Below are 46,270 nucleotides of genomic sequence, written 5' to 3' on the forward strand. Positions count from 1 at the left end.
GGGTGAATTCCACCGGGGCGCCGCAGGTCGGGCATTCAACGGTCGGGATCGGGCTCATGACTGGCCTCCAGATAAAGTCAGGTAAAAGTGATGCAGGCGCTCGACCTCGCCGTGCAGCCAGGCGAGGTCGCGGTCGTTGACCACCACATCGTCGGCGCGGCTGACGCGGTCTTCGCGGCTGGATTGAGCCTTGAGGATGGCCTGGACCTGCTGTTCGCTGGTCTGGTCACGCTGCAAGGTGCGTTCGATCTGCAGTTGCTGCGGAGCATCGATCACCAGGATCCGCTGGGTCATCGCGTACTGTCCGGACTCGATCAACAGCGGCGAAACCAGAATCGCGTAAGGCGATTTTGCCAGCGCCAGGTGATGGGCGATTTCCTCGGCGATCAGCGGATGCAACAGCGCTTCGAGCCAGCGGCGTTGCTCCGGTACTTCGAAGATCAGCTTGCGCAACGCCGCGCGATCCAGCGTGCCATCGGCCTGCAGGACATCGGGGCCGAAGTGCTCGGCAATTTTCGCCAGCGCCGGGCGCCCCGGCTCAACCACCCAGCGCGCCGCATGATCGGCGTCCACCACATGGATGCCGAGGTCGATGAAGTGCTGGGCGGCTGCGCTTTTGCCGCTGCCGATGCCGCCGGTCAGGCCGAGAATCCAGGGTTTTTCCACAGGGGTATTCATTTCAAACCGACAAACTGCCAATAGAAGTCGGTTATTTGACCACCCCAGAGCAAGGCAATCCAGCCGGCAATTGCCAGATACGGCCCGAAGGGGATTGGCGTCGAGGTTTTCTGGTCGCGCAGCTTGAGCATAATCACCCCGAGCACGGCGCCCACCAGCGAGGACAGCAGGATGGTCAGCGGCAGAATCTGCCAGCCACCCCAGGCCCCGAGCAGCGCCAGCAACTTGAAATCACCGTGACCGATGCCGTCCTTGCCGGTGAGCAGCTTGAACAGCCAGAACACCGACCACAGCGCCATATAACCGGCCACTGCCCCCCACAACGCGTCGTGCAGCGAGACGAACAGGCCGAAGCTGTTGACGATCAATCCCAGCCACAGCAGCGGCAGCACCAGCACGTCGGGCAACAGCTGATGCTCGGTGTCGATCAGACTCATCGCCAGCAAGCCCCAGGTCAGGACGATCATCAGACAGGCCGGCCAGCCAAAACCCAAATGCCAGGCGATGAACGCCGACAGCACGCCGCAGGCCAGTTCGGTCAACGGATAACGCTTGCTGATCGGCGCCGCGCATGACGAGCAGCGGCCGCGCAAAAACAGGTAGCTGAGCAGCGGAATGTTTTCCCACGCACGAATGCGGTGGGCGCAATGCGGGCACTGCGAGTGCGGCAGCATCAGATTGTAGACCGGCAGCGGCGTTTCGACGGGCAGCCCGAGCACGTCGTGGGCCTGCTGGCGCCATTCGCGTTCGAGCATTTTCGGCAGGCGCCAGATCACCACATTGAGGAAGCTTCCGACCACCAGCCCGAGCACCAGAGCGGTGAAGACAAAGGCCAGCGGATAGAGGGCGAAGAGTTCGTCGATGGGCATGTCAGATCGCTGAGCCGAGTTGGAAGATCGGCAGGTACATGGCCACGACCAGTCCGCCGACGATCACCCCGAGTACCACCATGACGAAAGGCTCCATCAGGCTGGTGAGGTTGTCGACCATGTTATCCACTTCTTCCTCGTAGAACCCGGCAACCTTGTCGAGCATATCGTCCAGGGCGCCGGACTCTTCGCCGATGGCGGTCATCTGCACGGCCATGTTCGGAAAGATTCCGGTGGTGCGCATCGAAAAGTTCAGTTGCATGCCGGTGGCCACGTCCTGGCGAATGCGCAGCACCGCACGTTTGAACACCACATTGCCGGTGGCCCCGGCAACCGAGTCCAGCGCTTCGACCAGCGGCACGCCGGCGGCAAATGTGGTCGACAGGGTTCGGGCGAAACGGGCCACAGCGGACTTGTACATCATGGTGCCCACCAGCGGCAGTTTCAGCAGCCAGGCATCACGCCGGTCACGCAGGGCCTGGGATTTCTTCAGAGCATGACGGGTGCCGAAAAACGCCGCGACCAGCACGCCGAGAATCGCCCACCACCACTGCTGCATGAACTCCGAGAGGCCGATCACCATCAGGGTGAACGCCGGCAGTTCGGCGCCGAATCCGGAAAACACCGACTGGAACTGCGGCACCACTTTCACCAGCAGAATCCCGGTGACGACCGCCGCCACCAGGATCACGGCGGTGGGGTAGGTCATGGCTTTCTTGATCTTGGCCTTGAGGCTTTCGCTCTTTTCCTTGTAGGTCGCTACGCGTTCCAAAAGGGTATCGAGGGCGCCGGATTGCTCGCCGGCATCGACCAGGTTGCAGTACAACTCGTCGAAGTATTGCGGCTTCTTTCGCAGGGCCGCGGCGAAGCTGTTGCCGGCGGCGACTTCCTGTTTCACCTCGTCCACCAGTTTGCGCATCGCCGGGTTTTCAAAGCCTTCGCCGATGATGTCGAACGACTGCAGCAACGGCACGCCGGCTTTCATCATGGTTGCCATCTGCCGGGTAAAGAGGGCGATGTCCAGCGGCTTGATGCGTTTGCCGAAATTCAGCAACGACGCGGATTTCTTGCGCACCTTGCCGGGGTTGATGCCCTGCTTGCGCAACTGGGCCTTGATCAGTGCGGGGTTTTGTCCGCTCAACTCGCCGGTGATCCTGCTGCCTTTCTTGTCCGTGCCTTCCCAGGCATAGACGCTGATTTTCGCTGCCTTGACGGCCATGTTCAGTCCTTGGTGACCCGGTTGATTTCTTCAAGGCTGGTGATGCCTTGCATCGCCTTGATCAGTCCCGAGGTGCGCAGGTCGTTGAAGCCGTCCAGGCGCATCTGGCTGTCGATTTCCAATGAGTTGCCCTCGGCCATGATCAGCCGTTGCAGCTCGGGGGTGTTTTTCACCACTTCATAAATCCCGGTGCGTCCCTTGTAGCCGCCGTTGCATTGATCGCAACCGGCGGGCTCATAGATCGTGAAACTGCCGATGCGTTCCTCGGGAAAACCTTCCTTGAGCAAGGTTTCGCGGGGAATCTCGATGGGCTTTTTGCAGTGGCTGCAGAGTTTTCGCGCCAGACGCTGGGCGATGATCAGGCTGACCGACGTGGCGATGTTGAAGCCGGGAATGCCCATGTTGTGCAAGCGGGTGAGTGTCTCGGCGGCGCTGTTGGTGTGCAGCGTGGAGAGCACAAGGTGACCTGTCTGCGCCGCCTTGATGGCGATTTCCGCGGTCTCGAGATCGCGGATCTCGCCGACCATGATCACGTCCGGGTCCTGCCGCAGGAACGAGCGCAGGGCCTGGGCGAAGTCCAGCCCCTGCTTCGGATTGACGTTGACCTGGTTGATGCCTTCCATGTTGATCTCCACCGGGTCTTCGGCAGTGGAGATGTTGATGTCGACGGTATTGAGAATGTTGAGCCCGGTGTACAGCGAAACGGTCTTGCCGGAACCGGTGGGACCGGTGACCAGGATCATGCCTTGTGGTTGCTTCAGGGCAGCGAGGTACAGGTCTTTCTGCTCCGGCTCGTAGCCGAGGGCGTCGATGCCTATCTGCGCGCTGGACGGGTCGAGGATCCGGATCACCACTTTCTCGCCCCACAGGGTTGGCAAGGTGTTGACCCGGAAATCGATCGACTTGCTCTTCGACAGGCGCATCTTCAGTCGCCCGTCCTGAGGTTTGCGGCGTTCCGAAATGTCGAGGCTGGCCATGACCTTCAGGCGTGCGGCGATGCGCCCGGCCAGTTGAATCGGCGGCTTGGCCACTTCGCGCAGGATGCCGTCGGTACGTACGCGCACCCGGTAGTTTTTTTCGTAGGGTTCAAAGTGCAGGTCGGAAGAACCGCTCTTGATCGCGTCCAGCAGCATCTTGTGGACGAAGCGCACCACCGGCGCGTCGTCGGCATCGAGCCCACCGATGGCGTCCTGCTTGCTGTCATCGATGGACTCGACGTCCAGCCCGTCGAGGTCGACATCGGCCATGTCTTCCAGGCCGGAGGCGTGGGTGTCGAAGAACTTCTCGATGGCGTCGGTGAGCTTGTCGTCCTCCACCAGAATCGCTTCGGTGGTCAGCCCGGTGCTGAACTGAATATCGTTGATTGCCTGATGATTGCTCGGGTCGGAGATCCCCACGAACAGCTTGTTGCCGCGCCGCCACAGGGGCAGCGCGTGGTGCTGGCGCACCAGTTTTTCGCTGACCAGGCCCTTGGGCTGGGTTTCCTTGTCCAGGCAGTTGAGGTCGAGGAACGCCATGCCGAAATGCTCCGAGGCGATCTCGGCAACCTGCGAACTCTTCACCAGTTTGTTCTGTACCAGATAGCTGACCAGCGACAGGCGATTGCGCTGGGCCTGCTGCCAGGCTTGCTGGGCGCTTTTTTCCGTGAGCAGTTCGGCCTGTACCAATTGCTTGGCCAGACCGCTCAGAGCGATGTCATTCATGGGAATCCCGGATGCAGACAGTTCATGACTTATAGCCTAGTCAAGTGACAGCGCCAAACCGCCTCGGTGCAGGTGACAAAAAGTGTCAGATAGTGCGGTTACAGGTTGTAGGAAACGCCGCGATAGCGTGATCGCGCCCAGCCTGCGCGGGTGCGGGCGCCTTGGCACGGGCTGTGCTGAGTCCTGTTCAGATCATGAGATTCCGACTCATGCATGGAGCGTGTCTATGAAGAAACAACAAGGTTTCACTCTGATCGAGCTGCTGATCGTCGTGGCGATCATCGGCATTCTGGCCACCATCGCGTTGCCGCAATACACCAAGTACCAGGCACGGTCGAAGGTGACGGCAGGGCTGGCGGAAATCAGCGCACTCAAAGTGCCGTTCGAGGACACCATTAATCAAGGTACCGACCCGACCCTGTTGCTGGTGGCCGGTAACGCGGCAGCCACCACCTCCAACTGCACGTTGGCGGCGTCGGGCACGGCTTCGACAGGGGCCGGCACGATTACCTGCACGCTGGTGAACGCACCAGGCCCGGTGCTGGGCAAGACCATCACGCTCTCCCGCACGGGTGCTGCTACCGGCAACACCGCCGGTGTCTGGAGTTGCGCCTCCACGGTCAACCCGGACTACGCGCCTAAAGGTTGCCCGGGCAGCGGTGCCTGACCGGCTAGCCACGCATCATGAAATGCCCCGCTTTGCGGGGCATTTTCTTTTGCCCGGCACTTCACAAAAGCTTCAATCATTTCAGCGTGTTAGGAACTTTTCCAAAAGCCGCAACTTGCATGCAGATAATTCGAACGTCATGCAATTTGCATGATTCCGAAAATGCTCATGATTTATAACTTATTGATTTATAAAGAATTATTGTCTTTTGAAAACTTGGCACAGCGTTCGCAATATCTCCAGTAACCCTGCTGACAAGACACGCAGCAGACTTTCCAGAAAAACAGGAGTTACTCGTATGAAGAAGTTCGCTATCACTGCCGCTGCTGCTACCGCGCTGACCCTGACCATGGCCACCGGCGCATTCGCACAATCCACTCAGGCAACCCAGGCGCCAATGACCCTGGCCGCCGGTGAAATGACCAAGGCGAAAGAGGCCACTTCCGACACCTGGATCACCACTAAAGTCAAAAGCGACCTGGTCACCGAAAAAGGCATTCCAGGCACTGATATCAAAGTAGAAACCAACAAAGGGGTCGTTTCCCTGTCTTCGACCGTTGCCATCACCGAAGCTCAGAAAACCACCGCCGTGGCCATCGCCAAGAAAATCAAAGGCGTGAAAGCGGTCTCCGCTGACGGCCTGAAGGCCGAGTAAGGCAAGACTTCTCGCCTGGACCGGGAGAAGACGCGACAGGCGGGCCGAGTCATACGTCTGCCGCACTTTAGAGTTCATGCGAACGGCCACAGGGAGTGGCCATTACAGGCCCCGGCATTCGTGTCGGGGCCTGTTCTATTTCAGGGACGGGAAAACCAATGGGGGAGGTCAGTTGCCACGTTTGCTGTTGATCTGCCGCAGGCGATTACCTTCGAACCGCAGGTATTGGTACATGCCGTTGCTCGGGCCGTAGGTCCATTCCTCGACCTGAAACTCTTCCCGGCGATTGGCGCTGCGCTTGTAGCCCAGCACGTCACGGCTGACCGGTTCACCGCACTTTTGCAGCACCTCGCTGGAACGGTCGCCAAGGCTGACCAACTGGCTGCCGCAGCGCAGCGTATCGGATGCTGACGCCTGGCTGGCGACGAGCGCCAGCACTATTGCCGCCAGCCATTGGCTGTTCATCACTCGGCGTCCAGATGCATTTGCGTCACCACGCGGCCGTCGCTCTCCGCTTCGCCGAGATTGGCGTCGATGAAGTACACGCGGTCGTCGGCCAGTTGGCCTTTGTCCACCAGGTAATCCTTGATGCTGCTGGCACGGTCCTGACCCAGTTGGCGCAGCAGCACATCGCTGGAGCTCCAGAACTTGATCACGTCCGCACGCATTTTCGCGGTGCGCTCTTCCTTGCCCAGATCTTTCCATTCAGCCGGCGGCTGGGTTTTCAGACGAGTGCGGTAGATGCCTTCGAGCAGCGGGCCTTTTTCGTTATCCGGGACCTGGATCAGTGATGCCTGGGCCGGCACCTTGTCGCCACGGCGCTGGAGCATCTTGTAGTAGTTGTACTGGTATTCACGTTCCAGACGCTGTTCGGCAATCAGCGGGCCGTCGCTGCTTTGGGCGGCGGTGCCTTCGATTTCCAGGCGCAGGGCCGGACGTTCCTTCAAGGCCTGGGACAGTTTGACCAGCGCAGCTTCGGCGTCCTTGTTCAGTTCGCTGGAACCCGGTGCGAATGACACGGTGCCGAGGTCTTCGGAACCGCCCCCGTTGATCAGCCCGCCAATCATCTTGAACGGTGCGGCGGCGGCTTTGACGACCAGATTGCGCAGGGTCTGCCAGATAATCGGCATCACGCTGAATTGCGGGTTATTGAGGTCGCCGGTGACCGGCAGCTCGATGGAAATCTTCCCGTCCACGTCCTTGAGCAACGCAATCGCCAGTTTCAGCGGCAGGCTCACGGCATCCGGGCTGTCGACTTTCTCACCCAGTTGCAGCTGCTCGACCACCACTTTGTTCTCGGCCTTGAGCTGGCCCTTGGTGATCAGGTAGTGCAGGTCGAGATTGAGCCGGCCCTTGCGGATCCGGTAACCGGCGAACTTGCCGGAGTAGGGCGTCAGGGTGGTCAATTCGACCCGTTTGAAACTGGTGGCGATGTCGAGGCTGGCCATCGGGTCGAACGGGTTGACCGCACCCTTGATGGTCACCGGCGCATAGCGGTCGACCTTGCCTTTGACGTCGACGCTGGCCGGTTTCGCCTGACGGCTGTCGATGGTGCCGATCTGGCCGTTGAGCTGCTGGACCGCGGTGGCGAAGTTCGGGGTCAGGCTGAAGTCGGCGAAGTTGGCCGAGCCGTCATTGATCGCGATACCGCCGATATGAATGCCCAGCGGTTTCGAGTTGCCGGCTGGTTTGGCCGCTGCGGTTTTCGCCCCGGAATCGGCAGGTTGCGGAATCAGCAAGTCGTCGATGTTGGTGGTGCGGTCATCGTTGATCATGAATCGCACATAGGGCTGGAACAGGTTGATTCTGTCGATCGACAGGTTGTCGCCGTGCTGATAGTTCAGGCCTTCGACCACCACTTGCTGCCACTTGAGGAAGTCGCGGGTCTTCAGGGTGTCGAGGGTGTGCAACTGATCGACCTGGGCGCGACCGGTGACACTGAGTGCCAGAGGTGTGACGCTTTTCAGATTCACTTTCAGATCGCTGCCGAGCATGCCGCTGCGCAGTTCCAGGCGAATGAACGGGTTGATGTAGGACTGGGCGACGCGAAGGTCGATGTCCTGCGTCTTCACGTTGAGTTGGGCCGTGACCGGTGCCAGATTGACCACGCCGTCGGCGCTGATCTTGCCTTGCTTGCCCAGGCCGGTGTCCAGTTTGACGTTGAAGGGCGAGCCGTTGAGGCTGTCGAAATTCTGCAGGTCGAGGTTCAGCGGCGTGACATCCAGCGTGACTTCCGGCTTCGCCGAGCGGTCGGCCAGATGCACTTTGTAGTCACGCAGTTGCACGTCCTTGAGCAGCACCTGCCACGGTTTGCCCGGTGCGGCCGGTTCCGGTTTCGGTGAGTCGGCAGCCGCCGGCGTGCTTTTCGGTTCCGCCGCCGCTTTGGCGGCAGGTTTCGACGGCTGGCTGGCGAACAGTTTCTGCCAGTCCAGTTGCCCGTCCGCCTCAAGGGCGGCCCAGGTTTCGAGTTTCTGGCTGCGGATCTTGCCGACCACCACTTGCTGTTTGGCCAGGTCCACGGTGGTTTCGCTGACGTCGAGGCGGTCGAGTTTCGCCAGCGGGCGCCCGTCCGGGGCCTTGATCGCAAACGGCGCGACACTGACCGAGACGTTGCTCAACAGCAGTTCGGTTTCCTTGGACAGGTTGAGCTTGTAGTCGGTGCTCAGGCTGACCACGCCGTTTTCCAGTACCAATGGCACCGCGTCGCGCACGTAGGGCCAGAAGGCTTTCATCTGGCCATCGGTGACTTTGAGCGTGCCTTCGGAGGCGATCGGGATCAGGCTGAAGTTGCCTTTCCAGTCGATCTGTCCACCGGCCGGGCCGATGGCGACCAGGGTCATGTCGGCGTTGTCGTCGGGCAGGGTGCTGAGGTTGTTCAGTTCGAAATCGAGCTTGTCGTAGAGGAACTCGATCGGTTCGCTCGGGCGTGAGTCCTGGAAGTGCACGTTGCCGCCGGCCAGTTTGATCCGGTCGATGCGCAGCGGAAACGGTTTGGCATTCGGATCGGCCGGCGTCGGTTCACTGGCCGGCAACTTGAACAGACCCAGCAGATTGAGTTTGCCGTCCTGGGCGAACAGGACTTCGGTCTTGGGTTTATCCAGTTCGATGTCGGACAGGTGCAGCGCTTTTGTCCACAGGCTGTCGAGTTGCAGGTTGGCGTACAGGCGTTCGAAACCGACCTGTTCCTTGCCCGGCTCGCCGATGACCAGGCCCCAAAGCGTGACTTCGAGGCTGAACGGATTGAGTTCGATACGCTGAATGTGCGCAGGCACCGTCGCGTAGTTGGCCAATTGCTGGTTGGCGACCCGGAGCGCAATGCCCGGCAAAATCAGAAACCCCAGCAGGCTGTAGAGGGCCAGAGCGGTCAACAAGGCGCCAATCGCGCGAATCAATCCTTTGGGCATGTGCGGCTTCATCTGTCTGAATCGGAGTGCCTTGGAGTATGGCACGCGATTCCGGTTCCGAAGTAATAGCCTGTGATCAGGATTGTTCAGATTTTTCTGTGGGAAATTTCCTGCGCGACTTTAGAACCAGAAAATCAGAGCTGAAGAATCAGGGTCTTCAGCGGCGGTTGTTGATCCCGCGAAGGGAAGTCGGCACCCGGCGTCATCACACTCCATTCGCGTACCGGGCGCCCGGCTTTCTCGGCGCAGCGCAGCACCTGTTCGCGCCAGTCGTCCATGCTGACCTTCGCCAGGTTGTTGCAGCAGATCAGCACGCCATTGTCGGCAGTGGTCAGCAAGGCTGGCTTGAGCAGGCTTTGATAATCACGCAGCAGATCGACCGTGCCGAACGCACTTTTGGCCCACGCGGGAGGGTCGAGCAGCACCAGATCGTACTGGCGCTGTTCGAGGCGCTGATAGCTCGGCAGTTTCTGCCCGCGACGCTGACTGATCGGCAGACCGGCCAACTGGCGGATCGCCGGGAAGTAGTCGGACTGGATGAACTCCATGGTCGGCAGTTGCGGATTGAGCAAACCATTCTCGCGCCCGACCGCCAGATTGCCCTCGGCGAAGTCCAGGTTGCATACCTCGCGGGCACCGCCGGCGGCCGCACTGAGACCGACGCCGCAGGTGTAGGCGAACAGGTTGAGCACGCTTTTGCCCTTGGCGTGATCCTTGACCCAGCCGCGGGTGTTGCGCAGGTCGAGGAACAGCAGCGGATCCTGTCCGGCGTGGCGCCCGCGCACACGGTAGTTCAGGCCCCATTCGTGGCCGACCAGATCAACCAGCGCAGCATCGTCGGCGCGGTACACGCTGTCTTCACGATCGATGCGCGAGTTGCCACGGGAGCGGTCGTTGTAAACCAGCAAGGTTTGCAATCCCAACGTTTCATTCACCGTGGCGTGCAGTTGCAGCAGGTCGGCGAGTTCCAGCGTCTGGTGGAAGCTCTGCACCATCAGTTGCGGGCCGTAGCGGTCGATAGTCAGGCCGCCGGCGCCTTCCTGGCTGCCGTGGAACAGGCGATAGCAGTCGGTGCCCTGGCGGTGCAGCTCGGCGAGCAGATCCTGGCGTTGATCGAGGGCGGCGCGCAGCGCCTGATTCAGGGAAGACATGCTTGCGCCTTGCTGGAGGGAATCGGGGCGCGGGAGTTTAGCAGTTACTGAGCTTCAGCTCAGCCCCATCCGCCGCTGGGCCCGCTGAACCGATCCATTGCGCATCGCCCAGCGCAGCATTGGCGCGCTGCGTTTGACACTGGCGCGGATCAACTGGCGTTGCAGCGGGTTCTGGCGGGCATCCAGCATGTCGCTGGCCCAGTCCGGCAGCAGGTCGATGCCGGCCTTCATCATCAGGTCGCCAAACGGCCGCGCCAGAACGCTGGGCGCCGGGGCATCGAGCAACAGGCGCAGGACTTCGCGGCTGCGCTCGTCACACAGCAACTGCGGGCGCATCCGTTGCAGGTAATCGGCCACGGCCTGGCGTGATTTCGGTACATCCCGGGCACCCAGTCGTTCAGCGACCACGGCGATTTCCGCGTAGTAACGATCCTGGTCCACCGGCGACAACTGCGGGTTGCGGTAACGCAAATGAGCGGCGAGAAAGTTGCTGACTTCGGCCACGTGCACCCAGGTCAGCAGATCCGGATCGCTGGCCGCATAGGGCCGGCCATCCGGCGCGGTGCCGACGACTTGCAGGTGAATGGTGCGGACTTTTTCGATCAGCCATTCGGCGTCCCGTTTCGAGCCGAACGTAGTGCCGGAGACAAACTGGCTGGTACGGCGCAAGCGGCCGAGCATGTCCTGGCGAAAGTTCGAGTGGTCCCAGACGCCGGCCAGTGCCAGTGGGTGCAGGGCTTGCAGCAACAAGGCACTGATGCCGCCGATCAGCATGCTGCTGAAGTCGCCGTGCACTTGCCAACTGATCGAGTCCGGGCCGAACAGGCCGGGATCGCCCTTGGGGTTTTCCAGATCGAGCTGGCCGAGGGACAGACCGGTCAGGCTCATGAGTTGGTTTTCGATACGGCTGCGGATGAATTCCATGGCAACTCAGTGATGAAGGGCGGCGCGGCCGGTTGACCGCGCCCGTGATTCTACTGGTTAAGGCGCTTGTCGATCAGCCCCTGCACCACGCTCGGGTCAGCCAGGGTCGAGGTGTCGCCGAGGCTGTCGAGTTCGTTGCAGGCAATCTTGCGCAGGATCCGCCGCATGATCTTGCCCGAACGGGTTTTCGGCAGGGCCGGGGCCCACTGGATCAGGTCCGGTTTGGCGAAACTGCCGATCTCCTTGCTGACGTGGGCCAGCAGTTCCTTTTTCAGTTCGTCGTTGGGTTCGGCACCGTTCATGGGCGTGACGAAGGCATAGATGCCCTGGCCTTTGACGTCATGGGGATAACCGACCACGGCGGCCTCGGCGATGCTGTCGTGCAGCACCAGGGCGCTCTCGACCTCGGCGGTGCCGATGCGGTGGCCGGAGACATTGATCACGTCGTCGATGCGCCCGGTGATCCAGTAGTCGCCGTCCTCGTCGCGGCGGGCGCCGTCGCCGGTGAAGTAGTAGCCGGGGTAGGGCTTGAAGTAGGTGTCGACCATGCGCTGCGGATCACCGTAGACGCTGCGGATCTGCGCCGGCCAGCTCGACTTGATCGCTAGCACGCCGCTGCCGGCGCCTTTGATTTCCTTGCCATGCTCATCGAGCAGCACCGGTTGCACGCCGAACATCGGTTGGGTGGCGCAGCCCGGTTTGATCCGTTGGGCGCTGACCAGCGGGCTGAGCATGATGCCGCCGGTTTCGGTCTGCCACCAGGTATCGACTATCGGGCAGCGCTGTTCGCCTACGACGTTGAAATACCATTCCCACGCTTCCGGGTTGATCGGCTCACCGACGCTGCCGAGCAATCTGAGGCTCTGTCGCGACGTTTCCTGCAAGGGACCTGCTCCTTCGCGCATCAGTGCGCGCAGGGCAGTGGGGGCGGTGTAGAAGATGTTGACCTTGTGTTTGTCGATCACCTGCCAGAACCGCGACGTGCTTGGGTAGCTTGGTACGCCTTCGAAGATCAGCGTCGTCGCGCCGTTGGCCAGCGGGCCATAGACGATGTAACTGTGGCCGGTGACCCAGCCGACGTCGGCGGTGCACCAGAACACTTCGTCTTCGCGGTAGTCGAGGACGTACTTGAAGGTCATCGCCGCTTGCAGCAGGTAACCGCCGGTGGTGTGCAGCACGCCCTTGGGTTTGCCGGTGCTGCCGGAGGTGTAGAGGATGAACAGCGGATCTTCGGCGTCCATCGGTTCCGGAGGGCAATCGTCGCTGACGTCGCGCACCGCCTGGTGATACCAGAGGTCGCGGCCTTCGACCCAGTCGATCTTGTTCTGGGTGCGCTCGACTACCACGACGGTGCTGACGTCCGGGCAACTCTGCAGGGCCTTGTCGACATTCTGTTTCAGCGGCACGAACTTGCCACCGCGCACGCCTTCATCGGCGGTGATCACGGTGCGGCAGTCGGCGTCGAGAATGCGGTCGCGCAACGAGTCCGGGGAGAAACCGCCAAACACCACCGAGTGAATCGCGCCGATCCGCGTGCAGGCGAGCATGGCGTAGGCCGCTTCGGGGATCATCGGCATGTAGATGCACACCCGGTCGCCTTTCTTCACGCCACGGCTTTTCAGCACGTTGGCCAGGCGGCAGACGTGGTGATGGAGTTTGTTGTAGGTGATTTGCGTCGATTCGGCAGGGTCGTCACCTTCCCAGAGGATGGCGATCTGATCGCCGCGCTTTTCCAGGTGACGGTCGATGCAGTTGTAGCTGACGTTCAGTTTCGCCCCGGCAAACCAGGAAGCCTCGCCGGTTTTCAGGTCATAGCGCTGGACGGTCTGCCACGGTGTGCTCCAGTCGAGGAAGCGCGTGGCCTGTTCGGCCCAGAAGGTGCTGGGGTGTTCAATGGATTCGCGGTACAGGCGATGGTAGTCGTCCTGACTCAACTGGGCAGCCCGGCGGACGGCATCGGCTTTGGGGAACGTGCTGATATCGAACATGACGGTTCCTTATTCTTGTTATGCGACAAGGATAAAGATGCGCCGAGAGCGGGGAGGGTTCAAGACCCGTAAACAAACACCCCCTCATGGCGAGGGGGTGTGTTCAGTGCAGGATCAGCCGCGGTGACGGCCGCGGAAGTAGTTGATCAGGCCCTGGGTGGAAGCATCTTCGGCGGCGGTTTCTTCGCTGCCGACCAGGCGGTTGTAGACGCCCTTGCCCAGTTCCTTGCCCAGTTCCACGCCCCACTGGTCGAAGGCGTTGATGCCCCAGACCACGCTTTGCACGAAGACTTTGTGTTCGTACATCGCCACCAGTGCGCCGAGACGACGCGGGCTGATGCGCTCGACCACGATGGTGTTGCTCGGACGGTTGCCCGGGATCACCTTGTGCGGTGCCAGTTTCTGTACTTCGGCTTCGCTCATGCCCTTGTCGCGTAGTTCGGCTTCGGCTTCCGGCAGGGTCTTGCCGAGCATCAGCGCCTGGCTCTGGGACAGGCAGTTGGCGTACAGCCACTGATGGTGGTCGGACACCGGGTTGAAGCTGACGATCGGCACGATGAAGTCGGCCGGGATCAGTTGGGTGCCTTGGTGCAGCAACTGGTGGTAAGCATGCTGACCGTTGCAACCTACGCCACCCCAGATCACCGGACCGGTATCGGTCGATACCGGGGTGCCGTCCTGACGCACGCTCTTGCCGTTGGATTCCATGTCCAGCTGTTGCAAGTGCTTGGTGATGTTACGCAGGTAGTGGTCGTACGGCAGGATCGCGTGACTCTGCGCGCCCCAGAAGTTGCCGTACCACACACCGAGCAGGGCCAGCAGCACCGGCATGTTCTGTTCGAACGGCGCGCTCTGGAAATGCTGGTCCATGGTGTAGGCACCGGACAGCAGTTCCTTGAAGTTGGACATGCCGATGGCCAGGGCAATCGGCAGACCGATGGCCGACCACAGCGAGTAACGACCGCCGACCCAGTCCCACATCGGGAAGATGTTTTCTTCGCGGATACCGAAGGCCACGGCTGCCGCGTTGTTGCTCGATACGGCGATGAAGTGACGATACAGCTCGGCTTCCGAACCGCCCTGAGCCAGGTACCAGGCACGCGCGGCCTGGGCGTTTTTCAGGGTTTCGAGGGTGTTGAACGACTTCGACGAAACGATGAACAGCGTGGTCTCGGCGCGCAGTTTTTGCGTCAGTTCGTGGAATTCGCTGCCGTCGATGTTTGCCAGGTAATGGCAACGCACGCCTTTCTGGGCGTAGGACAGCAGGGCTTCGGAGACCAGCTCAGGGCCGAGGAACGAACCACCGATGCCGATGTTCACCACGTCAGTGATCGGCTTCTCGGTGTAACCGCGCCACAGACCGTCATGGATACGGCCCACGAGATCGGTGATCTGGTTCAGCACTTTGTGTACTTCAGGCATCACGTTGACGCCGTTGACCGACAGTTTGTCGCCGACCGGGCGACGCAGGGCGGTGTGCAGCGCCGGGCGGCCTTCGGAGGAGTTGACGATTTCGCCGTCGAACAGCGCCTTGATCGCGCCCTTGAGATCGACTTCATTGGCCAGGCCCACCAGCAGGTTGCGGGTCTCGGCGTTGATCAGATTCTTCGAATAGTCGAGAAACAGTCCGCAGCTGCTGAGGGTGAACTGATTGAAGCGCTGCGGATCGGCGTTGAAGGCTTCGCGCATGCTGAAATCCTGCATGGCTTGGCGGTGGTCTTTCAACGCTTGCCAGGCAGGCAGAGCGGTAACGTCATGAGGAGTGCGGTAGTACGCCATCGCTGCGGTTTTCCTTTTTACTTGAACGGCCTTTTGAACACTGAAAAGACCTCCCCGCCATGTTTGGGCGAGGGGGCAACTGCGTCGACACGATTACACGGGCGCAGGGCGAATACAGTAAACCTAGCGCTGCGATCTGTCTTGGCTTCTTCTGACCTGTTACCTGTACTTTTTTAACATCGATAACAGCAGACGCCGACAGACGGCGGGTAATACGAGCAAGTCCCTGCTTTTCGCGCGCAGTGGATCGGCGGGCAGTTTGCCCGATGGTCTGGTGGTCAGCAATACGGTTTGGAAGAGGAGGTGACACGAATGTGAGAGCGAGCAGGCTCACTCTCACATTCTGATATTGCGGTGCTCAGGCGGGGGTATCGAGATTCAGGTGCAGGTTGTCGATCAACCGGGTAGTGCCGAGGAACGCAGCCACCAGAATCACCAGGTCACGATCTTCCGCCGTCGCCGGACGCAGGGTCAGGGCGTGGCGGATTTCCAGGTAGTCCGGACGCAGGCCGGCGGCTTCCAGCTGTTGCCGCTGTGCCTGGATCAGGGCCGGGAAGTCGCGCTCGCCCTGCTTGATCGACTCGGCGATGCTGCTCAGGGCGCGATAGACCACGGGCGCCACGGCACGTTGTTCCTCGCTGAGGAAACCGTTGCGCGACGACAGCGCCAAGCCGTCGGCGGCACGCACGGTCGGCTCGCCAATGATCTGGATCGGCATGTTCAGGTCATGCACCATCGCACGGATCACCGCCAGTTGCTGGTAGTCCTTCTGACCGAAGATCGCCAGATCCGGCTGAACCATGTTGAACAGTTTGCTGACCACGGTCGCCACGCCTTCGAAGTGCCCCGGACGGCTGGCGCCGCACAGGCCTTCGGACAAGTGCGGCACGCTGACCCGGGTCTGGCCGGCCATGCCGTCGGGGTACATCTCTTCGACGGTCGGGGCGAACAGCAGGGAGCAGCCGGCGTCCAGCAGTTTTTCCTGATCCGCCGCCAGGGTGCGCGGGTATTTGTCGAGGTCTTCGCCGGCGCCGAATTGCAGCGGGTTGACGAAAATGCTCGCGACCACGAAGTCCACTCGCTGCCTGGCCTTGGTGATCAGTGCGATGTGGCCGCTGTGCAGGTTGCCCATGGTCGGCACGAAGCCGATGCGCTTGCCTTCGCTGCGGGCGCGCGCCACGGCAGCGCGCAGTTCACGTACGGTTTTAACGGTGTTCATGCAGAGAATCCGTGTTCGATCCCAGGGAAAGTGGCGGCTTTGACTTCGCTGACGTACGCCTTCAATGCGGACTGGATGCTGTCCTGACCCTGCATGAAGTTCTTCACGAATTTCGGTACGCGGCCGCTGATCGACAGGCCGAGCATGTCGTGCAGCACCAGGACCTGACCGTCGGTGTCGGCGCCGGCGCCGATGCCGATCACCGGGATTTTTACTGCGCTGGTGATTTCGGCAGCCAGTTCGCTCGGCACGCATTCCAGCAGCAGCATGGCCGCGCCGGCCTGCTCCAGGGAAATCGCGTCGGCGCGCATCTGGCGTGCCTGGTTTTCGTTGCGACCCTGCACTTTATAGCCGCCGAGAATGTTCACGGCTTGCGGGGTCAGGCCCATGTGGGCGCAGACCGGAACGCCGCGTTCGGCCAGCAGGCGGATCGACTCCGCCAACCACAGCGCGCCTTCGACCTTGACCATGTGTGCGCCGGCCTGCATCAGCATGGCGCTGTTGGTCATGGTTTGTTCAAGGGTGGCGTTGGCCATGAAAGGCAGGTCGGCCAGGATCAGGGCGTCGGTGTTGCCGCGCTTGACGCTGGCGGTGTGGTAGGCCATTTCCGCAATGGTCACCGGCAGGGTGCTGTCGTGACCTTGCAGGACCATGCCGAGGGAGTCGCCCACCAGCAGCACTTCGACACCGGCCTCGTTGCAGGCGTGGGCGAAGGTCGCGTCATAGCAGGTCAGCATGGTGATCTTTTCACCTTTCTGCTTGAGGCTCTGGAGCGTGGTCAGGGTGATGGCTGGCATGTAAGAAATCCTCGTTCAGGCGCTTTGGAAACTACTGCGAGTAACGCGCGTGATTCGTCATCTACTCAGGCGCACGCTCTTTTGTCGTGCTTATAAGGCCTGGATTGCGCCCTTGTATGCCGGGTTGGCGGCAGCGGGACGCCTATAGTCGTGATGAGGCCTCAGGAAGTCAATTGCATGTGTTACCGCATTGTTACGACGGGAGTGTTACCGGCGTTACTGATGCGATTCAGCGGGCCGGCGGGCCTGATCTGCGGAGTTTTTGTCCTACAAGAACGCAAAATGCGGGAGTCAGTTTGCTCCCGCATCAGCGGTTTGTGTCAGGCGTGGGCGAGGCGTTCGAGGCCGACGAACGGGCAGGCTTTCAGAAGATCGGCAAGGGTGCGGCCATCAGCCAGGTGCAGATCTTCGGGGGCCAGTTCGGCCAGGGGATACAGAACGAAGGCGCGTTCCTGCATGTGGTAATGCGGGACTTTGAGGCGCGGCTCGTCGATCAGTCGGTCACCGAACAACAGGATGTCCAGGTCCAGCGTGCGCGGGCCCCAGCGCTCCAGGCGTTCGCGGCCCTGACCGTTTTCGATGGCTTGTAGGGCATCGAGCAGTTCCAGCGGGGCGAGTGTGCTGTCGAGCGCCGCGACCGCGTTGGTGTAACGCGGTTGGCCCGGCAGCAACGAATCGCTCTGGTAAAAGGCCGAGACGCCGACCAGCGCGCTGTCTGGCAATTGCCCCAGCGCGTCGACCGCGCTGCGCAGTTGTTCGGCGGGGTCAGCCAGATTGCTGCCCATGCCGATGTAGATGCGTTCCATGCCTTATTCGCCCGTGGCGCTCGGTGCGCCTGCGCGCTTGCGCTTGGAACCGCTGCTGCGGCGACGCTTGCGCGGAGCACCGCTGGCGCCGTCATCCTTGCCGCTGAGGTCGCGGATCATGTCGCGGCGCTCGCTGTCATTGGCGTCTTGATAATCGGTCCACCATTCGCCCAGGCCATCGGTCTGCTCGCCGGCGCTTTCACGCAGCAGCAGGAAGTCGTAGCCGGCGCGGAAGCGCGGATTGTCCAGCAACAGGTCGGCGCGTTTGCCGCTGCGGCGCGGCAGGCGTTCCTGCATGTCCCAGATCTCGCGGATCGGCATGGTGAAGCGTTTTGGAATCGCAATGCGCTGGCACTGTTCGGCGATCAGCTCGTGGGCGGCTTCCTGCATCGCCGGAATCGGCGGCATGCCACGCTCTTGCAGACGCAACACGCGGGCCGGCAGGGCAGGCCACAGCAATGCGGCAAACAGGAACGCCGGGGTCACCGGTTTGTTCTGCTTGATCCGCAGATCGGTGTTGGTCAGCGCTTCGCTGATCAGCGTGTGGGTGTATTCCGGGTTGTATTCCAGCGCATCGGCACTGGCCGGGAACAACGGCGCGAACAGTTGCAGGTCGACCAGCATTTCGAAGGTGATGGCGCCATGTCCGGAGAGGAACAGCTTGAGCACTTCCTCGAACAGCCGGGCCGACGGAATCTCGCGCAGCATCGGTGCCAGCTCGCGGATCGGCTGGACGGTGTGCTTTTCGATGCCGAAGTTGAGCTTGGCGGCGAAACGCACGGCTCGCAGCATCCGCACCGGGTCTTCCTGGTAACGCTGCTTCGGGTCGCCGATCAGGCGGATCAGATGATTGCGGATGTCGTGCACGCCGTTGGCGTAATCGAGAATGCGCTCGCTGACCGGATCGTAATACAGGGCGTTGATGGTGAAGTCGCGGCGTTGCGCGTCTTCTTCCAGCGTGCCGTAGACGTTGTCGCGCAGAATGCGCCCGCTCTCGTTGCGCGAAGACTGGTTGCTGTCTTCGTCATCTTCGTTTTGCGGGTGATTGGCGCGGAAGGTCGCGACCTCGATGATTTCGCGACCGAAATGGATGTGCACCAGCTTGAAGCGGCGGCCGATGATCCGCGCATTGCGGAATTCGGCGCGGACCTGCTCGGGAGTGGCGCTGGTGGCGACGTCAAAGTCTTTGGGCGTGATGCCCAGCAGCATGTCGCGCACGCAACCGCCGACCAGATAAGCCTGGTAACCGGCGCCTTGCAGACGTTCGACGATATTGACCGCGTAACGGCTGAATTGGCCTTTTTGCAGCGAATGTTGGCCGCTGTTGAGGACTTCAGGCGTGCTACGGATGTGTTGAGTACGACGAACGGGAGTTCGGAATGACTGGAACAACTTCTTCAGCATGGGATGCACTGTTTGAAGGAATGTTCGGCCAGACCAAAGAATGACCGCATGATGGGCCGGGATTCTAGCATTTAGTCGAGTGATGGTGTAGGACGCAGGCATTTTGCGCTGCAAGCCGCAGGCTAAAGGCGTCGAAAAGGATGAGTGAGGGGGATTTTGCTGCGGGGGAGAAACTACAAGGGGAGCCGAAGCTCCCCAAGAAGTAGTTGCGTGCTCTTTTTATTATTGATTCGGGCTTCTTGTTTTTGTTGAGTGCCCTCGCCATGAAGCTTTTCCTTCATGACCCTCCCAATCGGGAGCCAAGAGCAAACGGATTGCTTTGGTCGCTGAATTGCAGTGATCTCTCGATCCAACCAGTACAGGCTCTGTCTTAAGACAGTTTTTGTTGTTCTCGGCCTGGTCGTGGGGCAAGCCCCAAATACAACGCCTCTCCAAAAGAATCAGTTAGCTGCGCCTCTCGCCGTCTTGTTTTTATTGTGCGTGAGTCGATTCGTCTTATTTTTATTGTCTTGTGCATTGCTTGTTATTGTTCTTGTACCAAACATATAGCAGGTGCCGTGCCAACTTTTGCGAACCCCAATAAAACAAGGGGTTAGGTCGATATAACCGTTTTCGCAGGGCGAAAAAAAGCCGGGGTTTCGTTACCGATAACCCCGGCTTCTGTTACGTGAAAAGACTGAGGTAACAGTTTTTTCACATCCTCAACCGTTACCCGCACACTCGACAGGTAACGTTCAGCTCTCGCTGGCGACCCCGGTCTTGCGCCGTGGAATGCCCAGACGCTGACGGCGCTCCCACAGGCATTTGCGGCTGACGCCCAGTTTGCGCGCCAGTTCGGTCTCGGTCATGTGGTCCTGATGCTCGAGCACGAAATGCTGGAAATAGTCTTCCAGCGACAGATCTTCGGTCGGCTCGTGGCTGCTGTTGCTGGCGTTACCGGCCGGTTGCGCCGGCAGACCGATGAACTCATCGTCCTCCAGGTCACCCAGCTCGATGTCGATGCCCAGCAGGTCGGCAGAGATTTCCGGGCTTTCGCTCAGAATCACGGCGCGCTCGACGGCGTTTTCCAGCTCCCGCACGTTGCCCGGCCAGGAATAGTGCCGGATGGCCTGTTCGGCATCGGCGGCAAATTTCAGGTCGGTGCGGTTGATGCGTGCGCTCTGGCGAGCGAGGAACGCATTGGCGATTTCGTTGACGTCGGCGCCACGCTCGCGCAGGGCCGGCAGTTTCAACGCGATCACGTGGAGGCGGTAGTACAAGTCCTCACGGAACTGGCCGATTTTCGCCAGGCTCTTGAGGTCGCGGTGGGTTGCGGCGATCAGTCGGACATCGACCTTCTGCGATTGGACCGAGCCAACCCGGCGAATTTCGCCTTCCTGCAATACGCGCAGCAGGCGGGCCTGTGCTTCCAGTGGCAATTCGCCGATCTCGTCGAGGAACAGCGTGCCGCCGTCCGCCGCTTCCACCAGGCCGGCGCGACCGGCGCTGGCACCGGTGAACGCGCCTTTCTCGTGACCGAACAGTTCCGACTCGATCAGGCTTTCCGGAATGGCGGCGCAGTTCACCGAGATCATCGGTGCCTTGGCGCGTTTCGACAGGTTGTGCAGGGCGCGGGCCACCAGTTCTTTACCGGTGCCGGACTCACCCTGGATCAATACATTGGAATCCGTCGGGGCGACTTTACGGATCTTGCCGTAAAGGTCCTGCATGGGTGGGCAGGAGCCGATGATGCCGATCTCGCCATTGCTGTTGTCGACGGCGGATTTGCCGTTACCGTTGGCAGTTTTGCCGGTAACAACTTCGCCGGCAGCCGGCGCCGACTGGCGATCACGCAGGATCCGCGCGACAGCTTGAAGCATCTCGTCGTGGTCGAAAGGCTTGGCGATGTAGTCCACCGCGCCCATCTTCATCGAGTCGACCGCCGAGCGCAGGCTGGCGTAGCTGGTCATGATCAGCACCGGCGTGCCCTGGCCGAGCTTGATCAGCTCGGTGCCCGGAGCACCCGGCAGGCGCAGGTCGCTGACGATCAGATCGAAAGTGGGAATACTGAAGCGTTCTTGTGCTTCCTGCACTGAACCGGCTTCGCTGACCTGGTACTGGTTGCGTTCCAGCAGGCGGCGCAAGGCGGAGCGGATAATGGTTTCGTCTTCGACGATCAAAATGTGCGGCATTGATTCGATACTCTCGACGGTCTCAGTTCACAGCGGACGTCGCTTCGACATGACGCGGCAATGTCACCCGGATACGGGTGCCGCGCTGGCTCTGAACATCAGCCGGGCTGTCGATGGTGATTTGTCCATAATGCTCTTCAACGATGGAATAGACCAGTGCAAGGCCCAGACCGGTGCCTTCGCCAGGATCCTTGGTGGTGAAGAAGGGTTCGAACAATCGATCCATGATGCTCGATGGAATACCGCTGCCTTCGTCCTCGACGATCAGATCGACCGTGTGTTCGCCGGCTTCGCTCTTGACCCGCACCGCACTGCCGGCAGGCGAGGCGTCACGGGCGTTGGAGAGCAGATTGATCAGAACCTGGGCGAGCCGCTGCGGGTCGCCTTCGACCCAGTGATCAGGGTCGCACAGGTTGTAGAACTGGACTTCGAAGTTGCGTCGGTTCAGGGCCAGCAGACCGATGGCGTCCTGAGCCACTTCCGCCAGACAGACGGGCTCGTCGCTGTGCTGATGGCTGCCGGCGTGGGCGAAGCTCATCAGCGACTGCACGATGCGCGACACGCGTTTGGTCTGCTCGAGGATCTGGCCGCTGATTTCCGTCAGTTCGCCGTCGTCCTCGCGCTCCTCGCGCAGGTTTTGCGCAAGACAGGCGATACCGGTGATCGGGTTGCCGATTTCATGGGCCACGCCGGCCGCGAGTCGGCCAATGCTGGCCAGGCGCTCGGAGTGCACCAGTTTGTCTTCGAGCATCTGGGTTTCGGTCAGGTCTTCCACCAGCAGCACGAGGCCGCTGTTACCCGGCGCGAGAGGCTCGTCGATGGCCGCTTTGTGCAGGTTCAGCCAGCGGGTCTGGCCGTCGAGAGCCAGGTGTTGCTTGTGCAAGTGCTCGTCGGGCAGGTTGATGAAGCCTTGCAGCAATTCTTTCCACGGATTGGCGATGGTGCTCAAGCGCGAGCCGACAACCCGTTGCGCGGCAATCCCGGTCAGCTCTTCCATGGCCTTGTTCCACATCAGGATCTCCTGATCCTTGGCCAGCGAGCAGACGCCCATCGGCAGTTCCTGCAAGGTCTGGCGGTGGTAGCGGCGCAGGGCATCGAGTTCGGCGGCGAGGCCGGTGAGGCGCGAGTGGTAGTCCTCAAGGCGACTTTCAATGAAGTGAATGTCTTCGGTGACGTAGTTTTCACCGCCCGCCTTGTACGGCAGGAAGGTTTCCACCATGTCCTGGGCGACGCTCGGGCCCATCAGGCCGGAGAGGTTGGCTTCGATCCGGTCACGCAAACGGCGCAAGGCATAAGGGCGGCGCTCGTCGAAAGGCAGATAAAGGTCGCGCAGGGCCTGTTCGACTTCCTTTTGCGCAGCCTTGGCGCCCAATGGTTTGGCCAGTTGCGTGGCGAATTCCTGCGGCGAGGCGGCGTGCAGCTCCCGGCGTTGCGGGCGACGCACGTTGTCCACCGCGCAGGCTTCGGCGGCGCTGGCCTCTTCCGGGCTGGCATTGGTGAACAGCGAAATCAAAGTGAACATCAAGACGTTGGCCGCCAGCGAGGCGATGGCCGCCATGTGCCAGCTGGTGTCGTCCAGCACGTAGATCATGTTCAGCAGCGGGATATAGAAACCCTGCAGATTGCCGACCAGCGGCAGCAGCATGGTCACCACCCACACCAGAATCCCCGCCAGCAGACCGGCGATGAAACCGCGGCGGTTAGCGGTCGGCCAGTACAGCACCGACAATACGCCCGGCAGGAATTGCAGGGTGGCCACGAACGCGACGATGCCGAGGTTGGCCAGATCCTGTTCGGCACCGAGCATCAGGTAGAAGCAGAAGCCGGCCATGATGATCGCGACGATCAGTGCCCGGCGGGTCCATTTCAACCAGCGGTAGATGTTGCCTTCGGCCGGTGGCTGATAAAGCGGCAGCACCAGATGGTTCAGGGCCATGCCCGACAGCGCCAGCGTGGTGACGATGATCAGGCCGCTGGCCGCCGACAGACCGCCGACGTACGCCAGCAGCGCCAGCGCCTTGCTGTTGGCAGCAATGCCGATGCCGAGGGTGAAGTATTCCGGATTGGTGGTGGCGCCGAGTTTCAGGCCGGCCCAGAGAATCAGCGGCACGGCCAGACTCATCAGCAACAGGAACAGCGGCAGGCCCCAGCTCGCACTCACCAGCGAACGCGGGTTGAGGTTCTCGGTGAAGGTCATGTGATACATGTGCGGCATCACGATCGCCGAGGCGAAAAACACCAGCAGCAACGTGCGCCACGGGCCTTCCTGCAAAGGGGTGTGCAGGGCGGCGAGGGCGGTCTGGTTCTGCAGCAGCCACAGTTCGAGCTGTTGCGGGCCGTCGAACACACCATACAAGGCGTAGAGGCCGACGCCGCCGAGAGCGGCCAGTTTGATCACCGATTCGAAGGCGATCGCAAACACCAGCCCTTCGTGCTTTTCACGGGTGGCAATATGGCGGGAGCCGAAGAAGATCGTGAACAGAATGATCAGCGCACAAAACGCCAGGGCTACGCGATTCTGCACCGGTTCGCCGGTAAGAATGCCGATGGAATCGGCCACGGCCTGGATCTGCAACGCCAGCAACGGCAATACACCGATCAGCATGAAAATCGTGGTCAGCGCGCCGGCCCAGGTGCTGCGGAAGCGGAACGCGAACAAGTCCGCCAGCGACGACAGTTGATAAGTGCGAGTGATCTTCAGGATCGGATACAGCAGCACCGGCGCCAGCAGGAACGCACCGGACACCCCGAGATAACTCGACAGAAAGCCGTAGCCGTACTGATAAGCCAGACCGACCGTACCGTAGAACGCCCACGCACTGGCGTAGACCCCCAGCGACAGGGTGTAGGTCAGCGGATGGCGAATGATCGCCCGCGGGATCATGCCCCGTTCACTGATCCACGCCACCCCGAACAGCGCAGCCAGGTAGGCGGCGCTGATCAGCAGCATCTGGGTCAGGCTAAAGCTCATCGGCATCTTTTTGGCTCTGAAGGATGAAGGTCACGACGATCAGGATCAGCCAGAGCAGATAAGGGCGATACCAGGCGCCCGTGGCGTCGATCCACCAATCCATGATGGCGGGAGAAAACAGGTAGATCCCCACGACCAGAAGCAGGACCAAGCGATAGATGTACATCCCGGCCTCTCTTTTTTATGCGCGTGCCCGAAAACGTGCGGCGATGGTAACGGATGGGCGCGCCACTGCAAGTGTCGTCACAGCAGTTGCGCTTCAGGCAGGGTCAGTGTGCGCGGGATTTTCGAGGCATCCCAGTGGGCGCTGCCCCAGTTCAACAATTCTTGCGGCGAGGCGTGGGCCAGTTCGGCGCCGGGATTTTGCCCCAGCGCGCGCAAGGCGCGCAGCAGCAGTGGCGTGGCCTGATCGGCTTCCAGCGGTGGCGAGCGGTAGGACTTGCCGAGTTTGTTGCCGTCGGGCTGGGTAATCAGCGGCAGATGCAGATAACGCGGCTGGCGCAGGCCCAGCAGTTCTTGCAGGTAGAGTTGGCGCGGCGTCGAGTCGAGCAGATCGGCGCCGCGCACGATGTCGGTGATGCCCTGCCAGGCGTCGTCCAGCACCACCGCCAGTTGATAGGCGTACAGGCCGTCGCGGCGGCGGATCACGAAATCACCCACGTCACGGCCCAGGTGCTGACGGTATTCGCCCTGCACCCGGTCGATGAAGTGATATTCCAGCTCGGGCACGCGCAGGCGGATCGCGGCGTCTTCCTGACCATGGCCGGCATTGCGGCACAGTCCCGGATAAATGCCGTGATAGGGCTCCAGTTGTTTGCGCGAGCAGGTGCAGGCGTACGCCAGACCGTGATTGAACAGACTGTCGAGCACTTGCGCGTAGGCGTCATGCCGGTCGCTCTGGCGGACCATTTCGCCGTCCCATTCGAAGCCGTAGCTTTCCAGCGCCTTGAGAATCGCGGCTTGCGCCCCCGGCTCTTCCCGGGGCGGATCGAGATCTTCCATGCGCACCAGCCAGCGGCCGTTCACCGAGCGGGCGTCCAGATAAGAAGCCAGTGCAGCCACCAGCGAACCGAAGTGCAGGTGTCCACTGGGTGTAGGCGCAAAGCGGCCGATGTAGGCGGGGGAGGTGTTGGCAGTCATGAGAGCGATGCTACTAGAGAGTCAAAAAACAGCAGAAACAAAAACGGAGCGTTCGCACGCTCCGTTTCTCGTTCAGGTCGGGATTACTTGCCGACCTGCTTTTCCTTGATTTCCGCAAGGTTCTTGCAGTCGACGCACATGTCGGCAGTTGGGCGGGCTTCGAGGCGCTTGACGCCGATCTCGATGCCGCAGGAATCACACCAGCCGTACTCTTCGTCTTCGATCAGTTGCAGCGTCTTGTCGATCTTCTTGATCAATTTGCGCTCGCGGTCGCGGGCACGCAGCTCAAGGGCGAATTCTTCTTCCTGGCTGGCACGGTCGGCCGGATCAGGGAAGTTGGCTGCTTCGTCTTTCATGTGATCAACAGTGCGGTCGACTTCCTGCATCAAGTCCAGTTTCCACTTGGTCAGGATCTTGGTGAAGTGCGCGCGCATGGGCTTGCCCATGTACTCTTCGCCTTCGGCCGGAACGTAAGGTTCGAAACCGCTGATCGCCTGTTGCTGCTGTTGCTTTGCTTGGGTGGGCATGAAATGGACCGCCTCTACTCTTGTAATCCATTGCGCAGGATTGCTCCATCACCGACACCTGCCGGCCCTGCGGCTGCAAGCGGGCGAACTTACCAGATCAATTCGGCCCGCGCTACTCCCGGATGTCGAGCCCGCGGCCGGTGGTGCTTGCAAATGTTTGCCAAGCCATGTCTGGTGGTGCTGGAGACCTGACAATCAATCATTTTAGTCAATCCTGGAGCGTACGCTCGGGTCGTTACAGTCCAGTGTTCTTGAGGCTGTGACCGCTACGGGTTCTCGCTCGTTCCGGCAGATGGGTAGAATCGTTTCTTTTCCCTCGTTGAAGGAAGGCCAATGGCTCAGCCCTACAGTGCGCGCAGTCGTGCGATCGAACCGTTCCATGTGATGGCGTTGCTGGCGCGGGCCAATGAATTGCAGGCTGACGGCCACGACGTGATCCACCTGGAAATCGGCGAACCGGACTTCACGACCGCCGAACCGATCATCCGCGCCGGCCAGGCCGCGCTGACGGCGGGGAAAACCCGTTACACCGCCGCCCGCGGCATTCCTGAGCTGCGCGAGGCGATTTCCGGTTTCTACCAGACCCGCTATGGCCTGAATATTGATCCGCGACGGATTCTGATCACGCCGGGCGGCTCCGGGGCGCTGCTGCTGGCCAGCGCGTTGCTGGTGGATCCGGGCAAGCACTGGTTGCTGGCCGATCCCGGTTATCCGTGCAACCGGCACTTTCTGCGCCTGGTTGAAGGCGCGGCGCAACTGGTTCCTGTCGGCCCGGATGTACGCTATCAACTGACGCCTGATCTGGTGGAGCGCCACTGGGATCACGACAGTGTCGGCGCACTGGTCGCCTCGCCGGCCAACCCGACCGGCACGATTTTGACCCGCGATGAGCTTTCGGGGTTATCCACAGCTATCAAGGCGCGGCACGGGCATCTGGTGGTGGACGAGATCTACCACGGCCTGACTTATGGCACCGATGCTGCCAGCGTGCTGGAAGTCGATGACAGTGCGTTTGTCCTCAACAGTTTCTCCAAATATTTCGGCATGACCGGTTGGCGTCTCGGCTGGCTGGTGGCGCCGGATGCGGCGGTCAGCGAACTGGAAAAGCTCGCGCAGAATCTCTACATCAGTGCGCCGAGCATGGCCCAATATGCGGCGCTGGCCTGTTTCGAGCCGGAGACCATTGCGATCCTCGAGGAGCGCCGCGCCGAATTCGGCCGTCGTCGCGATTTCCTGCTGCCCGCACTGCGGGAGCTGGGCTTCAATATCGCCGTGGAGCCGGAAGGCGCGTTCTACTTGTATGCCGATATCAGCCAGTTCGGCGGTGATGCCTTCGCGTTCTGCCGTCACTTCCTTGAAACCGAACATGTGGCGTTCACCCCGGGCCTGGATTTCGGTCGCTATCAGGCCAGTCATCACGTGCGCTTTGCCTACACGCAAAACCTTCCTCGCCTACAGGAGGCGGTGGAGCGCATCGCCCGTGGCTTGAAGAGCTGGCAAGGCTGATGCGCTTTCATCCTCCTCTTGAAGAAGGCCGGTTGATCCGCCGTTACAAGCGCTTTCTCGCCGACATCGAAACCGTTGGCGGCGAATTGCTGACGATTCATTGCCCGAACACCGGTTCGATGCTCAATTGTCAGGTCGAGGGAGGTCAGGTCTGGTTCAGCCGCTCCAATGACCCCAAGCGCAAGCTGCCCGGCACCTGGGAAATTGGCGAAACCCCGCAGGGCCGGTTGTTCTGTGTGAACACCGGGCGCGCCAACACGCTGGTCGAAGAAGCGTTGCAGGCCGGTGTCATCAGCGAGTTGAACGGTTTTACCGCGCTGAAACGCGAAGTGGCCTACGGACAGGAAAAAAGCCGTATCGACTTTCGCCTCGAATACCCGACAGGGCCGGCGTACGTGGAAGTGAAAAGTGTCACGCTGGGTTTTGACGGTACGGCGGTGGCGGCCTTTCCCGATGCGGTGACAGAGCGCGGCGCCAAACACTTGCGTGAACTTGCGCATCTGGCCCGCGACGGGATTCGGGCGGTGCAGTTGTACTGCGTGAACCTGACCGGCATCGAGGCGGTGCGCCCAGCCGTGGAAATCGATTCGGCCTACGCCGATGCCTTGCGTGAGGCGGTGGCGTCCGGGGTCGAGGTGCTGGCTTATGGTGTGCGGTTAAATCATGAGGAAATGTTGATCGATCGTCGGCTGGACGTATTGCTCGACGGTTAAACGTCGACCCACAGCCCTTGTGCGTCCTCACGGCAATCGATGACCGTCAGCGATTGCCCGGCGCAGGGGCCCGCCACGCATTCACCGTCCTCGATCAGAAACAGTGCGCCATGAGTGGCGCACTGGATCAGGCTGTTGCTCGGGTCGAGAAACTGGTCGGGTTGCCATTCGAGCCCGACGCCCCGGTGCGGGCAACGGTTGAGGTAGACGTACGCCTGGCCGGCCCGGCGTACGGCGAACAGTTTTTTACCATCGATCTCGAAACCGCGGCTGGCGGCCTCGGCCAGATCGGCGCCCGTGCACAGAAACTTCATGGCTATCCTCAAGTGTCAGCTCATGTCCGGATATGTCCGAGCTTGACGTTTAAATGCAAACAATTATCAAATGGCCGCCTTCGCCCGCTGCGCGGTGACCGCTGCCGAGGATACTTGGCCTGCCGTCCCGATGCCCGGGAAAATCCTTCAAGGAAGCTGTCTATGCGCCTGAGTACCCGCGTTGCCGTGCTGTGTGTCGGACTTTTTGTCAGCCACCAGGCTGCAGCGGCCCAATTGCCGCAACGTTGGGTCAGTGCCGGCGGTGCCTTGTCGGAGTGGGTGAGTGCGTTGGGCGGCGAGGCGAAACTGGTGGGCGTCGACACCACCAGCCAGCATCCCGAATCCCTCAAGTCGCTGCCGAGCATTGGTTACCAGCGCAGTCTGTCGGCGGAAGGCATCCTCAGCCTGCGTCCGGACATCCTGATCGGCACTGAGGAAATGGGCCCGCCTCCGGTGATCACGCAGGTTCGCGGTGCCAAGGTGCAGGTGGAATTGTTCTCCGCTCAGCCGGACCTGCCGACGCTGGAGAAAAACGTCACCCATCTGGGTCAGTTGCTGGGCGCCGAGACTCAGGCGACGCAACTGCTGCAAAGTTATCAACAGCAACTTGATGCACAGAAGGCGCGGGTGGTTGCGGTGCAGTCAAAACACAAGGCTCCCGGTGTGTTGTTGCTGCTCGGGCATGCCGGCGGCAAACCATTGATTGCCGGCAAGGACACCGCCGCCGATTGGCTGCTGCAACAGGCGGGCGGGCACAACCTGGCCACTCACACCGGTTACAAACCGTTTTCCGTGGAGTCCCTGGCCGGGCTCGACCCCGAAGTGTTGGTGTTTGCTGACCGCGCACTGACCGGCGAAGCGGCGAAAGCGGCGCTGTTCAAGGAGAACCCGATCCTCAATTCCAGCCGTGCGGCCAAGTCCGGACGCGTGCTGGAGCTGGACCCGACGCTGCTGGTCGGCGGGCTCGGGCCGCGTTTGCCGGGAGCGCTGAAAACCCTGTCTGACGGTTTCTACCCGACCCAGAGCGGCCAATGACCACGCTGGTCAAACCCCGTGGCTTGTTCATCGGCCTGATCCTGCTGTGTCTGTTGGCGATCTGGCTGTCGCTGGCCTTGGGGCCGGTCAGCCTGCCGCTGTTCGATACCTTGCGGGCTGCCTTGCGCATGATCGGCGTGCCGCTGGCGCCGGACGGGCTGGAGCAGGCTGAACTGATTCTCGGGCAGATTCGCCTGCCGAGGACTTTGCTCGGACTGGCCGTCGGCGGCGTACTGGCGTTGTCCGGCGTGGCGATGCAGGGGTTGTTTCGTAATCCGTTGGCCGATCCTGGGTTGGTCGGTGTGTCCAGCGGTGCTGCGCTGGGCGCGGCAGTGGCGATTGTCGGCGGTTCGCTTTTCGGCGGTTTGCCGGAGTGGTTCGGGCCGTATCTGCTGTCTGTGTGTGCATTTCTCGGTGGTCTTGGTGTGACGGCGCTGGTCTACCGGCTCGGCCGTCGCAACGGGCAGACCAATGTCGCGACCATGTTGCTGGCAGGCATCGCCCTGACTGCGCTCGCCAGTTCTGCTGTGGGGCTTTTTACCTATCTGGCGGACGACGCGACCCTGCGAACCCTGACTTTCTGGAACCTTGGCAGCCTCAACGGCGCGAGTTATGCGCGGTTGTGGCCGTTGCTGATCATCAGCGCCGGTGTCGCACTTTGGCTTCCTCGCCGGGCGAAGGCACTCAATGCGTTGTTGCTCGGGGAGTCGGAAGCCGGACATCTGGGGATCGATGTCGAGCGACTCAAGCGTGAGCTGGTGTTCTGCACCGCGCTGGGTGTCGGGGCTGCAGTGGCGGCGGCCGGGATGATCGGATTTGTCGGGCTGGTGGTGCCGCATCTGGTGCGTTTGCTCGCCGGGCCAGATCATCGCGTGCTGTTGCCGGCTTCGGTGCTGGCCGGTGCCAGTCTGTTGTTGCTGGCGGATCTGGTGGCGCGGCTGGCGCTGGCGCCGGCAGAGTTGCCGATTGGCATTGTCACTGCATTTATCGGCGCGCCGTTCTTCCTTTATCTGCTGCTGCGAGGACGTGCCTGATGTTGCGTGCGCACAATCTGCACATCCGTCGTGGCCGCAAGACGGTATTGGCTGACGTCAATCTGCAACTGGAGTCGGGTGAAGTGCTCGGTGTACTCGGCCCCAATGGCGCCGGCAAAAGCACTTTGCTCGGGGCATTGTGCGGGGAACTGACGGCCAGTGAAGGCAGCGTTTCTCTCGACGGCGAAGCCTTGAGCCATTGGAGTGGCAGTCAGCGCGCTCAGCGGCTGGCGGTATTGCCCCAGGTGTCGACGCTGGATTTTGCCTTTCGCGTCGAAGAAGTGGTCGGGATGGGGCGTTTGCCGTATCAGACCGGCAGAGTGCGCGACGACGAGATTGTTACCGCCGCGTTGCTGGCAGCGGATGCCGGTCATCTGAGCGGACGCAGTTATCTGGCGTTGTCCGGTGGCGAGCGCCAGCGGGTGCATCTGGCCCGCGTGCTGGCGCAGTTGTGGCCGGGGCAGGCCGGGCAGACCTTGTTGCTGGATGAGCCGACTTCGATGCTCGATCCACTGCATCAACACACCACCCTTCAAGCCGTGCGTGAGTTTGCCGATCGTGGCGCTGCAGTGATGGTGATCCTGCATGATCTGAACCTGGCGGCGCGCTATTGTGATCGCATTCTGCTGCTTGAAGGCGGGCGCCCGGTGGCGCTGGACACGCCGCAGCAAGTGTTGCGTCCGGAGTCGCTCAAGGCCGTGTTCGGTCTGGAGGTTTTGGTGCAGTCACACCCGGAGCGCGGGCATCCGCTGATCATCGCCCGCTGATTTCGTCATCGAGGTGAAAGCATGCGTGGGATTTTGCTGTTTGCGGTGTTGTTGCTTGGCGGTTGCCAACATGTCGCTCCGCCACCGGTCACTGGCGAGATTCGCGACCTGCGCAGCGGAACACTGATTACCCCGCACGAGTTGCTGACGCGTCTGGGCAAGCCGGCACGGGTGATCGTCGGTGAGCAACATGACAACGCCGATCATCATGCTGTGCAATTGTGGCTGTTGCAGACGCTGGGCGAAGCGCGTCCCCAGGGCAGTCTCCTGCTTGAAATGCTGACACCCGATCAACAATCGCGGGTTGATGACGTACACCATTCCGCAAAGCCTCCTATTGATCTCCCGGTCGAGCTGGCGTGGCAGGACGGTTGGGACTGGAAACTCTACGGACCGATTGTGCGGTTTGCTTTCACGCAACCGTATCCACTGTTGGCGGCCAATCTCGATAACATTGAAATTCGTGCGTTCTATCGCGACCCTCCGGTATTGAAGGGGGATCGCAGCAACGCCGAGTCGGTGAAAAACGAGCTGGCCGGGCAGATCAACGATTCTCACTGCGGCTTGCTGCCCCAATCGCAAATGCCGGCGATGCTGGCGGTGCAGCAGCAACGGGATCGGCGGATGGCTTCACGATTGATGGCGGCGCCTGCGCCGGCGTTGTTGTTCGCTGGTGCGTTCCATGCGCGCAAGGATGTTGGTGTGCCGCTGCATGTGCTGGATCTGGGCGCGCCCGAAGCGCCGACGGTGCTGATGCTGGCGGAGCAGGGCAGCGAGGTCACGGCGGCCATGGCCGATTATGTCTGGTTCACGCCGGCCACACCGAAACCGGATTACTGCGCCGAGATGCGTAAACAGTTCGGCCAATGACTTTCTTGCAGGCAAAAAAAGACCCGGTAAAAAACCGGGTCAAATAACCGTGATTAGCCTGATGAGGAGATAATCTGAGAGTCCGAACCAAGGGCTTTTCAGAATATCGACTGATCTCGCGACCAGTTGTGATAATCATAGCGATTCTCATTAACAAGTCAACGTGTGTTTTTCCATTTCTTCGATTTTGTTTGGGGAATGGCTGAAAAGCCCTGCAAACACTGGGCTTCAGACTGGACGGTCAAGTGCCGTGAGCTGCCTGTTGAGCTGGTCGATGCGTCGCGCCATGCTTTCGATCAGGCTGTGGGCGATTTTCGGATTGCTGCGGGTCATGCTCAAAAACTGATCGCCTGGAATCAGCATCACCGTGCTCGGCTCGCAGGTAACGACGGTAGCGTTGCGCGGTTCGCCGGTGAATATCGCCATGGCGCCGAAAATCTCGTCCTTTGGCACTTCCCCAACCTTGTGCCCGTCGACGAATGCCTGCGCGTGTCCCTCGATGATCACGAACACGTGATCGGCGGGGTCGCCCTCGCGGATCAACACTTCTCCGGCCTCGACCCGTTTGAAGCCATTGGTGCTGCGAAACTCCCGTGGCTTCAGCTCAGCAACCGCATGGGCCAGGAGCGCCATTTGCCCGAGCAGATAGTGCAGAAATTGCTCCGAACGGGCCGGTTCTGAATACACATGCTGAAATAAATCGCGTCGACGGTAGGGCAGCAGGCTCAACGGTCCTTCCGAACGCAGGATGCAATCCGTCCAGTCCGGGCTTTGCTGCAGACCGATCAGATCACCTTCCTGCCAGTAGAAAAGCGCCCGGCCACCGAACTGGCCGTTGATGATGCCCTCTGTCAGTAAAAACAGCTGATCACCCGGCAACTGCGCCATCAGATCATCCGTGGCCTCCAGTTCCAGCACGGGCCCGCACGGTTCAAGGTCCCGCAGAAATTGACCGGGCAGGTTCTGCAAGCGGTTAATCATCACTTCGGCCGGCGCCGATTGTTCCCCGAGCAGATACATGAAGGTGGGTGCCCGTCAGTTCTTGTGGCGAGAGGAAATGGCTTCGAGCTGTTTGTTCAGAGCGTCCTTGCGTTCGGCGGGGATGTCGTTCCAGTGCACATCCATCAGCGCCCCTTCGATCGCATACAACAACACCTTCGACGCCCGGAACCCGCGCGTGCGCACGGCCCGATAGGCATCCACGGCGCCCAGGCGACGCAGATCCGAGGCGCTGTGGATGCCCACGGCATGCAGCCATTGCGCCGACGTCTTGCCAAGATTCTTCAGGTGTTGCAGTTCATCATTCATCAAGCCTCCTTGCGACGGCCGAATGGTGCGTGGGCGAGCTTCTCAGGAGTGTAGCCATCAGTAGGAAAAGCGTGGTTGTTTGGTCGGATTCGACGCAAACGCTTCTAAGAAAGGTCAGGTTTTCGCTGATGAATCAGGATGGGGAGGGCGTGGGAAAAGCACGAATAGCACGCAGTCCAGCGCAAAGCGGGGGCGCTGGACGGGTCAGCCTCTCGGTGGCTTAGCGAGTGCGATAGCGCAGGCGTGTACCGAAGTTCATCGACATCAGGATTTCGTCTGCACTCAGTTCCGGCGGGAAGTAAGCGCCGGAAATCTGCGCGTGGGCCAGGCTCGCACCTTCCAGCGCCGCATTGCGAAAGTCGATGCCGCGCAGATCAGCGGAACGGAAGTAGGCGTCCCGGAAATCCACGCCATCGGCGTTCAGTTCACGCAGGTCGAGGCCGCGAAAATCACCGCCGACCATATCGATCGGACCGTCTTTCGGACGTTCTTTGTTGAAACCGGTTATGTCGTCTTTGTGCAGCAAGGCATAAAGCGGGGTGTCGAGAAGTTTCGGCTGGCTCATGTCAGATCACCTGTTGGTTTTATGACGCCAGTATAGTGCCACTATTTGACGGCCGTGAAGCGAGCGAGGGCTTCACGGCCGAAATAGTTTCTTACAGACCTGGCAGGCGCTGGCGGATTTGCGCCACGACAGTATCCAGGGTTCCGGACTCATTGGTCTGCACGCGCTTGCTGCGCAGAATTTCGTCCGGGGTCAGCGCTTCACGATTGGCTTGTTGCGCTTCGATCACAGCCAGCGTGGCGTCGGACGGATCCTTTTTGTCTGCCTGACGCAGGGCCAGCCAGCTCTCGATCACCGCTTGTGGCGCGTTGCAGTCGAGGATCAGGAACGGCGCGCCAGTGGCCTCGGCGACCTTGGCTGCGCTGTCACGTTGTTCGCGCTTGAGGTAAGTGGCATCGATCACTACCGGGAAACCGGCGTGCAGGATCACTTCGGCGATTTCATGCAGGCGAGCATAAGTCGCTGTGCTGGCGTCGGCGCTGTAAATCCCGGCCTGAACATCATTGGCAACGGTTTGCTCGCCGAACAGACGCTTGCGTTCAACATCGGAACGCAGGCGAATTGCGCCCAGCGCCTCGACCAGACGCATGGCTACGTGGCTTTTGCCTACAGCGGATACGCCGTGGGTGATCGCCATGAAGCGCGAAGGAATGGTGCTGTAGCTTTCCGCCAGGTTGGCGTAGTTGCGGTACTGGCGCAGGGTGGTGGCGCGCTGCACCGGGGTTGCGTCGGCCGGCATGCTGAACAGCGCAACTTTCGCGCGAACCAATGCGCGGTAAGCCTTGTAGAAGTTCAGTACTTCCAGGCCCTGATAGTCGCCGGTCAGCTCCAGGTATTGGCTGATGAAACGACGGGCCAGGGATTTCAGGCCGCGGTCTTCCAGGTCCATCGCCAGGAAACCGGTGTCGGCCCAAACGTCGGTGAAACGGAACGGTTCGTTGAATTCGATGCAGTCGAAGATCACCACTTTGCCGTCGATCAGCGTGGCGTTGCCCAGGTGAATGTCACCGTGGCATTCGCGGGTGAAACCTTGTGCCTTGCGCTGGGCGAACAGTGGCTTCAAGCGTTCGAAGCTGCTTTCGGCCCAGGCTTGCAGGGCATCCAGTTGCAGCAGATCGGCCTTGTCACTGAGGAACGGCAGGATTTGTTCGAAGTTCTGGCGAACCGGCGCCATCACGCTTTCAGGCGTGCCGGCATCGTGCTCGGCCGGGACTATCGGCGCGCTGAGGTGGAAGCGAGCAATCTGCTCGGCCATTTCGTCGATGTGTGTGGTGGTCAGCTCGCCATTGGCTTGCAGGGTGCTCAACAGGCCGGTCTGCGGGAACTGGCGCATTTTCAGCACGTATTCGATGGCCGGGCCTTCGCCACCCAGTTGCGGGGCTTCGACAGTGCCGGTGACTGGAATCACTTCCAGATACAAATCGTCGGTCAGGCGCTGGTTGAGGCGCAGCTCTTCGCCGCAGAAATGCTCGCGGGATTCGAGGCTGGTGAAGTCGAGAAAGCCGAAGTTCACCGGCTTCTTCACTTTATAAGCGTAAGGACCAGTGAGCAGGACCCACGAGATATGGGTTTCGATGACCTGAAACCCTTCGACAGGGTGCGCAAACAGGGCCGGGTTTTGCAGGGCGGCGATCAGGGACTGGCTCACAGGCGATCCTTCAGAGACTGGGGAAATTCGAGGTCGCCATTATGGCCGCTCGCCAGCCCGACGCAAACCTCGGAGCGCTCCTGTTGAGTATGAATAAAGTGCGTATAATCCGCCGCCATGACTCGTACTCGATCCCCCCGCACCCCTAAAAAACCACCTTCCCGGGGCCTGCGCCCATGGTTGGGCTGGGCCCTTAAACTCAGTCTGGTCGGCCTTGTGGTGCTGGCTGGCTTCGCCGTTTACCTCGATGCCGTGGTGCAGGAGAAATTCTCCGGCAAGCGCTGGACCATCCCGGCCAAGGTATACGCGCGTCCGCTCGAGCTGTTCGTCGGACAGAAACTGAGCAAGGACGATTTCCTCACCGAACTCGACGCCCTGGGCTATCGCCGCGAAGCCGTGAGCAATGGCCCCGGCGCTGCAGCCGTCAACGGCAATACCGTCGATCTGAACACCCGTGGCTTCCAGTTCTATGAAGGCCTCGAGAAACCGCAGCCGGTGCGCGTGCGTTTCTCCGGTGATTACGTGGCCGAGCTTTCGGCGACCAACGGTTCGAAGTTGTCGGTGGTGCGCCTGGAGCCGCTGATGATCGGCGGGATTTACCCGAAAAACCTTGAAGACCGGATTCTGATCAAGCTCGATCAGGTGCCGCCGTACCTGCTGGAAACCCTGGTCGCGGTGGAAGACCGCGATTACTACAGTCACTGGGGTGTGTCGCCGAAGTCGATTGCCCGGGCGATCTGGGTCAACACCTCTGGCGGCAAGATGACTCAGGGCGGCAGTACGCTGACCCAGCAACTGGTCAAGAACTTCTACCTCACCAACGAACGCAGCCTGACCCGCAAGCTCACCGAAGCGATGATGGCGCTGTTGCTCGAGGTGCATTACGACAAGAAGGAAATTCTTGAGGCCTACCTCAATGAAGTCTTCGTCGGTCAGGACGGTCAGCGTGCGGTACACGGTTTCGGCCTGGCCAGCCAGTTCTTCTTCGGTCAGCCATTGTCCGAGCTGAAACTGCATCAGGTCGCGCTGTTGGTCGGCATGGTCAAGGGCCCTTCCTATTACAACCCGCGTCGCAACCCGGAGCGGGCGCTGGAGCGACGCAACCTGGTGCTCGACGTGCTTGAGCAACAGGGCGTCGCCACTGCCGAGCAGGTCGAAGCCGCGAAGAAAATGCCGCTGGGCGTGACCTCGCGCGGCAAGCTGGCCGACAGCTCGTTCCCGGGCTTCATCGATCTGGTCAAACGCCAGTTGCGTGAAGACTACCGCGACGAAGACTTGACCGAGGAAGGTCTGCGGATCTTCACCAGTTTCGACCCGATCCTGCAGATGAAAGCCGAAGCTTCGGTCAACGACACCTTCAAGCGTCTTTCCGGCCGCAAGGGTTCCGATGACGTGGAAGCGGCGATGGTCGTGACCAATCCGGAAACCGGCGAAGTCCAGGCGATGATCGGCAGCCGTCAGGCCAGTTACGCCGGGTTCAACCGGGCACTGGATGCTGTGCGGCCGATTGGCTCGCTGGTCAAGCCAGCGGTTTATCTGACGGCACTGGAGAAACCGAGCCAGTACACGCTGACCAGTTGGCTGTCGGACGATCCGCTTTCCATCAAGGGCGCGGATGGCCAGGTCTGGAAACCGCAGAACTATGATCGCCGCTCCCACGGTACGGTGTTCCTCTATCAAGGGCTGGCGCACTCCTACAACCTGTCGACCTCGCGTCTCGGGCTGGCGGTGGGTGTTCCGAACGTCCTCAAGACCATCGGGCGCCTGGGCGTAACCCGTGAGTTCCCGGCGTTCCCGTCGATGCTGCTGGGTGCCGGTGGCATGACGCCGATCGAAGTGGCGACCATGTACCAGACCCTCGCCAACGGTGGTTTCAACACGCCGATGCGCGGGATTCGCAGCGTGCTGACCGCCGAGGGCGAGCCGCTCAAGCGTTATCCGTTCCAGATCGAGCAGCGTTTCGATCCGGCCTCGATCTACCTGATCCAGAACGCCATGCAGCGCGTCATGCGTGAAGGTACCGGCAGCTCGGTCTACAACGTGCTGCCCAAGACCCTGACACTGGCCGGCAAGACCGGTACCAGTAACGATTCGCGCGACAGCTGGTTCGCCGGTTTTAGTCAGGATCTGCTGGCAGTGGTCTGGCTCGGTCGCGACGATAACGGCAAGACGCCGTTCACCGGTGCTACCGGTGCGTTGCAGGTCTGGACCAGTTTCATGCGCAAGGCCGATCCGCTGCCGCTGGACATGCCGCAGCCGGACAACGTGGTTCAGGCGTGGGTCGATTCGCGTACCGGCCAGGGCTCTGATGCCAACTGTCCGGGCGCCGTGCAGATGCCGTATATTCGCGGCAGCGAACCGCCACCCGGTGCCTCCTGCGCAGGCGAAAGCCCGGCCTCGAGCGAGTCGGTGATGGATTGGGTCAAGGGCTGGATGAATTAAGCGAAGAGGGTTTCAAGTGAACAAGTGGTTGATTCCAGCGGTGACCGCCGTGGCTTTGCTCAGCGGCTGCTCCACCGTACAGCGTGGTTCGATCCCGGTTGTCGATTCGGGCACGGCTGTGTCCAACAGTGAACGCATTTCGGCCAATGGTGGCTTCCGGCAGACGACGGTGAAACGTCCTGTGCAGGGCCAGACTCAGGCTATCCCGCAGGGCGATACCGGTGTGGTGGTGATGGTGCCGGGTGGCGCTGCGACGTCGACGCCGATCAGCAGCTCGCCGATCGTTCCGGGTCCGGCGTCCGGTGGTATCACCGCGGGGCCATACAACCCTTCGCCGGTCGAATCGGCACCGATCAGCTCCGGCAGCTACAGCATGCCTTCGACGCCTAGCGGCATTCCATCGGCCAGCAGCAGCGGCGGCGGTCTGTCTGCCGACGAGCAACTGGACGGTCCGGTGCTCGCCTTGTTGACTACCGCGCAGCAACAGCAGGCCGGTGGCGATCTGAACGGTGCGTCCTCCAGCCTTGAGCGCGCTCAGCGTGTTGCCCCGCGTGAGCCACAAGTGCTTTACCGTCTGGCGCAGGTGCGCATGGCTCAGGGCGATGCCCCGCAAGCCGAGCAAACTGCCCGCCGCGCGCTGACCATGGCCAACGGTCGTCCGGACTTGCAGGCCAGCCTGTGGGAACTGATTGCCCAGGCTCGCGAAAAACAGGGTGATTCCGCCGGCGCCGCACTGGCCCGTCAGAAGGCCAAGGTTTCGCTGTGATGGACGCGCGTTTCTCGAAAGTTGCCGATCAACTGCTGTTGATCGAGCGCGAACTGCGCGCCCAGGGCTGGTGGGATGACGTCCAGCCTTCGGCTGAAGCCTTGAGCAGTGTCGAGCCGTTCTCGGTCGACACGCTCGATTTCGAGCAGTGGCTGCAATGGATCTTCCTGCCGCGGATGAAGATGATCCTCGAACAGGACCTGCCATTGCCCAACGCCTCGGGCATTCAGGAAATGGCCGAAATGGTCTTCGCCCAACGCAATCTGCAGGGCAAGGATCGGCAGTTGCAGGTATTGCTCAAAGAGTTCGACCTGCTGATCACTGCTTCGCGCTGAACGGCCGACTGCCAGTGATCACTGGCAGTTCTCGGCAATCTGCTTCTGCGTCTCTGCGATACGCTCCTGACGTTGCGTATCGCTCAGCCGCCGCAATTCCCCCTCGGTCTCTTCCCTCAAGCGCGGATTGTTCTGTAACTGCGCCAGGTTCGTGCGAGCCTGTTCGCAGAAGGTCTTGAGCTGAGCCTGTTGCTCGGCGACCTGGTTCCTGACCTTGTCGTCGATGGCTTTCTGATCGCCCAACGCGCCGCTGCCGGACATCGCGGTGGGGCGCGGAGCAGGCGAGGGCGGCGTTTGCACTGTGGTCGCCGTTTGACCTTGTGGCGGCTGCGCATCGAAATGCGTGACACCTTGAGCATCGACCCATTTGTAGATCTGACCGGCCATGCACCAGGTGCTGAGGCCGATCAGCAGGATGACGAGGAGCGTTCGCATGCTGATTCCTTGGCAAAATTGCGCAATTGACGCTAACAGAGTAGCGCTTTTCAGGTTTTTTCTTGCGTTCTCATGTGCTTACCCACAATTAAGCACATTGACGGCTTGACTTGGAGAGGGCGAAACAGAAGAATCCAAAGTCCGCTGTACAGGGACTGCCAGAAGCAGACCCTCTCGGCAGATCATGAGGCGCATATCCGCGTCGACCTGTTACACCCGCAACGCGTTACCTCGCGCTGGGTGGGAAAGGCCCGCAACACTTGGGACGATCCCAATACTTGCTCAGTCAGTGCTGACGTAGTCGGCGACCACCGTCGCTCATGCTCTGCCGAGAAGTAAACCTATTAAGACCCGTTCGCTTTTTTGTGGACGGTATTCTGGCGTTTTAGAGGTGAACAACGTGGAGCTTTTATCTGGCGGTGAGATGCTCGTCCGCTTCTTGCGTGACGAAGGCGTCAAATATATCTACGGGTACCCGGGTGGTGCTCTTCTTCATGTTTACGATGCCCTGTTCAAAGAACCGGAAGTGACCCACATCCTGGTTCGTCACGAACAAGCGGCTACCCATATGGCTGACGGCTACGCCCGTGCCACCGGTAAAGCCGGTGTGGTACTGGTGACTTCCGGTCCAGGCGCCACAAACGCCATCACCGGTATTGCCACGGCCTACATGGACTCGATTCCGATGGTGATCATTTCCGGTCAGGTGCCAAGCACCATGGTCGGCACCGACGCGTTCCAGGAAACCGACATGATCGGTATCTCCCGGCCGATCGTGAAGCACAGCTTCATGATCAAGCACGCGTCCGAAATCCCGGAAGTCATGAAGAAAGCCTTCTACCTGGCGCAATCCGGTCGTCCGGGCCCGGTCGTGGTCGATATCCCGAAAGACATGACCAATCCGGCCGAGAAGTTCGAATACATCTTCCCGAAGAAAGCCAAACTGCGTTCCTACAGCCCGGCCGTTCGCGGTCACTCCGGGCAAATCCGCAAGGCAGCAGAAATGCTCCTGGCGGCCAAGCGTCCCGTGCTGTACTCCGGCGGTGGCGTGATTCTCGGCAACGGCTCCGCGCCGCTGACCGAACTGGCGCAAATGCTCAACCTGCCGGTCACCAATACCTTGATGGGCCTGGGTGGCTACCCTGGCACTGACCGTCAGTTCATCGGCATGCTCGGCATGCACGGCAGCTACACCGCGAACCTGGCGATGCACCATGCTGATGTGATCCTGGCGGTCGGTGCGCGTTTCGACGATCGCGTGATCAACGGCGCGCCGAAGTTCTGCCCGAACGCCAAGATCATCCACATCGACATCGACCCGGCTTCGATTTCCAAGACCATCAAGGCTGACGTGCCAATCGTTGGCCCGGTGGAGAGCGTCCTGACCGAAATGGTCGCGATCCTCAAGGAAATCGGCGAAACCCCGAACAAGGAAGCGGTCGCCAGCTGGTGGAAGCAAGTTGACGAGTGGCGCGGTGATCGCGGCCTGTTCCCTTACGACAAGGGCGACGGCAGCAAGATCAAGCCGCAGACCGTGATCGAAACCCTGTGCGAAGTGACCAAGGGCGATGCCTTTGTGACCTCCGACGTGGGCCAGCACCAGATGTTTGCTGCGCAGTACTACAAGTTCAACAAGCCGAACCGCTGGATCAACTCTGGTGGTCTGGGCACGATGGGCTTCGGTCTGCCGGCCGCGATGGGTATCGCCTTGAGCTTCCCTGAGTCTGACGTTGCGTGCGTCACCGGTGAAGGCAGCATCCAGATGAACATCCAGGAGCTGTCGACCTGCCTGCAATACGGTTTGCCGGTCAAGATCGTGATCTTGAACAACGGTGTACTGGGCATGGTTCGTCAGTGGCAAGACATGAGTTACGGCAGCCGTCACTCGCACTCCTACATGGAATCGCTGCCTGATTTCGTCAAGCTGGCCGAGGCCTATGGTCACGTCGGCGTGCGCATCACCGAATCGAAAGATTTGAAGTCGAAGATGGAAGAAGCGTTCGCCCTGAAGGATCGCCTGGTGGTGCTCGACATTTCGGTCGACACCAGCGAGCACGTCTACCCGATGCAGATCAAAGACGGCTCCATGCGCGATATGTGGCTGAGCAAGACGGAGCGTACCTAATCATGCGGCACATTATTTCCTTGCTTCTGGAAAACGAACCCGGTGCTTTGTCTCGCGTAGTCGGCCTGTTCTCGCAGCGCAACTACAACATTGAAAGCCTGACCGTGGCGCCGACCGAAGACCCGACTCTGTCGCGTCTGACGCTGACCACTGTCGGCCACGATGAAATCATCGAGCAGATCACCAAAAACCTGAACAAGCTGATCGAAGTGGTCAAGCTGGTGGACCTGTCGGAAAGTGCTCACATCGAGCGCGAACTGATGCTGGTCAAGGTCAAGGCCACTGGCGCCCAGCGCGCCGAGATCAAACGCACCACCGATATTTACCGTGGACAGATCGTCGACGTCAGCGCCAGCGTGTATACCGTTCAACTGACCGGTACCAGCGACAAGCTCGACAGCTTCATTCAGTCCATCGGCACCGCATCGATTCTGGAAACCGTCCGTAGTGGCGTCACCGGTATTGCCCGCGGCGACAAAGTACTCAGCATCTAAACCAAATTAGCGAATGGCCTGAACGGCCTGGATATAAAGGGGAAATTCATGAAAGTTTTCTACGATAAAGACTGCGACCTGTCGATCATCCAGGGCAAGAAAGTTGCCATCATCGGTTACGGCTCTCAGGGCCACGCTCAAGCGTGCAACCTGAAAGACTCCGGTGTCGACGTTACCGTCGGTCTGCGTAAAGGTTCGGCTACCGTTGCCAAGGCTGAAGCCCACGGCCTGAAAGTGACTGATGTTGCTTCCGCCGTTGCTGCTGCCGACCTGGTCATGATCCTGACCCCGGACGAGTTCCAGTCTTCCCTGTACAAGAACGAAATCGAGCCGAACATCAAGAAAGGCGCCACCCTGGCCTTCTCCCACGGCTTCGCGATCCACTACAACCAGGTTGTTCCGCGTGCCGACCTCGACGTGATCATGATCGCGCCGAAAGCCCCGGGCCACACCGTACGTTCCGAGTTCGTGAAAGGCGGCGGTATCCCTGACCTGATCGCGATCTACCAGGACGCCTCGGGCAACGCCAAGAACGTTGCTCTGTCCTACGCCGCCGGTGTTGGTGGCGGTCGTACCGGCATCATCGAAACCACCTTCAAGGACGAGACCGAAACCGACCTGTTCGGCGAACAAGCCGTTCTGTGCGGCGGTACCGTTGAACTGGTAAAAGCCGGTTTCGAAACCCTGGTTGAAGCTGGCTACGCGCCGGAAATGGCCTACTTCGAGTGCCTGCACGAGCTGAAACTGATCGTTGACCTCATGTACGAAGGCGGTATCGCCAACATGAACTACTCGATCTCCAACAACGCTGAGTACGGCGAGTACGTGACTGGCCCGGAAGTGATCAACGCCGAGTCACGTCAGGCCATGCGCAACGCCCTGAAACGTATTCAGGACGGCGAATACGCCAAAATGTTCATCAGCGAAGGCGCAACCGGCTACCCTTCGATGACCGCCAAGCGTCGTAACAACGCCGCTCACGGTATCGAAATCATCGGCGAGCAACTGCGCTCCATGATGCCGTGGATCGGTGCCAACAAGATCGTCGACAAAGCCAAAAACTAAGTCGTCGACCCTTGTATGAAAAAACGCGGCCTCGGCCGCGTTTTTTCGTATGGGCGGGCGGTTCTGGTATAAAGCTGCATCGTTTGTGGCCGAACCGTCGTCCCAGACACCTGTCGAAAATGTCCAATCCGTTGCAAGGTAATGTCCATGAGCGAACGTCCCGAAGAGCCGAACCAGGCTTCAGACGCCGAAAGCCTGCTGCCCATCGATGAGCATGTCGAAGAAGGGCATGACGCAGAAGGTCGTAAAGTCCGGCATCGTGGTATCTATCTTTTGCCGAATCTGTTCACCACTGCGAACCTGTTTGCAGGGTTCTATTCCATCATCAATTCGATGAGCGCCCAGGCTGCGTTGAGCGCCGGGGACTCGGCGAATGCGAGCAAGTACTTCGCCTTCGCGGCTATCGCGATTTTTGTCGCCATGGTGCTCGATGGTCTCGACGGCCGTGTGGCACGCATGACCAATACCCAAAGTGCATTCGGTGCCGAGTACGACTCGCTGTCGGACATGGTTGCGTTTGGCGTCGCGCCGGCATTGCTGGCATTCGGTTGGGCCTTGGGTGACATGGGCAAGGTCGGCTGGATGGTCGCCTTCATCTATGTGGCCGGCGCAGCGTTGCGTCTGGCGCGCTTCAATACTCAGGTGGGCACCGCAGACAAGCGCTACTTCATCGGTCTGGCCAGTCCGGCAGCTGCCGGTGTGGTCGCGGGGATTGTCTGGGCGTTCAGCGATTACGGGATCCAGGGTTCGAAGATGTCGTTCCTGGTTGCACTGATGGTCGCGGCCGCCGGTATGCTGATGGTCAGCAACATCAAGTACAACAGCTTCAAGGAGCTGGACCTGAAAGGGCGCGTACCATTCGTGGCGATCCTGGCGGTGGTGCTGGTGTTCGCCGTGGTGTTCAGTGATCCTCCGCGTATTCTGCTGTTGGTGTTCCTTGCCTATGCGGCCTCGGGCCCTGTGCAGTACCTGTTGCATCTTCGTCGCCACAAAAACGTCGAGTGATGTAATTTCCCTCATACTCCGCAGTCTATGGGTGCATCTGTCCTCCAAAACTGCGGAGTTGTCATGCTGATCAAAATCCCCAAAGCGTCCGACTGCCACGAGTCGGACGTCACGCCTGAATCCATTTATCTCTCTCGCCGGCAATTGCTCGGAGCGACTGCGGCCGGTCTGGCCATGAGCAGTCTGCCGCGCTGGGCCAGTGCTGAAGAGGCCGCCCGTTATGCCGATGTCGAGTCTGGCAATGCGCCCGCCTGGTTTACCGAGAAGCAGCCTTCTATTAAATGGGGCGCCGTGAACGTCAAGGATGAGGCGATCACGCCCTATAAGGACGCGACCCACTACAACAACTTCTATGAGTTCGGTACCGACAAGGGGGATCCGGCGGCGAATGCCGGATCGCTGAAGACCGAACCCTGGAGTGTGGTGGTGGACGGGGAGGTGGGGAAACCGGGGCGCTATGCACTGGAAGACTTCATGAAGCCTTATCAGTTGGAGGAGCGCATCTATCGCCTGCGTTGTGTCGAGGCGTGGTCGATGGTCATCCCCTGGATCGGTTTCCCTGTTTCGGCGCTGCTCAAGCAGGTGGAGCCGACGTCCAACGCCAAATACATTCGTTTTGAAACCTTGCAGGATCCGAAGAGTATGCCCGGACAGCGGTCGGGATTTGCCCTGATCGACTGGCCTTATATAGAAGGCTTGCGTCTGGATGAGGCGATGAATCCATTGGCGATCCTGGCAGTGGGCATGTACGGCCGTGAATTGCCGAATCAGAACGGCGCGCCGTTGCGTTTGGTGGTGCCATGGAAGTATGGCTTCAAGAGTGTCAAATCCATCGTGCGGATCAGTCTGGTTAGTGAGCAGCCAAAGACGACCTGGCAAAGCATTGCAGCGGACGAGTATGGGTTTTATGCCAATGTGAACCCGACGGTTGATCACCCTCGCTGGACTCAGGCCCGGGAACGGCGCCTTCCTAATAGTCTGTTCAAGCCGAATGTACGTGATACGCAGATGTTCAACGGCTACTCGGACGAAGTCGCTTCTTTATATACAGGGCTCGATCTGCGGAAGAATTACTGATGCGATATCCGTTCTGGCGTGTGGGCGTTTTTATTGCGGCGGCTATCTGGCCGTTGTGGTGGTTCTATCAGGCCTTTGAGGATCTGCTCGGGCCAGACCCCGGAAAAGTCCTGGTTGATCGACTTGGGCTCGGGACATTGGTATTGCTGTTGATCACTTTGAGCATGACGCCGCTGCAGAAGCTTACGGGGTGGGCAGGGTGGATCGCTGTGCGCCGGCAGTTGGGGCTCTGGTGTTTTGCGTATGTGGTTTTGCATTTATGCAGCTATATGGCGTTCATCCTGGGTTTCGACTGGTCGCAGCTGGGCGTCGAGTTGCGCAAGCGTCCGTACATTATTGTCGGCACGCTTGGGTTTCTGGGGTTGCTGGCGTTGGCGGTGACGTCCAATCGTTATAGCCAGCGTCGTCTGGGCGCGCGCTGGAAGAAGTTGCACCGGCTGGCGTATGTGATTCTCGGGTTGGGATTGCTGCATATGCTGTGGATTGTGCGCGCCGATCTTAAAGAGTGGGCGGTCTATGCCTCTATAGGTGGGCTGCTTCTTGTGCTGCGACTGCCGCCGGTAGCCCGCCGAATCCCGCGTTTGCCGGGTAAAAGGCAGGTTTTGCAAGAAAAGCGTAATTAAGGGTTGACGGCAGATTCTGGAGGCCTATAATTCGCCCCACTTCCGGCGCAGTCGAAACGGAAAACTCCTTG

Annotated in this window: 43 protein-coding genes (1 of these 43 only partly in view); 17 read left to right on the forward strand and 26 right to left on the reverse strand. The window is 60.5% G+C overall.

Annotated features, from left to right (window positions below; all coding sequences use genetic code 11):
• The 5 genes in view from yacG to pilB are tightly spaced (at most 2 nt apart) and all read right to left on the reverse strand, a layout consistent with a single transcriptional unit that may run on beyond the window.
• On the reverse strand, positions 1–58 hold the 5' end (the start) of the coding sequence (gene yacG / locus AC1RR7_RS22880; RefSeq protein WP_096820889.1) for a DNA gyrase inhibitor YacG. 143 nt of this gene lie to the left of the window's left edge; only the first 58 of its 201 coding nucleotides appear in the window; its start codon is at positions 56–58; the stop codon falls past the left edge of the window.
• The gene (gene coaE / locus AC1RR7_RS22885) at positions 55–678 is read right to left on the reverse strand and encodes a dephospho-CoA kinase (protein ID WP_096820890.1); all 624 of its coding nucleotides are present in this window, start codon (positions 676–678) and stop codon (positions 55–57) included. Before coaE ends, yacG begins: the two co-directional genes overlap by 4 nt.
• A complete protein-coding gene (locus AC1RR7_RS22890) occupies positions 675–1,547 on the reverse strand; it encodes a prepilin peptidase (RefSeq protein WP_273539013.1) in 873 nt (290 codons plus the stop codon). Before AC1RR7_RS22890 ends, coaE begins: the two co-directional genes overlap by 4 nt.
• A 1-nt stretch (position 1,548) precedes the next feature.
• Entirely contained in the window at positions 1,549–2,766 is a 1,218-nt protein-coding gene (locus AC1RR7_RS22895; RefSeq protein ID WP_102621088.1) for a type II secretion system F family protein, read from the reverse strand.
• Positions 2,767–2,768: 2 nt separating this feature from the next.
• Positions 2,769–4,469: a type IV-A pilus assembly ATPase PilB gene (gene pilB / locus AC1RR7_RS22900; RefSeq protein WP_096820893.1), complete on the reverse strand. Its 1,701-nt coding sequence runs from the start codon at positions 4,467–4,469 to the stop codon at positions 2,769–2,771.
• A 226-nt stretch (positions 4,470–4,695) separates the two neighbouring features.
• Between pilB and AC1RR7_RS22905 the strand changes: the two genes are divergently transcribed.
• Positions 4,696–5,136 carry a pilin gene (locus AC1RR7_RS22905; RefSeq protein WP_096820894.1) on the forward strand — a complete coding sequence of 147 codons (441 nt, stop codon included), beginning with the start codon at positions 4,696–4,698 and terminating at the stop codon, positions 5,134–5,136.
• A gap of 298 nt (positions 5,137–5,434) precedes the next feature.
• On the forward strand, positions 5,435–5,791 hold the full coding sequence (locus tag AC1RR7_RS22910) for a BON domain-containing protein (protein WP_096820895.1): 357 nt from the start codon (positions 5,435–5,437) through the stop codon (positions 5,789–5,791).
• Between the two features lie 168 nt (positions 5,792–5,959).
• Here AC1RR7_RS22910 and AC1RR7_RS22915 read toward each other — a convergent pair whose 3' ends face one another.
• From AC1RR7_RS22915 to dksA, 15 genes are all read right to left on the reverse strand, one after another.
• Positions 5,960–6,256, reverse strand: a complete 297-nt coding sequence (locus AC1RR7_RS22915) for a DUF2845 domain-containing protein (RefSeq protein WP_102621087.1) — start codon at positions 6,254–6,256, stop codon at positions 5,960–5,962.
• Entirely contained in the window at positions 6,256–9,207 is a 2,952-nt protein-coding gene (locus AC1RR7_RS22920; RefSeq protein ID WP_192559018.1) for a DUF748 domain-containing protein, read from the reverse strand. The genes AC1RR7_RS22915 and AC1RR7_RS22920 overlap by 1 nt, the downstream gene beginning before the upstream one ends.
• Positions 9,208–9,329: 122 nt before the next feature.
• Positions 9,330–10,346 (reverse strand): class I SAM-dependent rRNA methyltransferase, encoded by a 1,017-nt coding sequence (locus tag AC1RR7_RS22925; protein WP_493158483.1) that lies wholly within the window; start codon positions 10,344–10,346, stop codon positions 9,330–9,332.
• A 54-nt stretch (positions 10,347–10,400) separates the two neighbouring features.
• A complete protein-coding gene (locus AC1RR7_RS22930) occupies positions 10,401–11,270 on the reverse strand; it encodes an oxygenase MpaB family protein (RefSeq protein WP_102621084.1) in 870 nt (289 codons plus the stop codon).
• Between the two features lie 50 nt (positions 11,271–11,320).
• Positions 11,321–13,258, reverse strand: a complete 1,938-nt coding sequence (gene acs, locus AC1RR7_RS22935; protein ID WP_493158484.1) for an acetate--CoA ligase — start codon at positions 13,256–13,258, stop codon at positions 11,321–11,323.
• Between the two features lie 114 nt (positions 13,259–13,372).
• Positions 13,373–15,037 carry a glucose-6-phosphate isomerase gene (gene pgi / locus AC1RR7_RS22940; protein ID WP_096820901.1) on the reverse strand — a complete coding sequence of 555 codons (1,665 nt, stop codon included), beginning with the start codon at positions 15,035–15,037 and terminating at the stop codon, positions 13,373–13,375.
• 358 nt (positions 15,038–15,395) lie between these two features.
• Positions 15,396–16,256, reverse strand: a complete 861-nt coding sequence (panC, locus tag AC1RR7_RS22945; protein ID WP_493158485.1) for a pantoate--beta-alanine ligase — start codon at positions 16,254–16,256, stop codon at positions 15,396–15,398.
• Complete coding sequence (panB, locus tag AC1RR7_RS22950; RefSeq protein WP_096820903.1) at positions 16,253–17,053, reverse strand: 3-methyl-2-oxobutanoate hydroxymethyltransferase; 801 nt, start codon at positions 17,051–17,053, stop codon at positions 16,253–16,255. The genes panC and panB overlap by 4 nt, the downstream gene beginning before the upstream one ends.
• Positions 17,054–17,373: 320 nt before the next feature.
• The gene (gene folK, locus AC1RR7_RS22955; RefSeq protein ID WP_102621081.1) at positions 17,374–17,859 is read right to left on the reverse strand and encodes a 2-amino-4-hydroxy-6-hydroxymethyldihydropteridine diphosphokinase; all 486 of its coding nucleotides are present in this window, start codon (positions 17,857–17,859) and stop codon (positions 17,374–17,376) included.
• Positions 17,860–17,862: 3 nt separating this feature from the next.
• A complete protein-coding gene (locus AC1RR7_RS22960) occupies positions 17,863–19,263 on the reverse strand; it encodes a polynucleotide adenylyltransferase PcnB (protein ID WP_096820905.1) in 1,401 nt (466 codons plus the stop codon).
• A gap of 734 nt (positions 19,264–19,997) precedes the next feature.
• Positions 19,998–21,434 carry a sigma-54-dependent transcriptional regulator gene (locus AC1RR7_RS22965; protein ID WP_096820907.1) on the reverse strand — a complete coding sequence of 479 codons (1,437 nt, stop codon included), beginning with the start codon at positions 21,432–21,434 and terminating at the stop codon, positions 19,998–20,000.
• Positions 21,435–21,456: 22 nt separating this feature from the next.
• Complete coding sequence (locus tag AC1RR7_RS22970; protein ID WP_173861356.1) at positions 21,457–24,411, reverse strand: sensor histidine kinase; 2,955 nt, start codon at positions 24,409–24,411, stop codon at positions 21,457–21,459.
• The gene (locus AC1RR7_RS22975) at positions 24,395–24,571 is read right to left on the reverse strand and encodes a hypothetical protein (protein ID WP_003176118.1); all 177 of its coding nucleotides are present in this window, start codon (positions 24,569–24,571) and stop codon (positions 24,395–24,397) included. Before AC1RR7_RS22975 ends, AC1RR7_RS22970 begins: the two co-directional genes overlap by 17 nt.
• A gap of 77 nt (positions 24,572–24,648) precedes the next feature.
• Positions 24,649–25,545 (reverse strand): tRNA glutamyl-Q(34) synthetase GluQRS, encoded by an 897-nt coding sequence (gluQRS, locus tag AC1RR7_RS22980; RefSeq protein WP_096820909.1) that lies wholly within the window; start codon positions 25,543–25,545, stop codon positions 24,649–24,651.
• An 83-nt stretch (positions 25,546–25,628) separates the two neighbouring features.
• Positions 25,629–26,072: an RNA polymerase-binding protein DksA gene (gene dksA / locus AC1RR7_RS22985; RefSeq protein WP_085712147.1), complete on the reverse strand. Its 444-nt coding sequence runs from the start codon at positions 26,070–26,072 to the stop codon at positions 25,629–25,631.
• Positions 26,073–26,405: 333 nt separating this feature from the next.
• Between dksA and AC1RR7_RS22990 the strand changes: the two genes are divergently transcribed.
• Together AC1RR7_RS22990 and sfsA are read left to right on the forward strand one after the other, a co-directional pair.
• The gene (locus AC1RR7_RS22990) at positions 26,406–27,578 is read left to right on the forward strand and encodes a pyridoxal phosphate-dependent aminotransferase (protein ID WP_102621080.1); all 1,173 of its coding nucleotides are present in this window, start codon (positions 26,406–26,408) and stop codon (positions 27,576–27,578) included.
• Entirely contained in the window at positions 27,578–28,291 is a 714-nt protein-coding gene (sfsA, locus tag AC1RR7_RS22995) for a DNA/RNA nuclease SfsA (protein ID WP_096820911.1), read from the forward strand. The genes AC1RR7_RS22990 and sfsA overlap by 1 nt, the downstream gene beginning before the upstream one ends.
• On the opposite strand, the gene AC1RR7_RS23000 is transcribed toward sfsA, so the two are convergent.
• On the reverse strand, positions 28,288–28,605 hold the full coding sequence (locus AC1RR7_RS23000) for a Rieske (2Fe-2S) protein (RefSeq protein ID WP_102621079.1): 318 nt from the start codon (positions 28,603–28,605) through the stop codon (positions 28,288–28,290). The genes sfsA and AC1RR7_RS23000 overlap by 4 nt on opposite strands.
• 162 nt (positions 28,606–28,767) lie before the next feature.
• Here AC1RR7_RS23000 and AC1RR7_RS23005 point away from each other — a divergent pair, with 162 nt between their 5' ends.
• The 4 genes from AC1RR7_RS23005 to AC1RR7_RS23020 are packed head-to-tail and all read left to right on the forward strand — an operon-like array spanning position 28,768 to position 32,311.
• Positions 28,768–29,640 (forward strand): heme/hemin ABC transporter substrate-binding protein, encoded by an 873-nt coding sequence (locus AC1RR7_RS23005; protein WP_102621078.1) that lies wholly within the window; start codon positions 28,768–28,770, stop codon positions 29,638–29,640.
• A gap of 50 nt (positions 29,641–29,690) precedes the next feature.
• Complete coding sequence (locus AC1RR7_RS23010; protein ID WP_173861358.1) at positions 29,691–30,674, forward strand: FecCD family ABC transporter permease; 984 nt, start codon at positions 29,691–29,693, stop codon at positions 30,672–30,674.
• Positions 30,674–31,441, forward strand: a complete 768-nt coding sequence (locus AC1RR7_RS23015) for a heme ABC transporter ATP-binding protein (protein ID WP_102621076.1) — start codon at positions 30,674–30,676, stop codon at positions 31,439–31,441. Before AC1RR7_RS23010 ends, AC1RR7_RS23015 begins: the two co-directional genes overlap by 1 nt.
• Positions 31,442–31,462: 21 nt before the next feature.
• Positions 31,463–32,311 (forward strand): ChaN family lipoprotein, encoded by an 849-nt coding sequence (locus AC1RR7_RS23020; protein WP_102621075.1) that lies wholly within the window; start codon positions 31,463–31,465, stop codon positions 32,309–32,311.
• A gap of 228 nt (positions 32,312–32,539) precedes the next feature.
• On the opposite strand, the gene AC1RR7_RS23025 is transcribed toward AC1RR7_RS23020, so the two are convergent.
• From AC1RR7_RS23025 to AC1RR7_RS23040, 4 genes are all read right to left on the reverse strand, one after another.
• The gene (locus tag AC1RR7_RS23025; protein WP_493158487.1) at positions 32,540–33,331 is read right to left on the reverse strand and encodes a Crp/Fnr family transcriptional regulator; all 792 of its coding nucleotides are present in this window, start codon (positions 33,329–33,331) and stop codon (positions 32,540–32,542) included.
• Between the two features lie 15 nt (positions 33,332–33,346).
• A complete protein-coding gene (locus AC1RR7_RS23030) occupies positions 33,347–33,619 on the reverse strand; it encodes a TfoX/Sxy family protein (RefSeq protein ID WP_003228231.1) in 273 nt (90 codons plus the stop codon).
• A 220-nt stretch (positions 33,620–33,839) separates the two neighbouring features.
• Positions 33,840–34,184: a pentapeptide repeat-containing protein gene (locus AC1RR7_RS23035; RefSeq protein ID WP_096820917.1), complete on the reverse strand. Its 345-nt coding sequence runs from the start codon at positions 34,182–34,184 to the stop codon at positions 33,840–33,842.
• 91 nt (positions 34,185–34,275) lie between these two features.
• The gene (locus AC1RR7_RS23040) at positions 34,276–35,832 is read right to left on the reverse strand and encodes a bifunctional aminoglycoside phosphotransferase/ATP-binding protein (protein WP_102621073.1); all 1,557 of its coding nucleotides are present in this window, start codon (positions 35,830–35,832) and stop codon (positions 34,276–34,278) included.
• A gap of 117 nt (positions 35,833–35,949) precedes the next feature.
• Here AC1RR7_RS23040 and mrcB point away from each other — a divergent pair, with 117 nt between their 5' ends.
• From mrcB to AC1RR7_RS23055, 3 genes are read left to right on the forward strand one after another with little or no spacing between them, the layout of a single operon-like run.
• Positions 35,950–38,274: a penicillin-binding protein 1B gene (gene mrcB, locus AC1RR7_RS23045; RefSeq protein WP_102621072.1), complete on the forward strand. Its 2,325-nt coding sequence runs from the start codon at positions 35,950–35,952 to the stop codon at positions 38,272–38,274.
• 16 nt (positions 38,275–38,290) lie between these two features.
• On the forward strand, positions 38,291–39,040 hold the full coding sequence (locus AC1RR7_RS23050) for a tetratricopeptide repeat protein (protein WP_102621071.1): 750 nt from the start codon (positions 38,291–38,293) through the stop codon (positions 39,038–39,040).
• Complete coding sequence (locus AC1RR7_RS23055; RefSeq protein ID WP_249483681.1) at positions 39,040–39,375, forward strand: YqcC family protein; 336 nt, start codon at positions 39,040–39,042, stop codon at positions 39,373–39,375. Before AC1RR7_RS23050 ends, AC1RR7_RS23055 begins: the two co-directional genes overlap by 1 nt.
• Before the next feature lie 18 nt (positions 39,376–39,393).
• Here AC1RR7_RS23055 and AC1RR7_RS23060 read toward each other — a convergent pair whose 3' ends face one another.
• The gene (locus AC1RR7_RS23060; RefSeq protein WP_493158490.1) at positions 39,394–39,810 is read right to left on the reverse strand and encodes a DUF4124 domain-containing protein; all 417 of its coding nucleotides are present in this window, start codon (positions 39,808–39,810) and stop codon (positions 39,394–39,396) included.
• Positions 39,811–40,210: 400 nt separating this feature from the next.
• Between AC1RR7_RS23060 and AC1RR7_RS23065 the strand changes: the two genes are divergently transcribed.
• From AC1RR7_RS23065 to msrQ, 6 genes are all read left to right on the forward strand, one after another.
• Positions 40,211–41,935, forward strand: coding sequence for an acetolactate synthase 3 large subunit (locus tag AC1RR7_RS23065; RefSeq protein ID WP_096820933.1), 1,725 nt, complete (start codon positions 40,211–40,213; stop codon positions 41,933–41,935).
• Positions 41,936–41,937: 2 nt separating this feature from the next.
• Positions 41,938–42,429 carry an acetolactate synthase small subunit gene (gene ilvN, locus AC1RR7_RS23070; protein ID WP_003205610.1) on the forward strand — a complete coding sequence of 164 codons (492 nt, stop codon included), beginning with the start codon at positions 41,938–41,940 and terminating at the stop codon, positions 42,427–42,429.
• 48 nt (positions 42,430–42,477) lie between these two features.
• Positions 42,478–43,494, forward strand: coding sequence for a ketol-acid reductoisomerase (ilvC, locus tag AC1RR7_RS23075; protein ID WP_003228216.1), 1,017 nt, complete (start codon positions 42,478–42,480; stop codon positions 43,492–43,494).
• Between the two features lie 147 nt (positions 43,495–43,641).
• Positions 43,642–44,499 carry a CDP-diacylglycerol--serine O-phosphatidyltransferase gene (gene pssA, locus AC1RR7_RS23080; protein ID WP_085712132.1) on the forward strand — a complete coding sequence of 286 codons (858 nt, stop codon included), beginning with the start codon at positions 43,642–43,644 and terminating at the stop codon, positions 44,497–44,499.
• A 63-nt stretch (positions 44,500–44,562) separates the two neighbouring features.
• A complete protein-coding gene (gene msrP / locus AC1RR7_RS23085) occupies positions 44,563–45,576 on the forward strand; it encodes a protein-methionine-sulfoxide reductase catalytic subunit MsrP (protein ID WP_493158492.1) in 1,014 nt (337 codons plus the stop codon).
• Positions 45,576–46,199: a protein-methionine-sulfoxide reductase heme-binding subunit MsrQ gene (gene msrQ / locus AC1RR7_RS23090; protein ID WP_192559000.1), complete on the forward strand. Its 624-nt coding sequence runs from the start codon at positions 45,576–45,578 to the stop codon at positions 46,197–46,199. The genes msrP and msrQ overlap by 1 nt, the downstream gene beginning before the upstream one ends.
• Positions 46,200–46,270: the final 71 nt, after the last annotated feature.

This window comes from Pseudomonas sp. GW821-FHT11G12, assembly GCF_058808055.1.

Coding starts and splice junctions, on each gene's coding strand:
- ilvN (WP_003205610.1), top strand. CDS start 41,938: ATGCGGCACATTATTTCCTTGCTTCTGGAAAACGAACCCGGTGCTTTG.
- AC1RR7_RS23060 (WP_493158490.1), bottom strand. CDS start 39,810: ATGCGAACGCTCCTCGTCATCCTGCTGATCGGCCTCAGCACCTGGTGC.
- AC1RR7_RS23020 (WP_102621075.1), top strand. CDS start 31,463: ATGCGTGGGATTTTGCTGTTTGCGGTGTTGTTGCTTGGCGGTTGCCAA.
- AC1RR7_RS22970 (WP_173861356.1), bottom strand. CDS start 24,411: ATGCCGATGAGCTTTAGCCTGACCCAGATGCTGCTGATCAGCGCCGCC.
- pgi (WP_096820901.1), bottom strand. CDS start 15,037: ATGGCGTACTACCGCACTCCTCATGACGTTACCGCTCTGCCTGCCTGG.
- coaE (WP_096820890.1), bottom strand. CDS start 678: ATGAATACCCCTGTGGAAAAACCCTGGATTCTCGGCCTGACCGGCGGC.
- acs (WP_493158484.1), bottom strand. CDS start 13,258: ATGTTCGATATCAGCACGTTCCCCAAAGCCGATGCCGTCCGCCGGGCT.
- pilB (WP_096820893.1), bottom strand. CDS start 4,469: ATGAATGACATCGCTCTGAGCGGTCTGGCCAAGCAATTGGTACAGGCC.
- panB (WP_096820903.1), bottom strand. CDS start 17,053: ATGCCAGCCATCACCCTGACCACGCTCCAGAGCCTCAAGCAGAAAGGT.
- dksA (WP_085712147.1), bottom strand. CDS start 26,072: ATGCCCACCCAAGCAAAGCAACAGCAGCAACAGGCGATCAGCGGTTTC.
- AC1RR7_RS22965 (WP_096820907.1), bottom strand. CDS start 21,434: ATGCCGCACATTTTGATCGTCGAAGACGAAACCATTATCCGCTCCGCC.
- AC1RR7_RS22920 (WP_192559018.1), bottom strand. CDS start 9,207: ATGAAGCCGCACATGCCCAAAGGATTGATTCGCGCGATTGGCGCCTTG.
- AC1RR7_RS23055 (WP_249483681.1), top strand. CDS start 39,040: ATGGACGCGCGTTTCTCGAAAGTTGCCGATCAACTGCTGTTGATCGAG.
- AC1RR7_RS22960 (WP_096820905.1), bottom strand. CDS start 19,263: ATGCTGAAGAAGTTGTTCCAGTCATTCCGAACTCCCGTTCGTCGTACT.
- AC1RR7_RS22905 (WP_096820894.1), top strand. CDS start 4,696: ATGAAGAAACAACAAGGTTTCACTCTGATCGAGCTGCTGATCGTCGTG.
- AC1RR7_RS22990 (WP_102621080.1), top strand. CDS start 26,406: ATGGCTCAGCCCTACAGTGCGCGCAGTCGTGCGATCGAACCGTTCCAT.
- AC1RR7_RS22930 (WP_102621084.1), bottom strand. CDS start 11,270: ATGGAATTCATCCGCAGCCGTATCGAAAACCAACTCATGAGCCTGACC.
- sfsA (WP_096820911.1), top strand. CDS start 27,578: ATGCGCTTTCATCCTCCTCTTGAAGAAGGCCGGTTGATCCGCCGTTAC.
- AC1RR7_RS22975 (WP_003176118.1), bottom strand. CDS start 24,571: ATGTACATCTATCGCTTGGTCCTGCTTCTGGTCGTGGGGATCTACCTG.
- AC1RR7_RS22925 (WP_493158483.1), bottom strand. CDS start 10,346: ATGTCTTCCCTGAATCAGGCGCTGCGCGCCGCCCTCGATCAACGCCAG.
- AC1RR7_RS23025 (WP_493158487.1), bottom strand. CDS start 33,331: ATGTATCTGCTCGGGGAACAATCGGCGCCGGCCGAAGTGATGATTAAC.
- AC1RR7_RS23005 (WP_102621078.1), top strand. CDS start 28,768: ATGCGCCTGAGTACCCGCGTTGCCGTGCTGTGTGTCGGACTTTTTGTC.
- folK (WP_102621081.1), bottom strand. CDS start 17,859: ATGGAACGCATCTACATCGGCATGGGCAGCAATCTGGCTGACCCCGCC.
- gluQRS (WP_096820909.1), bottom strand. CDS start 25,545: ATGACTGCCAACACCTCCCCCGCCTACATCGGCCGCTTTGCGCCTACA.
- ilvC (WP_003228216.1), top strand. CDS start 42,478: ATGAAAGTTTTCTACGATAAAGACTGCGACCTGTCGATCATCCAGGGC.
- AC1RR7_RS22890 (WP_273539013.1), bottom strand. CDS start 1,547: ATGCCCATCGACGAACTCTTCGCCCTCTATCCGCTGGCCTTTGTCTTC.
- AC1RR7_RS22895 (WP_102621088.1), bottom strand. CDS start 2,766: ATGGCCGTCAAGGCAGCGAAAATCAGCGTCTATGCCTGGGAAGGCACG.
- pssA (WP_085712132.1), top strand. CDS start 43,642: ATGAGCGAACGTCCCGAAGAGCCGAACCAGGCTTCAGACGCCGAAAGC.
- AC1RR7_RS22910 (WP_096820895.1), top strand. CDS start 5,435: ATGAAGAAGTTCGCTATCACTGCCGCTGCTGCTACCGCGCTGACCCTG.
- mrcB (WP_102621072.1), top strand. CDS start 35,950: ATGACTCGTACTCGATCCCCCCGCACCCCTAAAAAACCACCTTCCCGG.
- AC1RR7_RS23030 (WP_003228231.1), bottom strand. CDS start 33,619: ATGAATGATGAACTGCAACACCTGAAGAATCTTGGCAAGACGTCGGCG.
- AC1RR7_RS22915 (WP_102621087.1), bottom strand. CDS start 6,256: ATGAACAGCCAATGGCTGGCGGCAATAGTGCTGGCGCTCGTCGCCAGC.
- msrQ (WP_192559000.1), top strand. CDS start 45,576: ATGCGATATCCGTTCTGGCGTGTGGGCGTTTTTATTGCGGCGGCTATC.
- AC1RR7_RS23035 (WP_096820917.1), bottom strand. CDS start 34,184: ATGAGCCAGCCGAAACTTCTCGACACCCCGCTTTATGCCTTGCTGCAC.
- AC1RR7_RS23000 (WP_102621079.1), bottom strand. CDS start 28,605: ATGAAGTTTCTGTGCACGGGCGCCGATCTGGCCGAGGCCGCCAGCCGC.
- panC (WP_493158485.1), bottom strand. CDS start 16,256: ATGAACACCGTTAAAACCGTACGTGAACTGCGCGCTGCCGTGGCGCGC.
- AC1RR7_RS23015 (WP_102621076.1), top strand. CDS start 30,674: ATGTTGCGTGCGCACAATCTGCACATCCGTCGTGGCCGCAAGACGGTA.
- msrP (WP_493158492.1), top strand. CDS start 44,563: ATGCTGATCAAAATCCCCAAAGCGTCCGACTGCCACGAGTCGGACGTC.